52 protein-coding genes (2 of these 52 only partly in view) are annotated in these 55782 nt (G+C 69.1%); 25 read left to right on the top strand and 27 right to left on the bottom strand.

Annotation, left to right across the window (positions count from 1 at the left end; translation table 11 throughout):
- On the top strand, positions 1–728 hold the 3' portion of the coding sequence (locus tag MNI96_RS11070; RefSeq protein ID WP_249692999.1) for an SDR family oxidoreductase. 139 nt of this gene lie to the left of the window's left edge; only the last 728 of its 867 coding nucleotides appear in the window; its start codon lies beyond the left edge, outside the window; it ends in the stop codon at positions 726–728.
- A 9-nt stretch (positions 729–737) separates the two neighbouring features.
- Here the strand turns inward: MNI96_RS11070 and MNI96_RS11065 are convergent, their stop codons facing one another.
- From MNI96_RS11065 to glpK, 4 genes are all read right to left on the bottom strand, one after another.
- Entirely contained in the window at positions 738–1514 is a 777-nt protein-coding gene (locus tag MNI96_RS11065) for a DUF1194 domain-containing protein (RefSeq protein ID WP_249692997.1), read from the bottom strand.
- 112 nt (positions 1515–1626) lie between these two features.
- The gene (locus tag MNI96_RS11060) at positions 1627–2541 is read right to left on the bottom strand and encodes a DMT family transporter (RefSeq protein WP_249692995.1); all 915 of its coding nucleotides are present in this window, start codon (positions 2539–2541) and stop codon (positions 1627–1629) included.
- Positions 2538–3476, bottom strand: coding sequence for a bifunctional helix-turn-helix transcriptional regulator/GNAT family N-acetyltransferase (locus tag MNI96_RS11055; protein ID WP_249692993.1), 939 nt, complete (start codon positions 3474–3476; stop codon positions 2538–2540). The genes MNI96_RS11060 and MNI96_RS11055 overlap by 4 nt, the downstream gene beginning before the upstream one ends.
- Positions 3477–3642: 166 nt before the next feature.
- Positions 3643–5139: a glycerol kinase GlpK gene (glpK, locus tag MNI96_RS11050; RefSeq protein ID WP_249692991.1), complete on the bottom strand. Its 1497-nt coding sequence runs from the start codon at positions 5137–5139 to the stop codon at positions 3643–3645.
- 215 nt (positions 5140–5354) lie between these two features.
- On the opposite strand from glpK, the gene MNI96_RS11045 reads away from it, so the two are divergent.
- Complete coding sequence (locus MNI96_RS11045) at positions 5355–6551, top strand: MFS transporter (protein ID WP_249692989.1); 1197 nt, start codon at positions 5355–5357, stop codon at positions 6549–6551.
- Positions 6552–6672: 121 nt separating this feature from the next.
- On the opposite strand, the gene MNI96_RS11040 is transcribed toward MNI96_RS11045, so the two are convergent.
- Entirely contained in the window at positions 6673–6873 is a 201-nt protein-coding gene (locus MNI96_RS11040) for a cold-shock protein (protein WP_249692987.1), read from the bottom strand.
- 423 nt (positions 6874–7296) lie between these two features.
- Between MNI96_RS11040 and MNI96_RS11035 the strand changes: the two genes are divergently transcribed.
- The gene (locus MNI96_RS11035) at positions 7297–8904 is read left to right on the top strand and encodes a B12-binding domain-containing radical SAM protein (protein ID WP_249692985.1); all 1608 of its coding nucleotides are present in this window, start codon (positions 7297–7299) and stop codon (positions 8902–8904) included.
- An 18-nt stretch (positions 8905–8922) separates the two neighbouring features.
- Here the strand turns inward: MNI96_RS11035 and lepA are convergent, their stop codons facing one another.
- The 4 genes from lepA to MNI96_RS11015 all read right to left on the bottom strand — a co-directional run bounded on the left by lepA (position 8923) and on the right by MNI96_RS11015 (position 14292).
- Positions 8923–10728, bottom strand: a complete 1806-nt coding sequence (gene lepA / locus MNI96_RS11030) for a translation elongation factor 4 (protein ID WP_249692983.1) — start codon at positions 10726–10728, stop codon at positions 8923–8925.
- Between the two features lie 123 nt (positions 10729–10851).
- Positions 10852–12120 (bottom strand): penicillin-insensitive murein endopeptidase, encoded by a 1269-nt coding sequence (gene mepA / locus MNI96_RS11025; protein ID WP_502960324.1) that lies wholly within the window; start codon positions 12118–12120, stop codon positions 10852–10854.
- A gap of 150 nt (positions 12121–12270) precedes the next feature.
- Positions 12271–13305 (bottom strand): patatin-like phospholipase family protein, encoded by a 1035-nt coding sequence (locus MNI96_RS11020; protein WP_249692981.1) that lies wholly within the window; start codon positions 13303–13305, stop codon positions 12271–12273.
- Positions 13306–13479: 174 nt separating this feature from the next.
- Positions 13480–14292, bottom strand: coding sequence for an alpha/beta hydrolase (locus MNI96_RS11015; RefSeq protein ID WP_249692979.1), 813 nt, complete (start codon positions 14290–14292; stop codon positions 13480–13482).
- A 118-nt stretch (positions 14293–14410) separates the two neighbouring features.
- On the opposite strand from MNI96_RS11015, the gene MNI96_RS11010 reads away from it, so the two are divergent.
- The 4 genes from MNI96_RS11010 to rplT all read left to right on the top strand — a co-directional run bounded on the left by MNI96_RS11010 (position 14411) and on the right by rplT (position 17223).
- Positions 14411–15619 (top strand): glycosyltransferase, encoded by a 1209-nt coding sequence (locus MNI96_RS11010; RefSeq protein ID WP_249692978.1) that lies wholly within the window; start codon positions 14411–14413, stop codon positions 15617–15619.
- 136 nt (positions 15620–15755) lie between these two features.
- Positions 15756–16319 carry a translation initiation factor IF-3 gene (gene infC / locus MNI96_RS11005; RefSeq protein WP_249692977.1) on the top strand — a complete coding sequence of 188 codons (564 nt, stop codon included), beginning with the start codon at positions 15756–15758 and terminating at the stop codon, positions 16317–16319.
- Between the two features lie 307 nt (positions 16320–16626).
- On the top strand, positions 16627–16824 hold the full coding sequence (gene rpmI / locus MNI96_RS11000; RefSeq protein ID WP_067223866.1) for a 50S ribosomal protein L35: 198 nt from the start codon (positions 16627–16629) through the stop codon (positions 16822–16824).
- Positions 16825–16863: 39 nt separating this feature from the next.
- Positions 16864–17223, top strand: coding sequence for a 50S ribosomal protein L20 (gene rplT / locus MNI96_RS10995; RefSeq protein WP_120270266.1), 360 nt, complete (start codon positions 16864–16866; stop codon positions 17221–17223).
- Between the two features lie 304 nt (positions 17224–17527).
- On the opposite strand, the gene MNI96_RS10990 is transcribed toward rplT, so the two are convergent.
- Positions 17528–18424: a LysR family transcriptional regulator gene (locus MNI96_RS10990; protein WP_249692976.1), complete on the bottom strand. Its 897-nt coding sequence runs from the start codon at positions 18422–18424 to the stop codon at positions 17528–17530.
- Between the two features lie 102 nt (positions 18425–18526).
- Here MNI96_RS10990 and MNI96_RS10985 point away from each other — a divergent pair, with 102 nt between their 5' ends.
- Positions 18527–19165, top strand: coding sequence for a class I SAM-dependent methyltransferase (locus MNI96_RS10985; RefSeq protein ID WP_249692975.1), 639 nt, complete (start codon positions 18527–18529; stop codon positions 19163–19165).
- Positions 19166–19183: 18 nt separating this feature from the next.
- Here the strand turns inward: MNI96_RS10985 and MNI96_RS10980 are convergent, their stop codons facing one another.
- Entirely contained in the window at positions 19184–19777 is a 594-nt protein-coding gene (locus MNI96_RS10980) for a TetR/AcrR family transcriptional regulator (RefSeq protein WP_249692974.1), read from the bottom strand.
- 89 nt (positions 19778–19866) lie between these two features.
- On the opposite strand from MNI96_RS10980, the gene MNI96_RS10975 reads away from it, so the two are divergent.
- Positions 19867–20331 (top strand): cupin domain-containing protein, encoded by a 465-nt coding sequence (locus MNI96_RS10975; RefSeq protein WP_249692973.1) that lies wholly within the window; start codon positions 19867–19869, stop codon positions 20329–20331.
- A 10-nt stretch (positions 20332–20341) separates the two neighbouring features.
- On the opposite strand, the gene MNI96_RS10970 is transcribed toward MNI96_RS10975, so the two are convergent.
- Genes MNI96_RS10970 through MNI96_RS10960 form a run of 3 tightly spaced genes read right to left on the bottom strand, consistent with a single transcriptional unit; the run spans position 20342 to position 22760 of the window.
- Positions 20342–21763 (bottom strand): sensor histidine kinase, encoded by a 1422-nt coding sequence (locus tag MNI96_RS10970; RefSeq protein ID WP_249692972.1) that lies wholly within the window; start codon positions 21761–21763, stop codon positions 20342–20344.
- Complete coding sequence (locus tag MNI96_RS10965) at positions 21760–22425, bottom strand: response regulator transcription factor (RefSeq protein WP_249692970.1); 666 nt, start codon at positions 22423–22425, stop codon at positions 21760–21762. The genes MNI96_RS10970 and MNI96_RS10965 overlap by 4 nt, the downstream gene beginning before the upstream one ends.
- On the bottom strand, positions 22425–22760 hold the full coding sequence (locus tag MNI96_RS10960; protein ID WP_249692968.1) for a PepSY domain-containing protein: 336 nt from the start codon (positions 22758–22760) through the stop codon (positions 22425–22427). The genes MNI96_RS10965 and MNI96_RS10960 overlap by 1 nt, the downstream gene beginning before the upstream one ends.
- A gap of 139 nt (positions 22761–22899) precedes the next feature.
- Between MNI96_RS10960 and MNI96_RS10955 the strand changes: the two genes are divergently transcribed.
- Positions 22900–23184 (top strand): PepSY domain-containing protein, encoded by a 285-nt coding sequence (locus tag MNI96_RS10955; protein ID WP_249692966.1) that lies wholly within the window; start codon positions 22900–22902, stop codon positions 23182–23184.
- 28 nt (positions 23185–23212) lie between these two features.
- On the opposite strand, the gene MNI96_RS10950 is transcribed toward MNI96_RS10955, so the two are convergent.
- Complete coding sequence (locus tag MNI96_RS10950) at positions 23213–25198, bottom strand: SLC13 family permease (RefSeq protein ID WP_249692964.1); 1986 nt, start codon at positions 25196–25198, stop codon at positions 23213–23215.
- A 180-nt stretch (positions 25199–25378) separates the two neighbouring features.
- Here MNI96_RS10950 and pabB point away from each other — a divergent pair, with 180 nt between their 5' ends.
- Positions 25379–27241 carry an aminodeoxychorismate synthase component I gene (gene pabB, locus MNI96_RS10945; protein ID WP_249692961.1) on the top strand — a complete coding sequence of 621 codons (1863 nt, stop codon included), beginning with the start codon at positions 25379–25381 and terminating at the stop codon, positions 27239–27241.
- Here pabB and MNI96_RS10940 read toward each other — a convergent pair.
- The 5 genes from MNI96_RS10940 to hemP form a co-directional block, all read right to left on the bottom strand.
- Positions 27169–28200, bottom strand: a complete 1032-nt coding sequence (locus MNI96_RS10940) for a nucleotidyltransferase family protein (RefSeq protein WP_249692959.1) — start codon at positions 28198–28200, stop codon at positions 27169–27171. The genes pabB and MNI96_RS10940 overlap by 73 nt on opposite strands.
- Before the next feature lie 142 nt (positions 28201–28342).
- Positions 28343–30763 (bottom strand): phenylalanine--tRNA ligase subunit beta, encoded by a 2421-nt coding sequence (gene pheT / locus MNI96_RS10935; protein ID WP_249692957.1) that lies wholly within the window; start codon positions 30761–30763, stop codon positions 28343–28345.
- Positions 30764–30832: 69 nt separating this feature from the next.
- Positions 30833–31510 (bottom strand): phenylalanyl-tRNA synthetase subunit alpha, encoded by a 678-nt coding sequence (locus tag MNI96_RS10930; protein WP_249692955.1) that lies wholly within the window; start codon positions 31508–31510, stop codon positions 30833–30835.
- Positions 31507–32589, bottom strand: coding sequence for a phenylalanine--tRNA ligase subunit alpha (gene pheS / locus MNI96_RS10925; RefSeq protein ID WP_249692954.1), 1083 nt, complete (start codon positions 32587–32589; stop codon positions 31507–31509). The genes MNI96_RS10930 and pheS overlap by 4 nt, the downstream gene beginning before the upstream one ends.
- Positions 32590–33094: 505 nt before the next feature.
- Entirely contained in the window at positions 33095–33322 is a 228-nt protein-coding gene (gene hemP / locus MNI96_RS10920; protein ID WP_249692951.1) for a hemin uptake protein HemP, read from the bottom strand.
- Between the two features lie 307 nt (positions 33323–33629).
- Between hemP and MNI96_RS10915 the strand changes: the two genes are divergently transcribed.
- The 4 genes from MNI96_RS10915 (at position 33630) to MNI96_RS10900 (ending at position 37750) form a co-directional block, all read left to right on the top strand.
- Positions 33630–34928: a DUF2325 domain-containing protein gene (locus MNI96_RS10915; protein ID WP_249692949.1), complete on the top strand. Its 1299-nt coding sequence runs from the start codon at positions 33630–33632 to the stop codon at positions 34926–34928.
- A complete protein-coding gene (hmuQ, locus tag MNI96_RS10910) occupies positions 34928–35242 on the top strand; it encodes a heme-degrading protein HmuQ (RefSeq protein WP_097175814.1) in 315 nt (104 codons plus the stop codon). Before MNI96_RS10915 ends, hmuQ begins: the two co-directional genes overlap by 1 nt.
- A 214-nt stretch (positions 35243–35456) precedes the next feature.
- The gene (gene mtnA, locus MNI96_RS10905) at positions 35457–36572 is read left to right on the top strand and encodes an S-methyl-5-thioribose-1-phosphate isomerase (RefSeq protein ID WP_249692948.1); all 1116 of its coding nucleotides are present in this window, start codon (positions 35457–35459) and stop codon (positions 36570–36572) included.
- A gap of 128 nt (positions 36573–36700) precedes the next feature.
- Positions 36701–37750: a dipeptidase gene (locus MNI96_RS10900; protein WP_249692947.1), complete on the top strand. Its 1050-nt coding sequence runs from the start codon at positions 36701–36703 to the stop codon at positions 37748–37750.
- 10 nt (positions 37751–37760) lie between these two features.
- Here the strand turns inward: MNI96_RS10900 and MNI96_RS10895 are convergent, their stop codons facing one another.
- Entirely contained in the window at positions 37761–38051 is a 291-nt protein-coding gene (locus tag MNI96_RS10895; RefSeq protein WP_067223802.1) for a hypothetical protein, read from the bottom strand.
- 216 nt (positions 38052–38267) lie between these two features.
- Between MNI96_RS10895 and MNI96_RS10890 the strand changes: the two genes are divergently transcribed.
- From MNI96_RS10890 to MNI96_RS10870, 5 genes are all read left to right on the top strand, one after another.
- On the top strand, positions 38268–39086 hold the full coding sequence (locus MNI96_RS10890) for a potassium channel family protein (RefSeq protein WP_249692946.1): 819 nt from the start codon (positions 38268–38270) through the stop codon (positions 39084–39086).
- A gap of 198 nt (positions 39087–39284) precedes the next feature.
- Positions 39285–40691 carry a cytochrome ubiquinol oxidase subunit I gene (locus MNI96_RS10885; RefSeq protein WP_249692945.1) on the top strand — a complete coding sequence of 469 codons (1407 nt, stop codon included), beginning with the start codon at positions 39285–39287 and terminating at the stop codon, positions 40689–40691.
- A 4-nt stretch (positions 40692–40695) separates the two neighbouring features.
- Positions 40696–41703 (top strand): cytochrome d ubiquinol oxidase subunit II, encoded by a 1008-nt coding sequence (gene cydB / locus MNI96_RS10880; protein ID WP_249692944.1) that lies wholly within the window; start codon positions 40696–40698, stop codon positions 41701–41703.
- Positions 41703–41825, top strand: coding sequence for a DUF2474 family protein (locus tag MNI96_RS10875; RefSeq protein ID WP_249692943.1), 123 nt, complete (start codon positions 41703–41705; stop codon positions 41823–41825). Before cydB ends, MNI96_RS10875 begins: the two co-directional genes overlap by 1 nt.
- 109 nt (positions 41826–41934) lie before the next feature.
- On the top strand, positions 41935–42792 hold the full coding sequence (locus MNI96_RS10870; protein ID WP_249692942.1) for a CE1 family esterase: 858 nt from the start codon (positions 41935–41937) through the stop codon (positions 42790–42792).
- 35 nt (positions 42793–42827) lie between these two features.
- Here the strand turns inward: MNI96_RS10870 and MNI96_RS10865 are convergent, their stop codons facing one another.
- Positions 42828–44096: an OpgC family protein gene (locus MNI96_RS10865; RefSeq protein WP_283776445.1), complete on the bottom strand. Its 1269-nt coding sequence runs from the start codon at positions 44094–44096 to the stop codon at positions 42828–42830.
- Positions 44097–44240: 144 nt separating this feature from the next.
- Positions 44241–45623 carry a tetratricopeptide repeat protein gene (locus tag MNI96_RS10860; protein WP_249692941.1) on the bottom strand — a complete coding sequence of 461 codons (1383 nt, stop codon included), beginning with the start codon at positions 45621–45623 and terminating at the stop codon, positions 44241–44243.
- A 277-nt stretch (positions 45624–45900) separates the two neighbouring features.
- Between MNI96_RS10860 and MNI96_RS10855 the strand changes: the two genes are divergently transcribed.
- Positions 45901–47061 carry a YeeE/YedE family protein gene (locus MNI96_RS10855; RefSeq protein ID WP_249692940.1) on the top strand — a complete coding sequence of 387 codons (1161 nt, stop codon included), beginning with the start codon at positions 45901–45903 and terminating at the stop codon, positions 47059–47061.
- Between the two features lie 48 nt (positions 47062–47109).
- Here the strand turns inward: MNI96_RS10855 and MNI96_RS10850 are convergent, their stop codons facing one another.
- From MNI96_RS10850 to mdoH, 4 genes are all read right to left on the bottom strand, one after another.
- Complete coding sequence (locus tag MNI96_RS10850) at positions 47110–48741, bottom strand: thiamine pyrophosphate-binding protein (RefSeq protein ID WP_249692938.1); 1632 nt, start codon at positions 48739–48741, stop codon at positions 47110–47112.
- On the bottom strand, positions 48738–50030 hold the full coding sequence (locus tag MNI96_RS10845) for a CaiB/BaiF CoA transferase family protein (RefSeq protein WP_249692935.1): 1293 nt from the start codon (positions 50028–50030) through the stop codon (positions 48738–48740). Before MNI96_RS10845 ends, MNI96_RS10850 begins: the two co-directional genes overlap by 4 nt.
- 43 nt (positions 50031–50073) lie before the next feature.
- Positions 50074–50568 carry a hypothetical protein gene (locus MNI96_RS10840; RefSeq protein ID WP_249692933.1) on the bottom strand — a complete coding sequence of 165 codons (495 nt, stop codon included), beginning with the start codon at positions 50566–50568 and terminating at the stop codon, positions 50074–50076.
- Between the two features lie 156 nt (positions 50569–50724).
- Positions 50725–52617, bottom strand: coding sequence for a glucans biosynthesis glucosyltransferase MdoH (mdoH, locus tag MNI96_RS10835; RefSeq protein ID WP_249692931.1), 1893 nt, complete (start codon positions 52615–52617; stop codon positions 50725–50727).
- A 234-nt stretch (positions 52618–52851) separates the two neighbouring features.
- Between mdoH and MNI96_RS10830 the strand changes: the two genes are divergently transcribed.
- The 4 genes from MNI96_RS10830 to MNI96_RS10815 form a co-directional block, all read left to right on the top strand.
- The gene (locus MNI96_RS10830; RefSeq protein ID WP_249692929.1) at positions 52852–53754 is read left to right on the top strand and encodes a zinc-dependent alcohol dehydrogenase; all 903 of its coding nucleotides are present in this window, start codon (positions 52852–52854) and stop codon (positions 53752–53754) included.
- 112 nt (positions 53755–53866) lie between these two features.
- The gene (locus tag MNI96_RS10825; RefSeq protein WP_249692927.1) at positions 53867–54265 is read left to right on the top strand and encodes a 6-pyruvoyl trahydropterin synthase family protein; all 399 of its coding nucleotides are present in this window, start codon (positions 53867–53869) and stop codon (positions 54263–54265) included.
- Positions 54265–55335 (top strand): glycosyltransferase family 4 protein, encoded by a 1071-nt coding sequence (locus MNI96_RS10820; RefSeq protein WP_249692925.1) that lies wholly within the window; start codon positions 54265–54267, stop codon positions 55333–55335. Before MNI96_RS10825 ends, MNI96_RS10820 begins: the two co-directional genes overlap by 1 nt.
- Positions 55332–55782, top strand: partial view of a small ribosomal subunit Rsm22 family protein gene (locus MNI96_RS10815; protein WP_249692923.1) — the 5' portion only. 368 nt of this gene lie beyond the right edge of the window; the window shows 451 of its 819 coding nt (coding positions 1–451); its start codon is at positions 55332–55334; its stop codon lies off the right edge, out of view. Before MNI96_RS10820 ends, MNI96_RS10815 begins: the two co-directional genes overlap by 4 nt.

Here is a 55782-nt window from a genome sequence, read left to right as displayed (position 1 = left end):
TGCTCTTCGACGGCACCGCGCCCAGCGAAGGAGTGCGCACGGCGCTTGCCGATGCCACCCATGTGCTCGTCTCCATCGCGCCGGGCGAGGCCGGCGACCCGGTGCTTGCCCATCACGCCGCCGACCTTGCCGCCGCGCATCCCGAATGGATCGGGTATCTCTCCACCGTCGGCGTCTACGGCAATCACGACGGGGGCTGGGTCGACGAGGAAACGCCGTGCCGGCCCGTCTCACGGCGCTCGCGCCAACGGGTCGAGGCGGAGGAGGCCTGGCTCGCCTTTGCGGCCGAGCACGACATTCCGGTGCAGATCTTCCGCCTTTCGGGCATCTACGGGCCGGGCCGCAACACCTTCGTGAATTTCGAGAAGGGCACGGCCCGGCGGCTGATCAAGCCGGGCCAGGTGTTCAACCGCATCCATGTCGAAGACATCGCCGGCACGCTGGAAGCGGCAATCGGCGCTGATCCGACGACGCGGATCTTCAACGTCACCGACAATGAGCCGGCCCCGCCGCAGGACGTGGTCGCCTACGCCGCGGACTTGCTGGGCGTCGCGCCGCCGCCGGAACAGGATTTCGAGACGGCGGAGCTGTCGCCGATGGCGCGCTCCTTCTACGGCGAGAACAAGCGGGTCTCCAACGACCGGGTGAAGCGGGAGCTCGGCTACACGTTCCGCTATCCCAACTACCGGACCGCGCTGACGGCCCTTTACCGCGACGGCTGGCGCTGAGCCGCCGCGTCAGTCGACCGCCGTTCCGGCTGCCGCGCCGAAGCGCACCTTAGGGCCCTCGAGCGCTGCGAGATTGCGCTGCGGCGAAGTGGCGGCGATTTCCAGGATGAGCTTCTTGCGGACCGCGTCGGCGAAGGTCGCGGTGGAATCGGCGGATACGACGAAGGAGCCCGGGCCGCCGATGATGCGTTCGGCGAAGGCTGCCTCCAGGTCGTAATAGACCGGCCGGCCGGAACAGTGGCGACAGAGAACGGCGAGGCCGTTGATGACGATGCCCGAGGCGACGACCTCGGCCCGCGCCGTTTCCAGCGGCGGCCCGCTCCAGCTGTTGGCGCTGTCGGCGGAGACGTCGATCACCCGACGCAGGCCCGTGTAATCGTTGCCCTCGATCATCTGCTTGCCCTTGAGCAGGGCCGAGCCGATGGCGTTGCGACCGAAGGCGCGGCGAGGCGCCGCCATCAGCTTCTGCGCGAAGTCCTGCGCCGCCTGCGGTCCGTCGATGACCATCCAGTCGACCACGACGTCCTGCGAAACGTCGTTGCCCCATTCGACATAGGTCACGGCGATCTTGCCGTAGACGTTGTCGGTGATCGCGGAGAGCACCATCGGGTCGGTGATCGCATCGGCATAGCCCTGCCGCTGGAAGCGGATTTCCGCGTCGTCGATGGAGCCGGTGGAATCGGCGAGCAGCACCAGCTCCAGGTCGAGCTCCTCGGCCCCCGCCTGGTGCACCGGCGCGGCAAGCGCCACGAGGAGGGAAAGGGCAAGGCAGGCAAATGCGCGCATGGCCGTGTCTCCTGAAAGTCCGGGGCCTTCAGTCAAGCACGGCCGGCAACCGGGCCGAAAGACCAAACAAACGGCAGACCTTCACAATCTCGCCAGCCGGCACCGGCCGTGGCTAGCCCCCTCCGCCTCCCGCCGGCAGGGGCGGCATCTTGCGCCCGCGACGCTGCGCGAAGGCGGTCGCGGCGAGGCTGCCGACGACCAGCACCATTGCCACGGCCAGCGTCACTGTCGGCGCAGTTCCCAGGAACATCACCGACAGGATCACCGCCGTCACCGGGCTGAGCCCGAGGAAGGCGGTCACCACCGCAGCCTGCAGCCGGCTCAGCGCATAGAGCCAGAGCAGGAACCCGACACCGCTCGACAGGCCGACGAAGCCGACCAGAACCAGCGTCAGCCGCGACCAGTCGGCCATCGGCAGGCCCTGGCCCTCGACAAGAGCCATGACACCGAGCGGCAACAGCGAGGCCAGCATGGCGATGACGCTGACCTTGGCGACGCCGCAGCGCTGCAGATACGGCCGGTAGAGATGGGAGCACAGCGCACCGGTGAGCGTCGCCAGCACCGCGCAGCCGACGCCGATCCAGTCGGAAGCGAGCATGCGACCGGTCAAGGCCTCGCCGGCCAGCAGGAAGACGACCCCGACGACCGACAACACGATGGAGGCAAGTTCCAGCGGCGAGACACGTCCGGCTGCAAAGCGCAGGCCGAGCGCCAGCGTGACGATGGGCAGCGTCGCGAAGACCAGCGCAACGCGCGGCGAACCCGTATGCAGCACCGCGACATTGAGCAGCGCGACCAGCACGCCGAACTGGCCGATGCCGATCAGCGCCACGGGGAGCATGTCGCGCCGCGAGACCGGCGTGCCGGACGAGAGGGCCGCGACCGGCACGAGGATCAGCAGCGCGATGGCATAGCGCAGGAAACCCAGCCGCCCCGCCCCGACCTCCGCGACCACCGCCTCGCTCGCCACCAGCGTCGCGCCGACCTGCAGTCCGGTGAAGATCGAGGCCAGGACCGGCCCGTTCACAGGTTGCGTCCCCAGATCTGGCCGACAAGGTCCTGGCCGAAGCTGCGGTGGCGCTCCTCTTCCAGCAGTTCGAACCCTGCCGCCTCGTAGATGCGCCGGGCGGAGACGAGAATGTCGTTGGTCCACAACACCATGCGCCGGTAGCCGGCGCCGCGCGCAAAGCGCAGGCACTCGTCGACGAGCGCGCGGCCGAGCCCGCGCCCGCGCGCGGCCGGATCGACATAGAGCATGCGCAGCTTGGCGACCTCGTCGTCCTGGCGCACGACGAAGACGGAGCCGACGACCTCGCCCTCCATCTCGGCGATCCAGCAGCGCTCGCGTGCCGGATCGAACTGAGCGACGAACTTGCCGGCGATCTCCGCAACCAGCCCCTCGAAGGTCCAGTCGAAGCCGTATTCCTGCGCGTAGAGCGCAGCCTGACGGTGGATCACCCAGCCGAGATCGCCCGGGCGCGGGTCCCGCAGGATGAAGGCGCGCGTGTCGGGCATGTCGCCGAGAAGCCGGCGAATGCGCGCCATGGCGCCGGTGAGCTGGCTGCGCTGGTCCTGCGACAGCGGCGCCAACAGCGCAGCGACCTCGCGCGCCGAAGCCTCGTTCAGCCCGGCGAAGACCTCCCGGCCCCGCTCGCTCAGGGCGAGCGCCAGCCGCTTGGCGTTCTCGGGCGAGGGCGTGCGGACCAGCAACCCGTCGCTTTCCAGACCCGACAGAAGTCGGCTGAGATAGCCGGCATCCATCTGCAGCACGTCGCCGAGGTCCCGCGCCGAAGGCGGTGCGTCGGGTCGGGCGTTGGCGAGTTCGTAGAGAATGCGCACCTGGGCGAGCGTATAGTCGGTGGCAAGCATGCGTTCGTTCAGCGCACCGACCAGCCGCGTATGGAAGCGATTGAACTGACGGACGGCGGCAACGTCCGCGTCATGCACCGGCGACCCCGACATGTTGCCTATCTCCTGACTATATTGCTTTCGTCAAGATATCTTGCCTGCCGATAACGTCAACGGAAATGACAAGGATGGACTTGGCGGAAACGAAGAGAGCGCAGCCCCTAGGGGACCGCGCTCTCCTTCCACATCGCTTTGAACGGCTGAGCCGCCTTGGGGCCCGTCAGGCGCTGCGGGTCCTGCGAACCGCATCCTGCCATCCGGCGTAAAGCGCTGCCCTCTCGCTCTCCGCCATCTGTGGCTCGAAGCGGTGTTCGAGGTGCCAGTTGCCGGCGAACTCGTCCATGCCCGGCCACACGCTGGCCTTGTGGCCGGCGAGCCAGGCCGCACCGAGCGCTGTCGTCTCCAGCACCTGCGGCCGGTCGACCGGCGCGCCGAGCAGGTCGGAGAGGAACTGCATCGTCCAGTCGGAGGCGGTCATGCCGCCGTCGACGCGCAGCACGATGCCGTCGGTGTCCATGTCCGCCGCGTCGGCCCGCATCGCCTCGATCAGGTCGAGGGTCTGGTAACCGACGCTTTCCAGCGCCGCGCGGCAGAAATCGGCCGGTCCGCTCGCCCGGGTCAGTCCGTAAATCGCCCCGCGCGCATCCGGATCCCAGTACGGCGCGCCCAGCCCGACAAAGGCCGGCACGAGATAGAGACGGTTTTCCGGATCGGAGGCTTCGGCCAGCTTCTGGCTTTCGGCCGCCGTGCCGATAATACCGAGCCCGTCGCGCAACCACTGCACGGCGCTGCCGGCGACGAAGATCGAGCCTTCCAGCGCATAGGTTGTCCGCCCGTCGAGGCGATAGGCGATGGTCGACAGCAGCCGGTTCTGCGAGGCGACGCGGGTCTCGCCGGTGTTGAGCAGCGCGAAGCAGCCGGTGCCGTAGGTCGACTTCACCATGCCGGGGCTGAAGCAGGCCTGGCCGACGGTTGCCGCCTGCTGGTCGCCGGCAACGCCGAGGATCGGCAGCTGCGCGCCGAAATGCTCCGGATCGACCGTGCCGAACTCGTCCGCACTGTCCTTCACCTCCGGCAGCATCGACATGGGCACGCCGAGCAGGCCGCAAAGCTCCTCGTCCCAGCGGTTCTCGTCGATGTTGTAGAGCAGCGTGCGCGACGCGTTGGTGGCGTCCGTCACATGCGCCCGGCCGCCGGTGAGCTTCCAGATCAGCCAGCTGTCGACCGTGCCGAACAGCAACTCGCCGCTTTCTGCCCGCTCCCGCGCGCCCTCCACATTGTCGAGGATCCAGGCGAGCTTGGTGCCGGAGAAATAGGGATCGAGCAGCAGGCCGGTCTTGCGGGTGAACAGGTCCTCATGACCCTCGCGCTTCAGCGCGGCGCAGAAGTCCGCCGTGCGGCGGTCCTGCCAGACGATGGCACGGCAGACCGCCTCGCCCGTCTTGCGGCTCCACACCAGCGTCGTCTCGCGCTGGTTGGTAATGCCGATGCCAGCGATGGACGAAGCGCCGCCCTCGATGCCGGCCAGCGCCTCGCGGCAGACGGCAAGAGTCGAGATCCAAAGGTCCTCCGGTTCGTGCTCGACCCAGCCGGAATGTGGGAAATGCTGGGCGAATTCCTGCTGCCCGACGGCAACCGACCGGAATGCGCCATCGAAGACAATCGCCCGGCTCGAGGTGGTGCCCTGGTCGATCGCGAGTATGTATGCGCCGCTCACCCGTTTCCTCCGAATGTTCGCTTTCTTTCCTTATTGCCAAAATCGACACTAAAACGAAACAAAAAACCAAGCGATTGAACAGAGGCTCTCCGGGCGCGCTCACAAGGGCGCAAGCATTCGGAGAGAATCGACGCCGGCATTGGCCGCTGATACTCTCGCGAGACTGCCTTCCCGCCGGATCGCCGGCAAGCCTCCCGACCGGCCGCCGCTCCGCCATGCTCCTTGGACCCAAGACACGCTCGCTCTCCCTGCTGGCCCTTGCCGTCATCGCAGCGCTGTCGCTGTGGTTCGTCTCCGCCGCGATCCTCCCCGAGATGCTGGCCGAGCAGCCGATCACCCCGGTGCGCCAGGCGCTGCTGTCGAGCGCCGTCCAGATCGGTTTCGTGATCGGCGCTCTCGCCTCCGCCATTCTCGGCCTGCCGGACCGGCTGCATCCCGGCCGGCTCTTCGCCGCCTGCGCCGCGCTTGCGGCCCTGGTCAACGCGGCGCTGCTGATCCTGCCCATCGGCGGCACGGGAGCCATCCTGGCACGGGTCGCCACCGGCGCCCTGCTTGCCGGCGTCTACCCGGTCGGCATGAAGATCGCCGTCGGCTGGGGCTTGAGGGATCGCGGATTTCTCGTCGGCCTGCTGGTCGGCGCGGTGACGCTCGGCTCGGCCCTGCCGCATGTGATCGCGCTCGGCGGCGGCGCCGACTGGCGGGCGACCGTGCTGATCGCCTCCGCCGCCTCGCTCGTTGCCGCCATCCTCGCGCTCGCCGTCCGCCTCGGGCCGTATCACGCAAGTTCCCCGCGCTTCGATCCGGCGGTGATCCGCCGCGCCTGGACCGACCGTCGCATCCGCCTCGCCTATGCCGGCTATTTCGGCCACATGTGGGAGCTCTACGCCATGTGGACATGGGCCGGGGTGGCGATGGCCGCCGCCTTCGTGCCCGCCTTGGGCGAAGGCGAGGGGCTGGCACTTGCGCGCATCGTCACGTTCACCGCCATCGCGCTCGGAGGGCTCGGCTGCATCGCCGGCGGCTGGCTCGCTGATCGCATCGGCAAGGACACGGTGGCGATCATCGCGCTCGCGGTCAGTTTCGTCAGCGCGATCGCTGCTGCCCTGTGCTTCGGCGGGCCGGTCTGGCTGCTGGCCGCGATCTTCCTGCTGTGGGGTGCCTCGATCGTGCCGGACTCGCCCCAGTTTTCGGCCCTCGTTGCCGATTTCGCCCCGCCGGAGCAAGCCGGCAGCCTGATGACACTGCAGACGGCCATCGGTTTCGCGCTGACCTTCGTCACGGTGCAGGCCGCCCCGGTCGTCGCAGAAGTGGCCGGCTGGCCGGTGCTGCTGGCCCTGCTGGCGCTCGGTCCCGCCGCCGGCCTGATCGCCATGGCGCGGCTGTGGCGCCTGTCGCGCCGGGCCGGGACCTGAGGCGGCATCCCCTTTCCGAGAACGCAAAAAGCGCCGTGCCTTGTCCGGGCATCGGCGCTTCGCGCATCACGCAAGCCTTGCGTGAAAGGTCGGCTTCGGCCGGGTCGACCCGGCCGGCGCGTTACAGGACGCGCAGGTTTTCCGCGACCGTGTGGCCGCGCAGATAGGCGAGGTCGTAGACCACCAGCTGGCCTTCGCTAAGGCTCGGGACACCCGACTTGCGCAGCGCCGCCATGTCCACGTGAACATAGTCGCCTTCGTTCGGCTCGATCTCGCCGACACCGGCGTTGATGTCGAACCACTTCACATTACCAAGTTCCATAGTCAGTCTCTTTCTTATCGTTCTTGTTTTCTTTGCACCGTCAGGTGCCGTGCCTCGCGCTCGCATTCGCCATCGCGAAGTGCCGGGCTGCGAAAGGTTCATCGCGGTGCGGAACGTATCGCACCGACGCATGACGAATTGCGCCAAAGTCGTTTCGGGTCGTTTCTCGAAAACGCCCTACCCTCCTTATGCAATGAGAGGGTGACAGGCTTGCGACACCGTTTGGCGCGCGTGATCGTCAATCAATCATGAACAGGCACTGTTAATAAATGGTAAGCGAATTCTATTTTGCAAGAGGCATGCGATCCGAGAAGAAAAAGCTAGGGTTGAACCCTGCAGGCAGTTGCAATCAGCCGCCCCAAAATGCGCCAGGTCTGCTACCATCATCACACGCTGGCTCCTCGATCCGCCGAAAGGCCTGTGATGCTGCATTCGACCGTCAACGTCCTGTTGCTCTACCCGCGCTTTCAGGCCGGCTCTTTCTGGAACTATCAGGAGACCTGCGCCCTGATCGGCGCCAAATACCCGGCACCACCCCTCGGCCTGATCACCGTCGCGGCCATGTTGCCTGAGAGCTGGGAACCGCGGCTGGTCGACCGCAACACGACGACGCTGCGGGACGAGGATCTCGCCTGGGCGGACGTCGTCTTCACCGGCGGCATGCTGCCGCAACAGTCCGATACGCTGGCGATCATCGCCATGTGCCGGAAGGCCGGCATTCCCGTCGTCGTCGGCGGACCCGACGTGACCTCGAGCCCGGAGCATTACGCGACGGCGGACTTCCGGGTCATCGGCGAGGCCGAGGGCATCTTCGGCGCCTTCCTCGAGGCTTTCGAGCGCGGCGAGCGAAGCGGCACCTTCGAGGCCGAGAAGTTCAAGGCCGACGTCACCACCACGCCGGTCCCGCGGTTCGACCTGCTGAACTTTTCCGATTATGCGCAGGTGAACGTGCAGTTCTCGCGCGGGTGTCCCTTCACCTGCGAATTCTGCGACATCATCGAGCTCTACGGCCGCAAGCCGCGCACCAAGGGCAGCGCGCAGATCCTGGCCGAGCTGCAGGCGCTCTACGATCTCGGCTATCGCGGCCATGTCGATTTCGTCGACGACAACCTGATCGGAAACAAGAAGGCGGTGAAGGCGTTCCTGCCGGACCTCGTCGCCTGGCAGAAAGCCCATGGGCGCCCGTTCGAGCTGTCCACCGAAGCCTCGCTCAACCTGGCCGATGACGAGGACCTGCTGGAGATGATGCGCCAGGCCGGGTTCTTCGTGGTCTTCGTCGGGATCGAGAGCCCGGACCCGGACGTGCTGGTCGCCACCCGTAAGAAGCAGAACACCCGGCGCGATATCGCCGCCAGCGTGCACAAGATCTACGAGGCGGGCATCTTCGTCATCGGCGGCTTCATCGTCGGCTTCGACGAGGAGAGTGACCGGGTGGCGGACGAGATCGCCGGCCTCATCGAGGAAGCCGCCATTCCCGTTGCGATGACGGGCCTGCTCTACGCCCTGCCCAACACCCAGCTCACCCGGCGGCTTGCGGCGCAGGGCCGTCTGCATGCCGAGTTCGACATGGCCGATCCCGATCACGAGCAGGGCGACCAGTGCACGGCGGGGCTCAATTTCGAGACGCTGCGCCCGCGTGCGCGGATCCTGGCCGACTATCGGAAGGTGATCGAACGGGTCTACGGCCCGCAGGCCTATTTCGACCGGCTGCGCAAGATGGTCGAACTGCTTGACATGAGCGGCCCCAATGGCGACGTGCTCAACGCGCGGCTTGCGAGCGACGTGAAGAAGCTTGGCCGGCTCGTCTGGTCGATAACCCGGTACAAGCCCGAGCATCGCGGCTATCTGTGGCGGATGATCGCCTTCACGCTGCGGCACAATCCGCGGGCGCTCAACCCGATGCTGCACATGGTGGCGCTCTACGTGCACCTCGGCCCGTTCTCGCGCTTCGTGCTGCAACGCATCGACACGCAGATCGCCGAGATCGAAGCCGGAAACTGGCAGCCTCCGGCCCTTGTCGCCGCCGAATAGGCGGCGACGAAGCCCGGATCAGGAATCCATCTTCAGGGCCTTGATGAAGGCCTCCTGCGGGATCTCCACCTTGCCGAACTGGCGCATGCGCTTCTTGCCTTCCTTCTGCTTTTCCAGAAGCTTGCGCTTGCGCGTCGCGTCGCCGCCATAGCACTTGGCGGTCACGTCCTTGCGAAGGGCCGCGATGGTCTCGCGGGCGATGACCCGGGCGCCGATGGCCGCTTGGATCGGGATCTTGAACATGTGCCGCGGGATCAGGTCCTTGAGCTTCTCGCACATGGCGCGGCCGCGCCGCTCGGCCTGCGAGCGGTGAACCAGCGTCGAAAGCGCGTCGACCGGCTCGGCATTGACCAGGATCGACATGCGAACGAGGTCGCCTTCGCGGTAGTCGGTGATCTGGTAGTCGAAGGAGGCGTAGCCCTTGGAAATCGACTTCAGCCGGTCGTAGAAGTCGAACACCACCTCGTTCAGCGGCAGGTCGTAGGTGACCATGGCGCGGCTGCCGACATAGTTGAGGTCGACCTGCACGCCGCGCCGCTCCTGGCAGAGTGTCAGGATCGCGCCGAGATATTCGTCCGGCGTCATGATCGTGGCGCGGATCCACGGCTCCTCGATGATGTCGATCTTCACCGGATCCGGCATGTCGGCCGGGTTGTGCAGCTCCTTCAGCGTGCCGTCGGTCAGGTGCATGCGGTAAACGACCGAAGGCGCGGTGGCGATTAGGTCGAGATCGAACTCGCGCTCCAGCCGCTCCTGGACGATTTCCAGATGCAGAAGGCCGAGGAAGCCGCAGCGGAAGCCGAAGCCGAGCGCCGCCGAGGTCTCCATCTCGAAGGAGAAGCTGGCATCGTTCAGGCGCAGCTTGCCCATCGCCGCGCGCAGGTCCTCGAAGTCGTTGGCATCGACCGGGAAGAGGCCGCAGAACACCACCGGCTGGGCCGGCTTGAAGCCGGGAAGCGCCTGCGCGCAGGGCTTGCGGTCGTCGGTGATCGTGTCGCCGACGCGCGTGTCCGCCACTTCCTTGATCGAGGCGGTGATGACGCCGATCTCGCCGGGGCCGAGGCCGTCGACCGACAGGAACTTCGGCGTCATGACGCCGACCCGGTCGATCTCATAGGCCGCGCCCGTGCCCATCATCTTGACCTTCTGGCCCTTCTTCATCGAGCCGTCGATGATGCGCACCAGCACCATGACGCCGAGATAGGCGTCGTACCAGCTGTCGACCAGCAGCGCCTTCAGCGGCGCGGACGGATCGCCCTCCGGCGCCGGCAGGCGGTTGACGATCGCCTCCAGCACGTTCTCGACGCCGAGGCCGGTCTTGGCCGAGATCATCACCGCTTCGGAGGCGTCGAGGCCGATCACGTCCTCGATCTGCTCCTTGACGCGCTCGGGCTCGGCCGCCGGCAGGTCGACCTTGTTGAGCACCGGCACGATCTCGTGATCGTTGTCGATGGCCTGATAGACATTGGCGAGCGTCTGCGCCTCGACGCCCTGGCTGGCGTCGACGACGAGCAGCGATCCCTCGCAAGCGGCCAGCGAGCGCGAGACCTCATAGGCGAAGTCGACGTGACCCGGCGTGTCGATGAGGTTCAGCTTGTACTGCTTGCCGTCCTTGGCGTTGTAGATCAGGCGCACGGTCTGCGCCTTGATGGTGATGCCGCGCTCGCGCTCGATGTCCATCGAATCGAGCACCTGCTCCTTCATCTCGCGCTCGGTCAGCGTGCCCGTCATCTGGATCAGGCGGTCTGCCAGCGTCGACTTGCCGTGGTCGATATGCGCCACGATGGAAAAATTGCGGATGTCGGAGATTTTCTGCGTGCTCATGCGCGCCCATTTACCATCGCCGGATGCGACGGCAAAGCGGATTGCGCGGCGCATCATCGAAAAAGACGGGAACCACCCCGCGCCGCCACGGACAAGATGCCGAAGAGCGGCGCGCGGCCCCTCCTACCTTGCCACCAGAACCTCGGTGCAGGCCTGAGGCAGGGCCGCCAGCGTCATGTGCTTCTTCTTCGCAGGCGCGGCCGGCTTGTCGGTCTTCTTCGGCTTTTTCGGCACCCAGGGCTCGTCGGACAGCCACCAGGCGAGTTCCCGGCCGCAGCCGTCGCCCGGCGGCGGCGCGTCCTGATCCTTGCAGCCGACGCTCCCCTCAGGACAGGCGATGCGCACATGGAAGTGGTAGTGGTGGCCCCACCAGGGCCGGACCTTGCGCAGCCAGCCGCGCTCGCCGGTCTCGAAACGGCACAGCGCCTGCTTGATGCCGGGATGGACGAAGATGCGCGCAACGCGCGGGTCCTGCGCGGCACGGCGGATCAGCCGGGCGCGCGATGCGCTCCATTTCGCCGGATCGACGCCGCGGTCGGCGCCCGGCAGTTCGGACGAGCCCTTCAGCATCGAGACCGCCGACATGGTTTCGCGTTCCTCGCGCGACAGCGCGCGGCCGGGCATCGGCGTCAGCCAGATGTCGGCATCGAGGCCGATCTGGTGGCTGGCATGGCCGGAGGTCATCGGCCCGCCGCGCGGCTGGGCGAGATCGCCAACCAGCAGGCCGTTCCAGCCGAGCGCCGGCGCGTCATTCGCCAGGCGCTGCAACATGTCGACAAGCTGCGGATGGCCCCAGTTGCGGTTGCGCGACAGGCGCATGACCTGCCAGGCCGGCCCGTCGACGGCGAGCGCCGTCGCCCCGGCAAGGCAGCCCTTGGCATAGGAGCCGATGGACCTGGCGGCGAGCGGTGCGGGCGCCCGCATGGCGCCGAAAAGATCCTTGGCGACCGCACTGGGCCGCACGGCAGAAGGCGAAAGCCCGGAAGGAGCGGATGCCAGCTCGACGGGCGCGGCGGCCACGACGACGGGACGCTCCGCCGGGGCCGGACGCGGCAGGGGCGCAGCAGCGAAGCTCGAATAGACCTCGCCGGCGGGCGCTGCCGCGGCACTGGACCGCGCATCGACGAGGTCGCCGATATCGGTCGACGGCAGGACGCGCGTCGTCGTCACGCGCCGCTCGTCCAACCGCGACATCGCCTCGGCGGCGATCAGGCTCGCCGGCTTCTCGCGCGGCAGGGGCGCAGCGCCTGCGGGCGCCGGCGCCACGACGGCAAGGCCGGCAACGCATGCGGTGGCCAGAAGGGCGAGCAGAAGCGGGCGCCCTTCGCGGCACGGCCGGGCGCTGTGGGATCGGCCGCTCGGGGACATGGCTGATGCACGCATTCGCGACATGGCCGGCTCCTTTCGTTCCGCGCGGGTTTCGTTCCGCGCTGGCCCTTCCCGCCGACGCAGTGCGCCGACGGTCACATCCAGTGTCGCGCCGGAGCGTTTACGGACGGTTAACCATAAATCGAAAAAGGCGCGGCGTCAGACGGACACTCGCTATTCGGGCCACTCGCTCATCTCCTGCGCGAGGCGGTCGAGCAGCTGGGTGTTGTCGCGGATGATGCGGTCGGCGACGCCGTTCAGCTCAATGATGTTGCCCGGACGGGTGTTGTCGATCGCCTCCGCCCCGGCCGGCAGGTCGCCGTCGAGGCGCACCACCTCGCCGATACCGGCGGCCGGAAGCAGCCGCTCGGCCTGATAGGCGGCGGTGGTCGACTGGCCATGGGCGAGGACGGAAAGGAGCGGCACGCCGTTTGCCGGCAGCAGCCAGCCGAGCGGGCCCCAGGACGCGGCCTCGCGGAAACTCCAGGAGCGGCGGATGTCGGCGCCGGTGCCGAGCGACAGAATGGTGATCTCCTCCGGCTTCCAGCCCATCTTCATCGCCTCCAGCCAGACCGCCAGCACCGGGTTGTTCATGACGACGCCGCCGTCGATCAGCACCCGCTCGTCGCCATGGGTCAGGTTTTCCGTGCGCATCGGCTCGAAATAGGCCGGTGCCGCCGTGGTCGCGCGCACCGCCTGCCAGAAATAGTAGTCGTCCGGCCGGCTGCCGTCGCTCTGACGCCCGTTGGTCATGAACACCGCCTCGCGGCGGCCGAGGTCATAGGCCGTCAGCACCACGCGGGTCAGCGCCGACTGCAGCGAGGTCCAGCCGAGTTGATCCTTGAGGATGCGCTCCAGCGGCCGCTCGTCGTAGCGCTCGTCGAACACCGCGCGCGGGTTGGCGACGAAGCGCTCGAACAGGCTCTTGCGGCGGAAGACCTCGCGCGCCTCCACCTCGAAGAAGCGGCGCAGCTCAGAAATTCCGGCCGCCGGTGCGCCGCTGGTGTCGTCGGGGCGCGGGGCGGCAAGGCCCGCGGCAATCAGTCCGCCGGTGGAACTGCCGCCGATCATGTCGAAATAGCGATGGAGAGGCTGGGTCTTGCCGAGCACGCGCAGCCGCGCCTCCAGCGTCTCGAGGATTCGCAACGGGATCAGCCCCCGAATACCGCCTCCGTCGATCGCCAGGATGAAACGCCTGCGTGCTGCCATGGATTGCTTGCCTCCGCTTGCTGTCCGCGCGCGTTCGCCCGCGGGGCGCTCCCCTGCCGGCTGCGCAGGACCGATCATGCCTGCCCAAGCCTTTGCGCGAAATAAGACAAACCGATGACCCCCCTGCAAAAAGAACGGGCAAAGGGACGCAGGCCAGCCCGGCGTGCGGCCTGGTCAGCCGGCCTCGGCCTCGGCCTCGGTCGCGCGGACCTCGACGGCGGCAATCAGCCGCTCGATGTCCTGCGGCCGCGACAGCCGGTGGTCGCCGTCTTTGATCAGGGTCAGCACCACATCGTCCAGCGCCAGGCACTCGGTCAGCCGCAGCGCATGGCGCCAGGGCACGGCATCGTCGCGCTGGCCCTGCAGGATGGTGACCGGGCAGCCGGTCTCGATCAGGCCTCCGAGCAGCAGGTTGTCGCGGCCGTCTTCGATCAGGGCGCGGGTGATCACATACGGGCTGTGGTCGTACTCGGACGGGCGCTCGAAACGGCCCTCGCGCAGGATCGTCTCGCGGATCTCGTCGGTGAACTCGTGCTTCCACATCAGCTCTTCGGTGAAGTCCGGCGCCGGGGCGATCAGCACCATGCCGGCGAGCGGCGCGGACGCGACCGGCCGGGCGGCCAGCGCCCGCGCCAGCAGCAGCGCGATCCAGCCGCCCATCGACGAGCCGACGACGATGGTCGACTCGCGGCAGAAGGCGGCATGGACGGCCAGCGCTTCCTCGGCCCAGCGCGAGATCGTGCCGTCCTCGAAGGCGCCATCCGAGATGCCGTGGCCGGAATAGTCGAGCCGGGTGACGGCGCGGCCCGTGGCGCGCGCCCAAGCGGCAAGCTCCTCCGCTTTGGTGCCGGCCATGTCGGACTTGAAGCCGGACAGCCACAGCACGCCGCAGCGCCCCGGCGCGCCCTCCTCGCGCAGGACGGCGATGCGCCGCCTGTCGGCACCGACCTCGATATGGCGCACCTGATCCTGAGCCTGCCCGTCCATCGCTGCCTCCGCTTCCTTGCCCGTTCATCTTGCCTGATTGCCGCCCGATGTGGCACAGGTCGCGAGCCTTGAAAAGTCCGCGCCGGGCTTTCGCTTGCCCCATCCGACAGGAGCCCTCGTGACCCGCCGAACCGTGCTGCAAGTCATTCCGGACCTCCAGACGGGCGGTGCCGAGCGCACCGCCGTCGACGTGGCGCGGGCACTGGTGGCAGCCGGGCAACGGGCCATCGTGGCAAGTCGCGGCGGCCGTCTGGTGGCGGAGCTGGAGGCTGTCGGCGCCGAACATGTGACGCTGCCGTTGGCGAGAAAATCGCCGCTGGGTATCTGGCGCAATGCCGGCGCGCTGACGCGCCTGGCCCGCAAGGAAGGGGTGGAGCTGATCCATGCCCGCTCGCGCGCGCCGGCCTGGTCGGCACTGATCGCCGCACGGCGGCTCGGCCTGCCCTTCGTCACCACCTATCACGGCATCTACAACCAGACCAATATCTTGAAAGGGCTCTATAATTCCGTGATGGCGCGGGGCGATGCGGTGATCGCCAACTCCCGCTACACGGCCGCGCTGATCGCCGAGCGGCACCCTTTCGCAAAGGACCGCATCACCGTCATCCATCGCGGCTCCGACCTTGCCGCGCTCGATCCGGCGTCCGTTTCGCCCGAGCGCCGGCAGGCCCTCGCCGACGCCTGGGGCCTTCAGGACGGCGAGCGGGTGATCCTCAATCTTGCCCGTCTCACCCACTGGAAGGGCCAGACGGTGCTGATCGATGCGCTGGCGCGGCTCGCCGCCTCGCGCAAGGCGCCTGCCGACTGGACGGCGATTCTGGCGGGCGATGCCCAGGGCCGGGAGACCTATGCGGCGGAGCTGAAGACACGAATCGCCAATGCCGGCCTCGGCGACCGGGTGCGGCTGGTCGGCCACTGCGCGGATGTCGCCGCAGCGCTTGCCCTTGCCGATGTCGCGGTGGTCGCCTCGATCGAGCCGGAAGCCTTCGGGCGGGCCGCCGTCGAGGCGCAGGCCGCCGGCGTGCCGGTGGTCGCGACGAACCTCGGCGCCGTGCCCGAGACGGTGCTGGCGCCGCCCGAGGTCGCAGACGATGAGCGCACCGGCTGGCGCGTGCCGGCGAGCGATGCCGCCGCGCTTGCCGCGGCGCTGGCCGAAATGCTGGCGCTCGCGCCGCAGGACCGCGCGGCGCTGGCCGCACGGGCGCTCGCCCATGTGCGGCGCGACTTCACCGTCGAGGCGATGTGCGCGGCAACGCTTGCCGTCTACGACAGGCTGATCGGCAACGAGCGCCAGCGCCGGAACGGAGCTTCCAGCGAAACCGGTTGACTCAGGCCCGTTTTCGCTCGATTTTCGTGGCCTGGCGCCTTGCGGCGTACAAAGCCTCCCCGACGCATGGCGTTCGGGGTATTTGTGTTGCAAGGCAGAGCCTCCGGCCGAGAGCCGGTTTCGCCAAGTCGTTGAAATGTTAGAGGAGATTGCGACCATTCGCCGTCCATACCGCGCACCGCCGCCGACCAAGGAAGGCCCGCGCACAAATCAAGAGATCCGCGTTCGAGAAGTCCAGCTCATCGATCAGGATGGACAGAACCTCGGTGTCACGCCCACGGAAGACGCCTTGAGGATGGCCGAAGAGGCCGGTCTGGACCTTGTCGAGATTTCTCCGAACTCTTCGCCCCCCGTCTGCAAGATCCTGGATTACGGCAGGTACAAGTACCTGAGCCAGAAGAAAGCCGCAGAGGCGCGCAAGAATCAGAAGGTCGTCGAGGTCAAAGAGATCAAGATGCGTCCGAATATCGACACCCATGACTATGAGGTGAAGATGCGGAACATGAAGCGTTTCTTCGACGAGGGCGACAAGGTCAAGGTCACCCTGCGGTTCCGCGGACGCGAAATGGCGCACCAGGACCTGGGTGTCGCGCTGCTCAACAAGGTGCGGGACGAGACGGCGGAATTCGCCAAGGTCGAATCCCACCCGCGGCTGGAAGGCCGCCAGATGGTGATGGTGCTGGCGCCGATCGCGCGCTGACGCCTGCCGCCCGACACGGCCGCGGCAAGCGGCGGTTTTTCGCGAAACCCGGCCTCGAAAGGGGCCGGGTTTCGCAGTTTCGGGTGCGGGCCGACAAAAGGGCGGCACGAGGCCCCGCAAAGCCGCCGGAGCGCTTGCGTTTCCCGGCCGCTTTGCCTATAAGCCCGTGTCCCGAGCCGCCCGGCTTCACGGGACCGGCCGTGTTTCGGCCGGAGCCCGCGACAAAAGGGCATGCCGTGGCGGCTCATAAAACGGCTTCCAACAACAACCGGCGGATCAGCACCGCCGGGTCGAGAAAGGATGCAAAATGCCCAAGCTGAAGACGAAGTCCGGCGCCAAGAAGCGCTTCAAACTGACCGCGACCGGCAAGGTCAAGACCGCTCAGGCGGGCAAGCGTCACGGGATGATCAAGCGTTCCGCCAAGTTCATCCGCAACGCGCGCGGCACGACCACCCTGGCCGAGCCCGATGCCCGCATCGTCAAGAAGTTCCTGCCCTACGGCTGAGCCTGACGGCGTTCTAGACTTTTCAAGGAGTTACATCCCATGTCGCGTGTCAAAAGGGGCGTCACCGCCCACGCCAAGCACAAGAAGGTCCTCAAGGCCGCCAAGGGCTACTACGGTCGTCGCAAGAACACGATCCGCGTCGCCAAGCAGGCCGTCGAGAAGGCCGGCCAGTACGCCTATCGCGACCGCAAGGTTCGCAAGCGGAACTTCCGTTCGCTCTGGATCCAGCGCATCAACGCCGCTGTCCGCGAGCACGGCCTGACCTACGGGCGCTTCATCGACGGCCTCAACAAGGCCGGCATCGAGATCGACCGCAAGGTCCTCTCCGACATCGCCATCCGCGAGCCGGATGCGTTCAAGGAGCTGACCGAGAAGGCGAAGGGCGCGCTCGCAGCCTGAGGCGCGAGAGCCCGTCTGCCCAGCAGACCTGCATGAATCCGAAGGGCGCGCCAGCCAAGGGCGCGCCCTTTTTGCATGCCGGGACGGCGTGCCGGATTTCGAGAAATTTCGAGACGGATTTTGCAAAATTCCGTCTCAAAATCGGGTTTGCGCGTCTCAATCGTCGCAATCTCGCCAAGTCGCCCGCGCCTGCGCAAACGGGGATAGGGCGGGGACAAGTGCGCGCGGCGGACGCCGGGGGAACCGCCCGGACCGGCCTGCCGAGCCGGGCGCCCGCTCCGCCCTATCCCCGCTCCCGTGCCAATCAATCCCCGCCCAGCATCGCCGTGATATGGTCGAAGACGATCCTGATGCGCCGGCTGGTGTGCAGCTCGCGGTGGGTGACCACGAAGACCGGAACGGGAATGGCGGGAAGCTCCGGCAGCAGGCACTCGACCTCCGGCGCGAGGCGGGCGACGTCGTCGATCATGGCGCCGACGCCGAGCCCGGCGCGGACGTAGTGCCAGGCGACGACGCCGTTGTCGCTGACGAGCGGGAAGCTGTCCGGCGTCAGCGACAGGCCCTGCGCGTTGAGCGCCAGGCGGAAGCGGTCGGACCGCTCGAAGCCGACGAAGGGCCAGGCGGAGAGCGCGGCGGCATCGCGCGGCGGCCCGCCGCGGCGGGCGATGAGATCGCGCGAGGCGTAGAGCCGGGCCTGCATGTCGGGCATCCGCCGGGCGATCAACTCGCCGTCCTGCGGCTCGACATGGCGGATGGCGATGTCGGCCTCGCGGCGGCGGATGTCGCGCAGGCTGTTGGTGGCGACGATCTCCAGCGACAGGCCGGGCGCGGCCTCGCGCAGGCGCTCCAGCACCGGCGGCAGCAGCCAGGCGGAGACGACGTCGCTGGCGGTGACGGTGACCTCGCCCGCGACCGCCTCGACCCGGCCGGAGGCGGCCAGCGAGACGCGGCCCGCCGCCTCGCCCATGGCGCGGGCGTGCTCCAGCAGTTCGAGCCCGGAGCGGGTGAGGCTGAGCGAGCGGCCGACCCGCTCGAACAGGGCGACGCCGAGCTCCTGCTCCAGCGCGGCAACCTGGCGGCCGAGCGTCGGCTGGGTCAGCTTGAGGGTGCGGGCGGCGGCCGAGAGCGAGCCCTCCTCGGCGGTGACGAGAAAGGCGCGCAGACGGTTCCAGTCGAAGGCGGGACGGAGCGGCGAATTCATGCAAAAACGTATAACGAAGCTGCGCTTTTATGCAATTTCTTCCGGAAGGCCCCTGAGCTAGACAAGAGCCGGATCGACGACCCGCAGACGGAGCAAGGGGCGATGCGCAGGCAGGACGAGTTCTGGGACAAGGCGGCCCGCAAATATGCCGCCGACCCGATCAGGGACGAGGCGTCCTACCGGCGGACGCTGGAGGCGACGGCCGCGCGGCTGACGCCGCAGGATCGGGTGCTGGAAGTCGGCTGCGGCACCGGCACGACGGCCTTGCGGCTGGCCGCAGGCACGGGCAGCTATCTCGGCACCGACATCTCGGCTGAGATGATCGCCATCGCCAACGAGAAGGCCGCGGCCGCCGGGGCCGGCAATGTCGCCTTCCGCAAGGCCAGCGTCACGGAGGCCGGACAGGCGGAGATGGCGGCCGGCGCCCCGCCCTTCGATGCGGTGCTGGCCTTCAACATGCTGCACATGGCGGAAGACCTGCCGGCGACGCTCGCCGCGCTGAGAGCCCGGCTGAAGACCGGCGGGCTGCTGATCTCCAAGACCGTCTGCCTGAAAAGCTGGGGCTGGTACATGCTGCCGCTGATCAAGGCGATGCAGCTGGTCGGCAAGGCACCGCATGTCGGCTTCTTCAGCATCGCCGAGCTGGACCAGGCGATGGTCGATGCAGGCTTCAGGATCCTCGAAGCCGAGTTGCACCCGGCCTCGCGCAAGGCACGGTTTCTGGTGGCGCAGAAGGTCTGAGGCGGCCGCCGTCCCCTCTCACGGCACGCCGAGGAACCGGTCGAGAATCGCCTCGGCCATTTCGCGCACGGCCTGCCGGGCCTGGTCCGGCGACAGGCGGGCAATGTCGGTGAGCGCGATCATCGCCTCGGTGCCGGTTGCCGCCGACAGGGCGCCGACCAGGAGGGCGAGCCGGTCCGCCGGCAGGGCCGGCCGGACATCGCCGAGCGCCTGGCGGAACATGGCAACGCGGCGGGCGCCGCGGCGCGGTGCCTCCCCTCCCGCTTCGGCCAGCCAGCAGTCGAGATTGCGCGCCAGGAACTGGCGAAAGGCGCCCTCATGGGCCAGCGCCAGGTCGAGCATGTAGAGGCTGACGGCCAGCACCTTTTCGCGCGGAGTGTCGCAGCCTTGCACGATCTCCGCGTAGTCGCGCACCTCGACCGCAAGGCCCGCCTCCGCCGCAAGAACCGCCGGATCGGAGAAATAGCGATAGGCCGTCGCCTTGGAGATGCCGCTCTCGGCCGCCGCGGCGGTGACGGTCACCGGCTCGCCGCGCTCGATCAGGGCACGCGCGCCGGCAAGGATCGCCTCGCGGGTGCGGTTCTTCTGGGATGTGCGTTCGCGGATTGCCACTCGGCTTCCTCATAATAAGACACTTGTCTCATAAAAAGACTTGTGTATCATAAAACCATTCCAGCGCTCTCACAAGTGGAGGACGGGCCGTGGCGGACAATCGCGCAAGAACGTATGAGACACTCGGCATCCTGATGAAATTCCATGCCTTTCCCGGCGATACGCTGGGCAAGTACTGCCTCGTCGAGGCCGTGGTGCCGCCGGGACTGGGTGCGCCGCCCAACCACCATGCGGGCGAAACGGAGGCCTTCTACGTGCTGGAGGGCGAGATCGAGTTCATGGTGGCGGGCGAAACGCGCATCGCCGGGCCGGGCAGCCATGTGGCGATTCCCGACGGGGCTGTGCATGCCTTCACGGCACGCGGCACGACGCCGGCACGGATGCTGATCCTGAACGCGCCGGGCCACATGCACGAGCGTTTCTTCACCGAACTGGGCACGCCGGTTGCCGACGAGACGAGCGCACCGGCACCGATGGACGGACCGCCGGATGTGGCGAAGGTGATGCAGGTGGCCGGCGCGACTGGCATGACCATCCTGCCGCCGCCGGCCTGAGGCGGGCCGTTCAGATGCCCGGCGGCGCGGGGCGCAGGCACAGCGCCGCCTTGAGGCCGGAACGACGGTTCTCGACGAGCAGGCGGCCGCCCCAGGCCTCGGCGATCTCCGAGACGATGGCAAGGCCGAGCCCCGCGCCGCTGCCGCCGGCCAGATCCAGCCGGCCGCCGCGGGCGGTGAGCGGGCCGATCATCTCGTCCGCAATGCCCGGCCCGTCATCCAGAACGGCGAGGCGAACGAGGCGCGGCGTTTCGCCGGCTTCCTTGCCGCCCTGCTCGCCCGGAGCCTCGTCCAGAGTGAAGCGGACCCTGGCCACCGCGTGGCGGGCGGCGTTTTCGGCGAGATTGCCGAGCGCCTCGGCCAGGTCGTCGGGATCGATGGCAAGGCGCGCGTCCTCGGCAATTTTCACCTGCCAGTCGAGCCGGGCGCCGGCGGGCGTGCGCGAGACGACGGCAACGACGGCGCGCGCCACAGCGGCAGGGGCGGCGGTCGCCGTGCCGCGACCGGAGGCGAGGCGGGCGCGGGCCAGCTCCCGCTCCACATGGCGGCGCATGGACAGGGCCACCGTCTCGATCTCGGCGGCGATCTCGGTCTCGCCGCGCGCCTGCAGCCGCTCGATATCGCCGGCGAGCACCTGCAACGGCGTGCGCAGGCCGTGGGCGAGGTCGCCGGCGCGGGCACGGGCGCTCTCGACCTGCGCCTCGCGGGCGGCAAGCAGGCCGTCGAGCTCGTCGGCGAGCGGACGGATCTCGTCGGGAAAATCGTCGCCCAGACGCGTGCGGCGGCCGGAACGGATGGCGGCGAGCCCGTCGCGCACCGCCGCAAGCGGCCGCAGACCGATGGTGACCTGCGCGACCGCTGCGGCCATCAGGAACAGGGCAAGCACCGCAAGATAGGGCGCAAGGTCGAGGCCGAAGGCGCGCGTCGCCTCGTCGATCTCGCGCCGGTCGATGGCAGCGGCGACGCGAACCGAGGCGCCGCGCAGCTCGACCACCCGCTCCAGCAGCAGAAGCTGCGTGTCGCCGGGGCCGGCCAGAGTGTGGCGATGGGGCAGCGGATCGCCCTCCCCTTCTGCCGGCAGGGCCAGCTCGAAATCCCAGAGCGAACGGGACCGCTGGACAGCGCCTCGAGCCGTCCCCTGCCCTTCAAACTGCCAGTAGAGGCCGGAGAGCGGCACGGCGAAGCGCGGATCGCCGGGCGGGCGCAGGAGAACCGGCGCGCCGTCGGCATCGCGGTCGAGGCCGGCGACCAGCTGGTCGAGATGGACGGAAAGCTCCTGGTCGATGCGCCGCTCGACATGACGCTCGAACAGCACCAGGAGGCCGGCGGCGGCGAGCGCCAGCGCGGCCAGCACCGAGACGGCGCCGGCGAGGATGAGACGCAGGCGAAGCGAGCCGCGCCGCCGGGCGGCCGGGGCAGCGTGGGGCCTCACGCGGGCGCGTCCGCGACGAGATAGCCGAAGCCGCGCCGGGTCTCGATGGCGTCCGGCCCGAGCTTGCGGCGCAGCCGCGCGACCACCGCTTCCAGCGCATTGACGTCGCGGGCGTCGTCGTCGCCGTAAAGATGCTCCAGCAGCTCGGTCGGCGGCACGACCCGGCCCTTGTGATGCATGAGATAGGCGGTCAGGCGGTATTCGAGCGGCGACAGGGCGAGCGGCACGCCGTCGCGGGCAACGCGCATCTGGCGGGTGTCGAGCATCAAGTGTCCGGCGGCGATGGCGGGCGTGGCGACGCCGACGGAGCGGCGGATCAGCGCGCGGACGCGGGCGACCAGTTCCTCCATGCGGAAGGGCTTGGCGAGATAATCGTCGGCGCCGGCATCGATGCCCTCGACCCGCTCGGCCCAGGCGCCGCGGGCGGTCAGCACCAGCACCGGCATGGCGCGCCCGGCCGCGCGCCAGCGCTTGAGCACCGACAGGCCGTCGAGGACCGGAAGGCCGAGGTCGAGCACCACCAGATCGAAATCCTCCGTATCGCCGAGGAACCAGGCCTCCTCGCCGTCGGCAGCGCGCTCGACCACATAGCCGGCGGCCGTCAGCGCGGCCGCGACATCGCGGGCGATGCGCTCGTCGTCCTCCACCAGCAGAAGCCGCATCAATCGTCCTCGATCTCGATGATGCGTGCGGTGGCCGCGTCCACTGCGATCTCGCGCACGCGCCCGGACGGCATCACGATCTTGAGCTCGTAGACATAGCGGCCGTCGTCGCGCTCGAAGTCAACATCCAGCACCCGGCCGCCGACGCTGCGCTCCACGCTCGACAGGATCTCCGACAGGGGGCGGATCTCGCCGGAGCGCAGCAGGCGGCGGGCGCGCTCGTGATCGTCGTCGTCGTCGGCGTGCACGGCAAGCGGCCATGCGCCGGCGGCCAGGACTGGGAGCGCTGCGGCAAGGGCAAGGAGGAAACGGCGGCGTGCGGGATGTGCGGTCATGGCCTCGTTTCCATAAGGCATCGATCCTGACAATTGCCTGACGGCACGCATCGGCGCGGCGTCAGGGGGCGTGGTGCAAGGTGGCGTCATTCGCGGTTCGAGAGCGAGCCGCGGCACCGCAAAGACAGGAAGACCCATCATGAAGAAGACCCTTGCCATCGCCCTCCTCGCCCTTGCCGCCGCCCCGAGCCTGGCCATGGCCGGCGACGACGACGGCCGCAACCGCTGGGGCATCGACGCGCCGCGCGACCAGTGGATGAGCCTTGCCGACGTCACGGCCAAGATGGAGGCCGCCGGCTACACGATCCGCGAGATCGAGATCGACGACGGCATCTACGAGGTCGAGGGCCGCGACGCCAACGGCGCCCGCATCGAGGCCGACGTGCATCCGGTGACGGGCGAGATCCTGCGCCGCGACAGGTAACCGGGCACGCCACGCCGGCGGGGGCCGACTAAAGCGGCCAGACGAGGAGCAGCATCGGCACGGCCACCGCCGCCACCACCAGCTCCAGCGGCAGGCCGAGGCGCCAATAGTCGCCGAAGCCGAAGCCGCCCGGCCCCAGGATCAGCGTGTTGTTCTGGTGGCCGATGGGGGTGAGGAAGGCGCAGGAGGCGCCGATGGCCACCGACATCAGGAAGGCATCGGGATCGACGCCGAGCGTTGCCGCGATGCCGATGGCGATGGGGCACATGACGGCCGCCGTCGCCGCATTGTTCATGACATCCGACAGGAACATGGTGACGACCAGCACCATCGCCAGCGCCGCCACCGGATGGCCCTGCGCCAGGGTGCCGACAAGGAAGGTGGCGATGAGCTCGGCCGTGCCGGTCGCCTCCATCGCCCCGGCGACGGGAATGAGGGCGGCGAGCAGCACCACGACCGGCCAGTCGATGGCGGTGTAGACGGAACGCAGCGGCACGGTGCGCAGAACCATGGAGGCCAGCACGCCGGCGGCGAAGGACACGGCTGCCGGCAGCAGGCCGACGACCGTGACCAGGATCGACAGGCCGAGGATGCCGGCTGCCAGCAGCGCCTTGCGCTTGTCGGGAATGCGCAGCTCGCGCTCGGCCAGCGGCACGCAGCCGGTTTCCGAGGCGAACTCGGCCAGCACGTCGGCCGGGCCCTGCATCAGGAGCAGGTCGCCCGACTGCAGCTGCAGGGTGCGCAGCCGCGTGGTCGAGCGGCGACCGTTGCGCGAGACGCCCAGCAGGTTGATGCCGAAGCGGCTGCGCAGGGCAAGGTCTCGGGCAGAACGGCCGACCAGCTGCGATTCGGGCCGCACCACCAGTTCGCGCAGCACCACCTCTTCCGCTTCCGTATCGCGGCGGGCCTCGCGGGCTTCGCCCTCGCCCGTCTCGCCGGGTTTTGCCTGCGCCTCCTTCGTCTTGCTCTCCCGCGGCGCCGGCTCCGGCTCGGACACAGGCCCCAGCGCCACGTCGCCGAGGGCGGCGGCCTCGTCGATCTCGCGCCGGCGCTGCTCGTCCTCGTCGCGGCGGGCTTCCTCCTCGCGCACACGCTCCTTCTTCTCGCGCTCCTCGTCGCGGGCCTTGGCCTGCTCCTCCAGCTTGAGATCGAGCTTGGAGAGCGCCTCGGCGATGCCCTCGACATCCGCCTCCAGCACCAGGACATCGCCGCCCTGGACGCGGCGGTTGCCGCGCGGGGCGCTGACGCGCAGGCCGCCGCGCACCAGGCCGACGACCTGGGCCTCGGCCTTGTCGAGCTCTGCCTCGATCTCGTAGAGGCTCATGCCGTCGGCCTTGCCCTTCTCGCCCACCCGCACCTCGGTGAGATAGGAGCCGACCTCGAAGGCCTCGCCTGCGGCCGCGCGGGTGATCGGCACCAGCCGCCAGCCGACGGTGACGATGAAGGCAAGGCCGGCCAGCGCCACCACGAAGCCGACGGGCGCGAAGTCGAACATGGAAAAGCCGCCGCCGCCGGCCGAGGCGCGGAAGCCGGAGACGATCAGGTTGGGCGGCGTGCCGATCAGCGTCGTCATGCCGCCGAGAATGGTGCCGAAGGCGAGCGGCATGAGCATGCGCCCCGGCGTCATGTCGAGGCGGCGGGCGAGTTGCAGCGCCACCGGCATCAGGAGCGCCATGGCGCCGACATTGTTCATGAAGCCGGAGAGCGCCGCGCCGAGACCGGTCAGCGCGGCAAGGCTGAGGGTGCGCCCGGCATCGTCCGGCAGCACGGTGCGGGCCAGCACGTCGACGGCGCCGGAAGTCTGCAGGCCGCGGCTGAGCACCAGCACGCAGGCGACGGTGATCACCGCCGGATGGCCGAAGCCGGCGAAGGCCTCCTCGGCCGGGACAAGGCCGGCGGCGACGCAGGCGATCAGCGCGCCCATCGCCACCATGTCGTGCCGCAGGCGGCCGGACAGGAAGGCCGCCATCGCCAGGGCGAGGATGGCAAGGATCGCGATCTGGTCGCCGGTCATGCAGTGCTCCGCTCGTGCCTTGCAAACGTCTGTAGCGTCTCGCAGGTTGCACGAAAACCGCGGATATGGCGATCAGGGCGAATTCGGGCAGGTCCATGTCGCGCGCGCGGCTATGCAACGCGGGACAACCGGCGTAAGACGGCCGGCGGAGACGGACTGACAGGACGAGACCGGCGGCAGATGGACGAGAGCGGCGACACGGGACGGGCGGCGGCTCCCCAAGCACCCGCCGACACGCTGGCGCTTTTCGACGCGGGAGCGGGAACGGCGCTGCTGTTCGCCCGGCCGCGGCGCATCATCGCCTGCCATGAGGTGAGCGACGTGGCGGCCGCCCTCGCCGAGGCGGAGGCGGCGGCACGCGCGGGCTTTCACGTCGCCGGATACCTCGCCTATGAGGCGGGCTTCGCCTTCGAAGAGAAGCTGCGACCACTCGCGCCGAAGGATCCGGCGCTGCCGCTGGTCCGTTTCGGCGTCTATGACGAGGCCACGCGGCTGACATTGAGCGAGGCGCTGGCGCGGATCGGCGCCGGCGACATCGCGCAAGAGGGATGCGGCGGGACGGACGCCCGGATCGACGGCTTCGAGCTGACGCGCGAGGAGTACGACACGGCCTTTGCCGCCGTGCGCGAGCATCTTGCCAAGGGCGACATCTACCAGGCCAACCTGACCATGCGGGCGCGCGGGCGGATCGCCGGCGAGCCGGCGCGGCTGTTCGCCCGGCTGCTGCTGTCGCAGCCGGTCGGCCATGCGGCATTCCTGCGCACGGAAACGCACACCGTGCTGTCGCTGTCGCCCGAACTCTTCCTGGAGCGGCGCGGCACGCGCGTCGCGACACGGCCGATGAAGGGCACGGCCCCGCGCGGAAAGACGGGCGAGGACGACCGGCGCATCGCGCGGGCGCTCGCGAGCGACCCGAAATCACGGGCCGAGAACGTGATGATCGTCGACCTGATGCGCAACGACCTGTCGCGCATCGCGGCAACGGGCAGCGTCGCGGTGCCGCGCCTGTTCGAGGTCGAGCCCTATGCGACGCTGTTCCAGATGACCTCGACGGTGGAGGGCGAGGTCCCTGGCGAGACCGGCTTTGCCGCCTGCATGCGCGAGCTGTTTCCCTGCGGCTCGATCACCGGGGCGCCGAAGCTCTCGGCGATGCAGATCATCCATCGCCTAGAGAGCGGACCGCGCGGCCTCTATACCGGAGGCATCGGCCATCTGGAGCCCTCCGGCGATTTCCGCTTCAACGTGGCGATCCGCACGCTGGTTGTGGAGGCGGACGGACGGTTCGAAGCGGGCGCGGGATCAGGGCTGGTGTTCGATTCCGCCAGCACCCCGGAATACGACGAGTGCCGGCTGAAGCTCGCCTTCCTGGAGCGCCGGGCGCCGGACTTCTCGCTGTTCGAAACGATGGCCTGGCACCCGCCGGAGACCGGCGATCCGCTAGGCGGATACCTGCTGCTGGAACGCCATCTTAGCCGGCTCATCAACAGTGCCGCGCGGCTCGGCTTTCCGCTGGATGCGGACGGTGCGCGGGCGCTGCTGGCAGGCCGGGCCGGCGCTTTCGACGGGCCTCGGCGGGTGCGGCTGGAGCTGGCCGGCAGCGGAAAACTGTCGCTGGAAGACCGGGAGCTGCCGCCGGCTGTCTCGTACTGGACGGCGGTGCTCGCAGACGTGACGATGGTAGCCGGCGATCCGCTGCTGCTGCACAAGACGACGCTGCGGGAGACCTATGACGGCACGCGGGCGCGGCTGGCCGCCTCGACCGGCTGCGACGAGGTGATCTTCGTCAATGACGAGGGCTTTCTGACGGAAGGAAGCTTCACCAATCTCTTCCTCGCGCGCGGCGGCCGGCTGCTGACGCCGGCGCTGCGGCACGGGCTGCTGCCGGGCACGCTGCGGCAGGCGCTGCTCGACACCGGACGGGCGGCGGAGGCGGACCTGCGGCCCGAGGACCTCGCCAAAGCGGACAAGATCTATCTGGGGAATTCGCTGCGCGGGCTGGTGGAGACGCGGATCCAGTCGCGGGCAACGCTCGCCGCCGGCTGATCCGAGGCTGAAGATCCGGCAGGCACTGCCTCTACGCTCTCGCCCGCGGGCTCGTCCGGCACGGCCTTCGCGCCGAGATCGCCGCCCACCAGACGCGCATAGCGGTCGCCAGCAAGATGGCGGCGGAACGGGCTCTGCCGCAGCAGGTCCTCGCGGTGCGAGAGTATGTGCGGGACGGCGGGCGGGGCCTCGCCCGGCTCGTCCTCGTTGGCCGGCTCGGGAGACGGCACCTCAGCGGGGCGCGAGGAGGGGTGTTCGGGCCGGCTTTTCGGCGGAGCGACGCCGGCAAGCCCAGGCGACGGCCAGGGCAGGATCTCCAGCTCCGGCCACGCGGCCTTCATCCGCAGCGCCTTGTCCAGATAGGTCGAGGAATTGTCGAGGGCGGGGTTGGGCACCAGCCGCATGGCGAAGATATCGGCGAGACCGAAAGGCGCGGCGATGGACAGGCGGCCGTCCGCCTCCAGCCGCACGGCAACGGCATGGGTGCGGGCGGCGTAGTTGACCAGCGCCTCGTCGGTGCAGGAGAGCGGCGGATAGTCGATGCCGTGCTTTTCGCGGAACCACAGGGGCACACGCGCCTGGTTGCGGATTTCCACCGGCGCCGGCAGGGACGAAAAGCGCGGACGGGCGCGGGTGATCACCCGGTCCTCGGCCTCGTAGCTGGTGTCGGCGCCGTCGAAATAGAGCAGGTCGAAATCGCGGATGCCATGGCCGGCGGGGCGGCCGGTCAGGGCGTTCCAGACGGTCTGGTAGACGGCGCCGCTGGCGAGCCGCCAGTCCGGCAGGGCAAGGCCGCGGGCGATCCGCAGCACGCGCATCACCACCGGATCGGTGCGCAGGATCAGTTCCAGCACGCGCCTGCGGTCGTCCTCACTGGCGAGCGAGGGATCGCCCAGCGTGGTGCGCCCGAAGGCAAGGCCCTGGCCAAGGGCGGGCGGCACGGCTTGCGCCGGCTTCATCGCATGACCCTTTCGTGATGCGCGCAGACAGCACCGCGCGTCGCCCCCTTGCCCGCAAGGATGGCCGCCAAGGGGGCAACGCGCAAGTCCCGTGCTCGCCGCCGCCCGGTCCGGGCGGCGGTGCAGGATTCAATCGCGGCGGTCAGCCGCGCAGGGTGCCGCCGGTCGCCTTTTCCACCGCGGCGCGGATCTTCGCGCCGACCGCGTCGATCTCCTCCTCGGTGAGGGTGCGCTCGCGCGGCTGCAGCGTCACGTCGATGGCCAGCGACTTGTGCCCCTCGGCAACGCCGGCACCGCGATAGACGTCGAACAGCACGACATCGCTGATCAATGTCTTCTCGGCGCCGCGCGCGGCCTTGAGGAGCCGGTCGGCGGTGACCGCCTCCTCGACCACGAAGGCGAAGTCGCGGCGCACCGGCATCAGGTCGGAGGCGGCGAAGGCGCCCTTGGAGCGGCCGGACTTGCCCTTGGGCAGCGGCACCGCATCGAGATAGACCTCGAAGACGGCGAGACGGCCGTCGAGATCGAACTTACGCGCGATGCGCGGGTGCAGCTCGCCGAAGCGGGCCAGCACCGTCTTCGGCCCGAGGCGCAGTTCGCCGGAGCGGCCCGGATGCAGCCAGGGGGCACTTTCGGAGAAAACCATCAGCTTGTCGACCGGCGCGCCGATGGCGGCCAGGACCGCCTCGGCATCGGCGCGGGCGTCGAACACGCCGACCTGCGGCGCATTGCCGGCCCAGTGGCGGTCGGCACCGGTCATCACCGCGGTGCCGCGGCGCAGGCCGGCGGCCACCATCGACTGGCCCTGCGGCGTGTCGTCGGCGAAGACCTGGCCGACCTCGAACAGGGCGACGTCCGGATAGCCGCGATCGGCATTGCGCTGCGCCGCCGTGGCCAGACCCGGCACCAGGCTGGGGCGCATGTCCGACATGTCGGCGGAAATCGGGTTGGCGAGACGCAGCACGGGCGAGCCGCCGCCGAAGGCTTCGGCCTGGTCCTGCGGGATGAAAGACCAGGTGACCGCTTCCTTCATCCCGCGCACGGCGAGCGCGCGGCGCGCCTGCGAGCGGCGGACCTGCGCCGGGGTGAGCATCTGGCGGGCGACGGTGGCCCCGCGCGGCAGCGGCGCCGAGGCGACCGACTCGAGGCCGACGATGCGCACCACTTCCTCGACGAGGTCGGCCTTGCCGTGGATGTCCGGGCGCCAGGACGGCGGGGCGACGCGCACGGTGTCTCCCGTGCCGGTGACCCAGAAGCCGAGGCGGGTGAGCACGCCCTTGATCTCGGCATCGGAGAGCTTGAGGCCGGAGAGGCGCTTCACCTCGGCGTAAGGAAACTCGATGCTGCGGCCGGTCTCCGGCACCTCGCCGGCGAGCTTCACTTCGCTCGGCGTGCCGCCGCACAGGTCCATGACCAGGCGGGTGGCAAGCTCGAGACCCGGCACGCAGAAGGCGGGATCGACGCCGCGCTCGAAACGGTAGCGGGCGTCGGTGTTGATGCCGAGCCGGCGGCCGGTGCGGGCGATGTTGGTCTCGTCCCACAGGGCCGATTCGATCAGGACATCGGTGGTCTCGTCGGTGCAGCCGGACAGCTCGCCGCCCATGATGCCGGCCAGCGATTCCAGGCCGTTGTCGTCGGCGATGACGCAGATGCTCTCGTCCACCTTGTAGGTGCGCCCGTCGAGCGCCAGCAGTTCCTCGCCGTCGCGGCCGCGCCGCACGACGAGGTCTCCCTTGACCTTGGCCGCATCGAAGACGTGCAGCGGGCGGCCCCGATCGAAGGTGATGTAGTTGGTGATGTCGACCAGCGCGTTGATCGGGCGCAGGCCGATGGCGCGCAGACGCTTCTGCATCCATTCCGGCGAGGGGCCGTTCTTGACGCCGCGCACCAGGCGCAGGGCGAAGGCCGGGCAGAGCGAGGGCGTGTCGCCGAACTCCAGCCGCACGTCGACCGGGCAAGGGCCCTCGCCCGGAACCTGGGCCGGGCGGTTTTCCTTCAGCTTGCCGAGGCCGACGGCGGCAAGATCGCGGGCGATGCCGGAAACGCCGGTGCAATCGGGGCGATTCGGCGTCAGGCCGATCTCGATGACCGGATCGTCGAGCCCGACATAGGCGGCGTAGGAGGTGCCGACCGGGGCGTCGTCGGGAAGGTCGATGATGCCGTCATGGGCCTCGGACAGTTCCAGCTCGCGCTCCGAGCACATCATGCCGAAGCTTTCGACATCGCGGATCTTGCCGACCGACAGGGTGACGTCGATGCCGGGCACATAATCGCCCGGACGGGCGAGCACGCCGACAAGGCCGGTGCGGGCATTGGGCGCGCCGCAGACGATCTGCAGCGGCGCCTTGCCGTCGCCGGCATCGACGGTGAGGACGCGCAGGCGGTCGGCATTGGGGTGCTGGCGGGCCTCCAGCACCTTGGCGATGGTGAAGGGCTTGAGGCGGTCGGCCGGGTTGGCGACATCCTCGACCTCCAGGCCGACGCGGGTCAGCGCCTCGACGATTTCGTCGAGGGTGGCGTCGGTCTCCAGATGTTCCTTCAGCCAGGACAGGGTGAACTTCATGAGCTTGGGTCTCTTCAGGTGTCGTGACGGGACCGGCGCGGCGGGGCTCCGCGCGCCGGTGCGGCTGCGTCAGTTCTGCGGCGTGAAGCGGTCGAGGTCCGGGACGATGGATGCGGCGCCGTAATTGTTGGCGAAGCGGATGCCGATCTCGTGCAGGCGGTCGGTCCAGCGGCGGATCGTCGCCTCGTCCAGCCTGCGGCCCGAGGCGATGGCGTGGGACGCCTCGACCTCCACCTGGTCGCGCAAGAGGCCGAGTTCGAGCATGGCCGCATCCTCGGCCCGGTACTTGTCGAGCCAGCCGAGGGTCAGGATCGCCACCATCACCAGCACGGCGGCGGCCGAGGCGACCGACGACCACTTGGCGATGCCGGAGATGCGGCGCTCGGAGGTGACCAGAACCATGGTCGCGATCGACAGGAAGGCGACGATGGCAACGGCTGTGAGGAAGCTCTCGTAATTGCTCTCCGCATTCACTTCCTGGCTGGCGCGCAGGGTGGTGATGCGGTCGCGCAGATAGAGCACCGTATCGGCCTGGGGGCCGAGCCCCTCGCGGAAATAGGCATCGCAATAGCGCAGCCGGCCGCGCTCTTGCGACTTGTCGGCGCAGGCCTCGACGAAGGAGGTCGGCTGCGCCGGCTGGGCGCCGGCAGGCACGGGGGCGAGAAGCCCCTGGACCAGGACGGCGAGCGCCAGCAGCGGCAGAAGCGCCGCGCGCAGGCGGGCGGAGAGAAACGAACGGGCGATCATCGCGACAGGCCTCCGAACAGGGTCGGCAGGTCGAGCGGGCGGAAGCCGTAATGCTCGATCCAGCGGACATCCGCGTCGAAGAAGGCGCGCAGGTCCGGCATGCCGTATTTCAGCATGGCGATGCGGTCGATGCCCATGCCCCAGGCGAAGCCCTGGTAGACGTCCGGGTCGAGGCCGCAATTGCGGATGACATTGGGATGGACCATGCCGCAGCCGAGGATTTCCAGCCAGTCGTTGCCCTCGCCGATCTTCACCTCGTTGCCCGAGCGGTCGCAGCCGATGTCGACCTCCATCGACGGCTCGGTGAAGGGAAAGTAGGAGGGACGGAAGCGCATGCGCACCTCGTCGACCTCGAAGAAGGCCTTGCAGAACTCCTCCAACACCCATTTCAGGTGGCCGATATGGCTCTCCTTGTCGATGACCAGGCCCTCGACCTGGTGGAACATCGGCGTGTGGGTCTGGTCGCTGTCGCAGCGATAGGTGCGGCCCGGGATGATCACCCGGATCGGCGGTTCTTGCGACATCATGGTGCGGATCTGCACCGGCGAGGTGTGGGTGCGCAGCAGCATGCGCTCGCCGTCCGCCTTTTCGGGCAGGAAGAACGTGTCGTGCATCTCGCGCGCCGGATGGTCGGGCGGGAAGTTCAACTGGGTGAAGTTGAGGTGGTCGGTCTCGATGTCCGGACCTTCGGCGATGGAAAAGCCCATGTCGGCGAAGATCGCAGTGAGCTCGTCGATCACCTGGCTGACCGGGTGGATGCGCCCGGTCTCGGCGGGAGCGGGACGCAGCGGCAGGGTGACGTCGACGCGCTCGGTCTCCAGCCGCGCGTCGAGGGCCGCGTCCTGCAGCAACTCGCGGCGGGCGGCGAGCGCATCGGCGACCCGGGTCTTGAGGCCGTTGATCGCCGGGCCCATCTCGCGCCGCTCGTCCGGCGACAGGGAGCCCAGGGTCTTCAGCTTCTCGGACACGGACCCTTTCTTGCCGAGGGCGGCGATGCGCACCTCTTCCAGCTCGGCCTCGTTCGACGCGGCGGCGATGGCGGCGAGGATCGCAGTTTCAAGGGATTGCAATTCGGACATGGCACCGTCGTGACTGGCAGCGCGCGGCCGGCATGCCGGCGCGGCACGTGAGAAGGGAGTTCGGCGGGTCTTTTACCAGACTTTCCGCCGCTTTCCAGCGGCAGGGCGAAGACCGGCAGAATGGCCGGGCGCGGAAGAAAGCCCGCAAGGCTCAGTACGGCAACTGCCTAAATCGACCGCAGGCCGGGCCCTGATGCATCGGGCGGGGCTGCAGGAGGCGCGAGCGCGGGGCAGGACGACGTCCGCCCGGCATCAAGGCGCGGCCGGCCGATGAGGGCCGGAACGTCGATGCCGCGTCAAGGACGGCCGGAGTGAAACCGAGAGCCACGTCTGGTCCTGCCGGGTTGCCGTTCGAAGGCTCTTTCCTTCGCAGATCGGCGGGCGGAAGGCAAGCACCGGAAGCGCGCCGAGGCACGCTTCCGGCGCCGGCTCCAGCAGCCTTGCAGCTCTCGCGGGGGAGGCTCGCGGCAGGAGACGAAGGGCGGGGTAAGCCCCGCCTGCGGACCTATTTGGTCAGGAGCAGCTTTTCGAACCGGGTGATCGACAGCCGGTAGACCATGTCCTTGTGGCGGATATGGACCTCGCGGGCGCCCTGGAACAGGGCCGAACTGTCCAGTTCCAGCGGTTCCTGCGAGATCTTCGCCGTTTTCGGCAGGGTCAGGGTGCGCTGCTGGGTACGTGGCCGGCGGTAGCCGGCCTGGGCCTGAGAGGCAGGGTTCGCGGACTGGGACATGATCGACTTGCTCCTTCGATCGCTTGGGCCCTGGACGAAAACGGCCGGAAACTCCGGTTCCTCCGTCCGTGGTTTGGAATAGCTCTAAACTTGCGAACCGTTCGCAAGAATATTCTTGACTGAAATACTCATGTTTTATAGGAAAGGCAATGTCCGTTTCGCCTCTCGCTGTGCCCGGAGACGGCAGACGGAGATCCAAGCGCCAGCCAGCACCCCGTCCACTCCCTCGACGGCCAGCAAGCCACGCTCTTGGCCAGCCGAATCGTGACCAAGCGTTTTCAACCTGTTTCGGGAGGGGCACGGCTCCATGTGCGCCAGGGATGACAAGCTGCGAAAGGCGATCGAGGATGCGGTCGCCGCGCATTCGGGACGCGCGCCGCTCGCCTGCGAGGAGATCGGCAGCGACGGCCCGGCCGCACGCAGGCGCATCGCGCTGTGGGAGCAGGCCGACAGCGTCCACTGTTCCATCGTCGGCACCTGCGCCAGCGTCGCCGACCTGCGCCGCACCGCCCGCAAGGTGGGCATCGAGGTTTCCCCCGACACGCCCGACTACGACGTGCACGGCCATTTCGTGCGCCTGTCGACCACCGACTGCGCCTTTTCCCGCGCCTTCCAGAAACTGCTCGACGGCCGCTTCGAGGGCGCGCTGCGCCGGGTCGGGCGGGCGCGCAGGGCGGCCGAGCTGGAAGCCCTGTGGCGCGACATGTGCGACCGGGGCCAGGTCGGGCCGGCCTACTGGGCCTTCATGACGCACCAGCACGTGCCGGGTCCCTTGCGCGCGCGCATCTTCGGCGAGGTGCACATGTGGTCGCACCTGGCCGGCGCCTCGTTCCGCCAGAAGAACGAGGAGGCGGCGACTCTGCGCGACCAGCTGCAGGAGGCCGAGGACCGGGCGCGGCGCGTGGAGACGGGCCTGCGCGAGGCGCTGGCCCAGCGCGACCGCGAGCTGATCGAGCTGCGCGCGACGCTGGCCAGGCTCAAGGCCGGACGGGCGGCGGACGAGGCGCGCGCGCCGGAGACGGCCGAGGCGGCACCGGATGCGGCCTCCCTGCGCCGCCGGCTCGACAAGGCCGGACGGGCCCTGCAATCGGCACGGGTGCGGGCGCGACAGGCGGAAGCGCGGCTGCGCGAGATCGGCGAGGAGACGCGGCGCCCCGCACCGCAGCAGATGCCCCGGCAGGGCGCGCAACCGGCTGCACAACAGGGCGCCCAGCAGGCGATCCGCATGCCGGCCGAGGCGGCGGCCCGGCCGAAGGCGATCCTCTATGTCGGCGGCATGCACGGCCACCGCGACCGGCTGCGCGGCATTGCCGAGGCCTTCAACACCACATTCGTCCATCACGACGGCGGGGTGGAGGACGCGCCGCAGCGCCTCGACCACCTGCTGCCGTCCGTCGACTGCGTCTTCTGCCCGGTCAATTGCGTCAGCCACGACGCCTGTCTGCGGGCCAAGAAGATCTGCCAGAAGCTCAACAAGCCTTTCGTGCCGCTGCGTAGCACAGGCCAGACCGCGTTCCGCAAGGCCCTACAGGACCTTGTCGGCGAGCGGTCGGCGGCACAGTTTGCCCTGCAGGGGCCGGTGTCAGAAGAGGGAGAGACTGCCTGATGTACATTGCCATGAACCGCTTTCGCGTGAAGTCCGGCAACGAGGAGGCCTTCGAGGAGGTGTGGCGCAATCGCGACCGGCATCTGGGCACGATGGACGGCTTCGTCGAGTTCCACCTGCTGAAAGGGCCGGACCGCGAGGACCACACGCTCTACGCCTCGCACACGATCTGGCGGGACAAGGACGCCTTCCTCGCCTGGACCAAGAGCCAGGCCTTCCGCGATGCCCACAAGGGCGCGGGCGACAACAAGCCGCTCTATCTCGGTCATCCGGAATTCGAGGGCTTCGAGACGGTGCTCGCCGAAAAGGCGTGAACCGACCGTCGACCGGCCCACAGGGGCACGTTTCAGGGGCAGGCGCCGCACGGGGCCTGCCCCGTTTCGTTTTTCCTCCTCGACGCGCCGCTGGCCCGCAGCGGGTGGCAAAGCCGGGCAAAAGATGCTTTAGCTCCCCCAAGAAAGACGGCCCGCGGCCCTTGCCTGGCCTTGCCAACCTGGCCCGGCCCCGGCCCATCGATACGGAGATGTCATGAAGATCGACGGCGTTGCCCACCGCTCCATCTGGCCGGCAGAGCATGGCCGGTCGGTGCACATCATCGACCAGACGCGGCTGCCGCACGATTTCGTCACTACAGAACTGGCAACGCCGGAAGCCGCCGCGACGGCGATCCGCGACATGTGGGTGCGCGGCGCGCCGCTGATCGGCGCCACCGCCGCCTATGGGCTGGCGATGGCGCTGGCGCGCGACCCGTCCGATGCGGGCCTGGCGCAGGCTGCCGCCATGCTGGCCGCGACCCGGCCGACGGCGATCAACCTGCGCTGGGCGCTGGATGCGGTGACCGCACGGGTGGCGCCGCTGCCCGAGAGCCAGCGCGCCGCCGCGGCCTGGGCGAAGGCTAGCGAGATCTGCGACGAGGATGTCGCCGTCAACCACGCCATCGGCCGGCACGGGCTGTCCCTGATCCGCGAGATCGCCGAGCGCAAGGCCCAGGGCAAGGGTGGGGGCGAGCCGGTCAACATCCTGACCCATTGCAATGCCGGGTGGCTGGCGACCGTCGACTGGGGCACGGCGACCTCGCCGATCTACCAGGCGCACGATGCCGGTATCCCCGTGCATGTGTGGGTGGACGAGACGCGGCCGCGCAACCAGGGCGCCGGGCTGACCGCCTGGGAGCTGGGCCGGCACGGGGTGTCGCACCGGCTGGTGGTCGACAATGCCGGCGGCCACCTGATGCAGCACGGGCTGGTCGACATGGTGATCGTCGGCACCGACCGCACCACGGCGACGGGCGATGTGTGCAACAAGATCGGCACCTATCTGAAGGCGCTCGCGGCCCACGACAACGGCGTGCCGTTCCATGTCGCCCTGCCCTCCTCGACCATCGACTGGACCGTCCGCGACGGCCTGCGCGAGATCCCCATCGAGGAGCGCTCGGGCCGCGAGGTGACGCATCTGACCGGCCTGACGGAAGACGGGCGCAGCGAGACCATCGCCATCACGCCGCCGACGACGGAGGCGACCAACCCGGCCTTCGACGTGACGCCGGCGCGGCTGGTGACGAGCCTGATCACCGAGCGCGGCATCTGCGCGGCGAGCGCGCAAGGTCTGGCGAGCCTCTTCCCGGAGCGCCGCGCCGCGTCCTGACGGCGCGGCGCTTGACGCCCCCTTGCGCATCGGGCCAGGGGCGGCGACACTGGCGGCAACGGCCCGGGATCCTCTCCCCCGGTCCCGCAACCCGCCCAGCACGCCCCTCTCCCGGGACACGCATCCGAATGAGCCAGATCCCCGTCTTCGACGGCCATAACGACACGCTGCTCAAGCTGGAGCTCGGCGCCGGTACCGCCCGCGAGCGCTCGTTCTTCGACCGCGCGGCGCGCGATCACATCGACCTGCCGCGCGCCCGCAAGGGGCGCTTCGCCGGCGGGCTCTTCGCCATCTACGTCCCCTCGCAGCTGGGAGACGCGCTGAAGGTGCGCTACGACCCGGACGATCCGGCGAACTTCGCCGAGGTCGCCCAGCCGGACGCGCTCGCCTTCACGCTGCGCATGTTCGCCCGCGCGTTGCGGCTGGAACGCGAGAGCGCCGGCGAGGTGGCGATCTGCCGCGATGCGGCCGAGATCCGCGCGGCGATGGCGGCCAAGAAGCTCGCCATGGTGATGCATGTGGAAGGGGCCGAGGCGATCGACGCCGACATGACCGCGCTGGAGGTGCTGCACGCCGCCGGCCTGCGCTCGCTCGGGCCGGTGTGGAGCCGGCCGAACATCTTCGGCGACGGGGTGCCGATGACCTGCCCCTCCTCCCCCGACACGGGGCCGGGTCTGACGGATGCGGGCAAGGAGCTGGTGCGCGCCTGCAACCGGCTGAAGATCATGGTCGACCTGTCGCACCTGACCGAAAAGGGCTTCTGGGACGTTGCCGCGATCACCGACCGGCCGCTGGTCGCCTCCCATTCCAACGCCCATGCGGTCTGCCCCTCGGCGCGCAACCTGACCGACCGGCAGCTCGACGCCATCGCCGAAAGCGGCGGCCTTGCCGGGCTCAACTTCCATGTCGCCTTCCTGCGGCCGGACGGGGCCAACATCTCCGACACGCCGCTGGAGGTGATGGTGCGGCACACCGACCACCTGCTGTCGCGGCTCGGCGAGGACGGGGTGGCGCTCGGCTCGGATTTCGACGGCTGCATGGTGCCGCGCGCCATCGGCGACGTGGCCGGCCTGCCGGTGCTGCTGCAGGCCTTCCGCGAGGCGGGCTACGGCGAGGAGCTGATCGAGAAGATCGCCTGGAAAAACTGGCTGTCGGTGCTGGAGCGGACCTGGAGCTGAGGGGCGGCGCTCACTCGGCGGCGAGCGGGCTTTCGGCGGCTATGCGCTCTTCCAGATATTGCGCAATGCTGGTGGCGACCGCATGCAGGCGGCGCAGCTCCGCCTCGCGGCGGGTGGCGGCCAGCACCTCGCACGGACTGCCGCTGCGCGCGCCGTTGCCGAAGCGTCCGGTCCCGCGCACGATGAAACGATAGGCGGCACCGTCCGGAGATTTCGGTGTGTGCAGGATGTCGCCGACATGCTGTTCGGCAAAGCGCAGGCTGTCGTTCAAGGTCGGCAAGGACTGGACAAAGGCAGACATGGCGCTCCCCGGAAAAACCTTGCGGCAGGTCGGGCCGGCCGCTGCTGAAATGGTTAACGAAACCTTGCTCCGATTCGCGGTGGAGTCCAAAGCCCGAATATCGGCGGGGAATGCAAGAGCCCCTGAGGCCCGTCCGCGTCCGTGATGCGGCGCGAGAAGGCCGGACGCGGCCCGGCCCGATTGACCGCGCCGGAAAGCGCTGCGCATGATCGCGCCATGACCGCCGAGACACGCCCCGACGCAGAGCCGCAGGACCCGCCGTTCACCCGGTTCCGCGCCGCGGTTCGTCGCCTTTATTTCGGCGTCTCGAAGACCTCCCGCCGGTGGCGAATCGGGCTTCTGACCTTCGACTTTCTTGCCATCTCCTATTTCTTCGCCTCGATCCTGTTCGGCCTCAACGGGACCGATCACCGGCTGGACTACATCATCGGCGCGGTGATGCTGGCGGACTACCTGCTGCGGCTGGCCGCCGCCAGCCGGCCGCTACGCGCCATGGGAAGCTTCATGGCGCTGGCCGATGCGGTGGTGATCGCCTCGCTGTTCGCCAGCGCCGTCGTGGAAGGGCTGGCGATGCTGCTGGTGCTGCGGCTGCTGCGGCTGCTGCGCTCCTACCACCTGATCCGCGAATTGCAGGGGCACATGCCCTTCTTCCGCCGCAACGAGCAGGTGATCCAGGCGCTGGTCAACCTGACGGTCTTCATCTTCGTCGTCTCGGCGGCGGTGCATGTGCTGGAAAAGGGCCGCAATCCGAACATCAACAGCTATCTGGATGCGCTCTACTACACGGTGTCGACACTGACGACGACCGGGTTCGGCGACATCACCATGACCGACGAGTACGGGCGGATGCTGACCATCCTCATCATGATCGTCGGCGTCGGGCTGTTCCTGCGGCTGGTGCAGACGATCTTCCGGCCGGTGAAAATCGCGCACAAATGCCCCGAATGCGGCCTGAGCCGGCACGATCCGGACGCGGTCCACTGCAAGCACTGCGGCATTTCGCTCAACATCCCGACCGAGGGCGACTGGCGCTGAACCAGCCGGAAAGCGTCATTTCCCGCGCCGGGGGTTGCCAGCGCGCAAGGCTCGGGCTTCAATCGGTCGCATGGCCAAGTCCCGGCGGGCGCGCGAGTTTTCCCCCCAAGGCATCCGCCCGCCCGCACTTGCCGGGGCGCATACCAGCGGAACGAGCAAGGGTCGCGGCGGCCCGGCCAGACCCGCGAAGGAGCCAGCATGATGGACTTTTCCGCAATCGACCTGGCGCGCTTCCAGTTCGCGTTCACCGTGTCGTTCCACATCATCTTCCCCTCCTTCACCATCGGTCTTGCCAGCTACCTGATGGTGCTGGAGGGCCTGTGGCTGGCGACGCGGCGCGAGGTCTATCTGCAGCTCTTCAAATACTGGCTGAAGATCTTCGCAGTCGCCTTCGGCATGGGCGTCGTCTCGGGCATCGTGATGACCTACCAGTTCGGCACCAACTGGTCGGTATTCTCCGACAAAACAGGCCCCGTGCTCGGCCCGCTGATGGGCTACGAGGTGCTGTCAGCCTTTTTCCTGGAGGCCGGCTTCCTCGGCATCATGCTGTTCGGCCTCAACCGGGTGGGGCCGCGGCTGCATTTCATGGCGACCGCGATGGTCGCCTTCGGCACGGCGCTGTCGGGCTTCTGGATCCTGTCGGTGAACAGCTGGATGCAGACGCCGGCCGGCTATGCGATCAACGAAGCCGGCCAGTTCATCCCCGAAAACTGGTTCGAGATCGTCTTCAACCCGTCCTTCCCCTATCGCCTCGTCCACATGATGCTGGCCGCCTACCTGACCACCGCTTTCGTGGTCGGCGCGGTCGGCGCCTGGCACCTGCTCAAGGAACGCGGCAACGAGGGCGCCAAGGTGATGCTGTCCATGGCGATGTGGATGGCCGCGCTCGTCACGCCGGTGCAGATCATGGCCGGCGACATGCACGGGCTGAACACGCTGGAGCACCAGCCGGCCAAGATCGCCGCGATGGAAGGCCATTTCGAAGGCGAGAACGGCGCGCCTTTGATCCTGTTCGGCATCCCCGACATGGAGGCGGCGGAGACGCATTACCGGGTCGAGGTGCCCAAGCTCGGCAGCCTGATCCTGACCCACTCGCTCGACGGGCGGGTGCCGGGGCTGAAGGACTTCCCGCGCGAGGACTGGCCGAACTCGACCATCGTCTTCTTCTCCTTCCGCATCATGGTCGGCATCGGCTTCCTGATGCTGGGCATCGGCGTGTGGAGCCTCTACCTGCGCTGGCGCGGACGGCTCGCCGACACGCCGCTGTTCCACCGCGCCGTGCTGGCGATGGGGCCGACCGGGTTCATCGCCGTGCTGGCGGGCTGGATCACCACCGAGGTCGGCCGCCAGCCCTATACGGTCTACGGATTGCTGCGCACCAGCGACAGCATCTCGCCGGTCGACGCACCGGCGGTGGCGACCTCGCTGCTGGTGTTCATCGTGGTCTATTTCATCGTCTTCGGCATCGGCACCGGCTACATCCTGAAAGCCATGGGCAAGCGGCCGGGCGGCGATGCGCAGGGGCCGGAAAAGGGCGAGCCGACCCGCGCGGCCGGTGTGACGCCAGCCCCTGCCTATGCAGACGAACCCAAGCCGGCGGAGTAGAGCCATGATCTTCGACCTCGCCCTGATCTGGGCCCTGCTGATCGCCACCGCCGTGTTCCTCTATGTGGTGCTCGACGGCTTCGACCTCGGCCTCGGCATCCTGTTCCCCACCGCCCGCTCCAAGGCCGAGCGCGACACGATGATGAATTCCGTCGCCCCGGTGTGGGACGGCAACGAGACCTGGCTGGTGCTGGGCGGAGGCGGGCTCTACGCGGTCTTCCCGCTGGCCTATGCGGTGCTGATGCCCGCCCTCTACGTGCCGATCATGGCGATGCTGTTCGGCCTGATCTTCCGCGGCGTCGTCTTCGAGTTCCGCTTCAAGGCGCTGCCCCATCGGCAATGGGTGTGGGACGTCGCCTTCTTCCTCGGCTCGCTGACGGCGGCGCTGGCGCAGGGCATCGCGCTCGGCGCCATCATCCAGGGCATCGACGTGGAGGGACGCGCCTATGCCGGCGGCTGGCTCGACTGGCTGACGCCGTTCTCACTGATGACCGGCCTTGCCGTGGTGATCGGCTATGCGCTGCTCGGCGCCACCTGGCTGGTGTGGAAATGCGAAGGGCCGATGCAGGAGCATTTCCGCGACAAGGCGAAGGTGCTCGGCGCCTTGCTGCTGGCGATGATCGCGGTGGTCAGCCTGTGGACGCCGGCGCTGCACCCGCAATTCGCCGCGCGCTGGTTCGAGTTCCCGCAGCTGTTCTACACGGCGCCGGTGCCGCTGCTGGTGCTGGGGCTGGCCGTGCTCCTGTTCTCCAGCCTGCGCTCGACCCGCGACGGCTTGCCGTTCCTGGCGAGCCTCGGGCTCTTCCTCGTCACCTTCGTGGGGCTCGGCGTCAGCCTGTTCCCCTATGTGGTGCCGACCTCCATCACCATCTGGCAGGCGGCCGCGCCCGACAGTTCGCTCCTGTTCCTGCTCGTCGGGGCGGTGGTGCTGATCCCGATGATCCTGGCCTATACCGGCTATGCCTACTGGGTGTTCCGCGGCAAGGTGCGGCCCGACGAGGGCTATCACTGATGACGCAGGACGGGTCCGAGCGGCCGCTCTACCAGCGGCTCGCCTGGTTCGCCGGGCTGTGGCTGGCGGGCGTGGCGACGCTGTTCGTGATCGCGAGCCTGATCCGCTGGGCGATTCTCTAGGGGCTCTCACCGAAGCGTGAGGGGAACCGGACAGCAGGCGCTTGCCGGGCGGGGGGATGCGGGCTCATGCTGGGGCCCGTCACGCATCCGACCTTCCCGAGAGCTGCCGATGTCTCATCCCGCCTCCGCCGCCCGCACCGTTCCGCCGCTCGCCGCCGCCATGCTCGCCGGGCTGTGGATGGCGTCGTCCCCGGCCCTTGCCGCCGGCAGCGCGCCCGGCTGCGGCAGCGACACGCCCTGCACCATCGCGGGGGGCGAATACCGCATCCTCCTGCCGCAAGGAGCGCCGCCGACGGGGGCGATCGTCTTCCTGCACGGCTGGCGCGGCTCGGCCGAGGCAGAGATGCGCAACACGGCCTGGGCACGGCTTGCCGATCGGCTGGGCGTCGCCTTCGTCGCCCCGCAAGGAGAGGGCGGCACCTGGTCCTATCCCGGCGCGCCGCGGCAGCTGCGCGACGAGTTCTCCTTTTTCCGGGCGCTGGCCGCCGATCTGAAGACCCGCTTCGGCATTTCCGGAGACCGGATGGTGCTGACCGGCTTCTCGATGGGCGGATCGATGGCCTGGAACGTCGCCTGCCGCGAGGGCGAGCTCTTCGCCGGCTATGTGGCGGTGGCCGGCGCCTTCTGGGACCCGGTACCGCAGGCCTGCCCCTCGCCCGTGCCGATGCTGGTGCATGTGCACGGCACGGCGGACCGGACGGTGCCGCTGGAGGGCCGGGCCATCGGCGAGCACTGGCGCCAGTCGGGCGTCGCCAAGAGCCTTGCCCTGTGGCAGCGGCAGGCGGGCCTGGCGCCCGACTTCCCGCAAGGCGCGCCGGCGCAGGGGCTCGCCTGTCAGCTGCAGGAGGCACGCGAGGGCCCCGGCCTGCTGGAAGTGTGCTTGCACTCGGGCGGGCACAGCATCCGCGCCGAATGGGTGGAACAGGGCTGGCAGCTGATCGCGCAGCGGCGCGGCTGGGCGGGCTGAGGCCGGACTCCGCACCGCCCCCAACCGACCCGATCTCAGCTCGTCGTCGCTGCCGGTTGCGCGGCGCGCGCCGCCGGGTTGCGGTCGCTCCTGGCCGAGCCTCCGTCGAAGGACTTCGGGCCCGGACCGGACTTTCCGGCAGGCGGGCGCCGCCAGGGCTGCTTCTTGTACCAGGACACGAGATAGGCGACGGCGATCAGGCCGGCAAAGCCGGCAATATTGGCCAGGAACTCGATGAGCGGATCGCCGCGGCCCCAGGCCATGTCGCGCGCGATGCCGATGGCCTGGGCCAGCATAAGGCTGGCGAGGAAGACGGCGAGCGACTGCTGGCCGACCTTCTGCACCACGTTGACGACGCGGCCCCAGAGATTTTGCGCAAGCAGCCGCGACCCGCCGGCGCCCACGGCCACCCAGGCGAGATAGGCGAGCGCCAGGAAATGCAGATAGCGGAAGGCGCCGAAGGTGGTCTTGTCCCACAAGGGCGCGATGGCCTCGCGAACGACGAGGAACTCCGGCACCTCGTTGTAGGCGACATGCCAGGCGAAGGGCACGGAGGCGAGGACGACGACCACCGACAGGGCGACGAGTGCCGCCGAGACCGGCGGGGCCGGGATCCAGCCGCGCATGAAGGCGAAGCCGGTGAAGAAGACGAGCTGCCAGGCGAAGGGATTGAAGAACCACGGCCGGTCGGACCAGGGCTCGCCCGGCAGGTCGAAAAGGCCCTGTCCGGCGGCGAGCCAAAGCCCCGCCATCAGCGCGAAGACCGCCCATCTCGACAGGCGCGAGGCGGCCAGCATCACCGGCATCAGGGCGAGGATGACGATGTACATCGGCAGGATGTCGAAATAGTTCGGCACATAGGTGAGCGTCAGCAGGCCGGGCAACGTGTCCTGCGTCTGCTCGAAGAAGGGCCACAGGTTGAGCGAGGCGACATAGTCCTGCGTCAGGCCGCAGCACTCGGCCAGGTAGCCGCTTTGCTGGATCCATACGAGGCCGGCTGCGATGACCAGGAATTGGCAGACATGGGCGAAATAGACCTGCCAGATCCGGTGGCCGGTGCGCGCAACGCCCATCAGCCAGCCGTGCTGGTCGAAGACCTTGCCGAAGGCGAGCGCCGAGGCCATGCCCGAGCAGAAGACGAAGATCTCCGTCGCATCGGAAAAGCCGAAGCGGGCCGGGATCCACAGCGTCCAGGTGTTTTCCGGCAGATGCGCCACGAAGATGATGAACATGCCGAGGCCGCGAAAGAAATCGAGCCTTGGATCGCGCGGACGCGGAGGGCTGAGGGTCGGCGAGGCATGCATGTTCACGAGCAGACGATCCTCTTGATGCCGCCGGCGAGCCTGCCTGCGGGGCGGTTCTTTCACCCGCCGATCATGGCCCAATAAGGGCAGAACTCCCCCAGGCATGCCTGCCTGCACCGAATTCGCGCGGTTTTGCCGTGCAGCTCACGCCGGAACGGCCCGCAAGGCCTCGTCCTGCATGAGCCGGGTCGCCAGGCGCATCCGCTCGGCGCGCTCGAGGCGGACTTCCGCGAAACGGTCGAGCCCGCCGCGAAGGGTAACGCGCTCGCGCAGCAACCGTTCCGCCTCCAGGCACAGGCCCGCGCGCAAGGCCGCCTCGATGGCCAGCCGCTCGAACACATCGCGTTGCGCGTGGCTGCCGCCGATGCGGAAGAGCTGCGGGCGGGCGCGGTCGAGATGACGGAAGGCGGAGAAGTAGTTGCCGCGCGCCCAGGCCTCCAGTCCGAGCACGGCGGGCATGCCGGCGGCGGCGGCGATGCGACCCATGTCGGTCTCCTCCCCGGCATGGGCGCCCATGGAGGCGATCAGCGCATCGGCGGCATCGCGCCGGTCGCCGCCTTCCAGCGACAGCATGTAGTGAAGATCGGCGAAGATGTTGCAGCGGTCGTCGACCCGCGCCTCGGCAAGGCGGGCGAGTTCGTCCCAGCGGCCGCCGACATTGACGCCCTCGATCTCCAGCCGCACCAGGAGCGAGGCGGCGTTGGAGATGTCGCGATAGTCGTCGGTGCGCTCGGCACGGATTTCCTCGTCGTAAAGCTCCAGCACGCGGGAGACGTCGCCGCGCTCCAGATACATCAGCGCCAGATGCCACCAGACGTGAAAGCGGAAATTGTTGCAGTGCGAAAAGGCGGCGGTATTGGCCTCCAGCCAGGCGCGCCCGTCCTCCACCCGCGCCGTCATGTCGTAGACATGGGCCACCGCATGCAGGCCCCAGGCATCGTCCGGCGCAAGGGCGACGGCCTCCCGGCCGACACGCTCGGCCAGGGCATAGTCGCCCGTCTCCTCCAGCGCGAAGGCCTGGCAGCCGAGAAAATAGCCGCGCTCGGGATGATCGGGCGCGAAGGCATGCTCCACGCCGGCCAGCGAGCGGCGCATGCCGGCGGCATCGCCCAGCACGAAGCGGATGGCGTGAACGAGCTTCATCAGGAGCGGATCGGCCGGGTGGTCGGCAAGGGCCGCGTCCAGCCGGGCGCCCGCGCGGGCAGGATGGCCGGCAAGCCAATCGCCCAGCGCATTGACCACGGCCGCCTCGCGCGGGCTCACCCCGACGGCGGCAGCGGCAGTGCGTGCCCTCTCCAGGTCTTCGGCGGCGACGGCGACCATTTCGCGCCGGCCGAGCAGCATGCAGAAGAGGCCGTGGACGGCGTGGCAGAACGCGAAGTCGGGCGCAAGGCGCAGCGTCTCGGCAACGAGGTCCGGCGTTGCGCGGCCATGGGCGAGGAAGGCGCGCACCGCCCCGCGCCAGGGCTGCAATGCCCCGGCATCGGACAAGGTGAGCGGGTAGCCATAGGCGTCGGTAATCGTCATCTCGTCGCATCCTGCCGGCGGCCTTGCAGCCGCCTGCCGCGGACCGGCGAAGAGGAGCCGGGCAGCGGACGTGGGTCCTGTCAGCCCCCGAAGTTTCCCGCCGGCTCCGATGACAAGCAAAACACAAAAGCTTGCGGCCGGCGTGTACTCCGCTCCCCGATCAAGGGGTGTATCTTCCAAAGACGGCGAAACCGGGAAACCGGATTTGCGCGGCTGCGGCCGGCCGAGGAACGCGGTACCTTTCGCAACAGGCCGCGCCCGCGCTAGATGAGTGACCATGACAAGCCTTGCCCAAACCCTCTCAGGCCCCAACCGCAACGTGCTGGCGATTTCGCTCGCCGGCCTTGCAACCGTTGCGGTCCTTGCCGCCAACACAGGCGGCTGGCGGCTCGGTGCCGCCGTCGTGATCGGCGGCTTCGCCGGTCTTGCGCTCTATCATGCCAGCTTCGGCTTCACTGCAGCCTGGCGCCGGCTGGTGACGGAAAAGCGCGGCGGCGGATTGCGCGCGCAGTTCCTGCTGATCCTGCTGACCTCGGCCGTCTCCTTCCCGCTGATCGCCTGGGGTGCCGCCTTCGGCATGCCGACCGGCGGCTTCGTGTTTCCCTTCGGTATCGCCGCGGCCCTCGGCGCCTTCGCCTTCGGCATCGGCATGCAGCTCGGCGGCGGCTGCGCCTCCGGCACGCTGTTCACCGCCGGAGGCGGCTCGACCCGAATGATGGTGACGCTGGCCGCCTTCATCGCCGGCTCGGTCGCCGCGACCCCGCACATGCACCTGTGGGGCCAGCTCCCCACCCTGCCGGCGGTCTCGCTGGTGAGCGAGTTCGGCCCGCTCGGCGCCTATGCCGCGACCGCCGCCGTGCTGGCGCTGATCGCACTGTGGAGCGTGCGGATGGAAAAGCGCGCCCATGGCAGCCTTGCCGAGCCGCGTGCCACGGTGTCCTACCTGACCGGCCCCTGGTCGCTGGTAGCCGGCGCCGTCGCCATCGCGCTGGTCGGCATCGCCACCTTCATCGTGCTCGGCCGCCCCTGGGGCATCACATCGGGCTTTGCGCTGTGGGGCGCCAAGATCCTGCAAGGCCTGGGCGTCACCGTCACCGACTGGCCCTACTGGCAGTGGCAGCAGAGCGCGCTGGAGGCCTCGGTCTTCGCCGACGCCACCTCGGTGATGAATTTCGGCATCCTGTTCGGTGCGATGGCAGCGGCAGCGCTCGCCAGCAAATACGCACCGGTGTGGAAGCTGTCCGGCCGCGACCTTGCGACCGCGATCCTCGGCGGCCTCTTGATGGGCTACGGCGCAAGGCTCGCCTATGGCTGCAACATCGGCGCCTATCTCGGCGGCATCGCCTCCGGCTCGCTGCACGGCTGGCTGTGGCTGGTCTTCGGCTTCATGGGCAGCCTGGTCGGCACGCGCCTGCGTCTGAAGCTCGGCATGGGCTGAGACGGACGGCGGCGAGCAGAAACGCCCGCCGCCCCCTCTTTCTTCACGTCAGAACTTGCCGTCATAGGCGCGCCGGCCGATGCGGCAGGCGAGCAGGGTATAAGTGTCGCGGGAGAGCGCCGCCTGCGCCTCGCGGGCGAGCGTTTCGGCATCGTCCACCCAGACGCCATGGCCGCCGAGCGCTCGGGCAAGGGCCGGAAAGTCCGTGCCGGCAAAGTCGACGCCGACATTGGGGCGCTGGCTTGCGCGCTGCTTCAGCTCGATGAGCGCAAGGCTTTCGTCGACCAGCACGCAGACGAGGACCGGAAGGCGCAGGTCCCGCAAGGTGGCGAGTTCGCCGAGCCCCATCTCCAACCCCGCATCGCCGACGAAGACGACGACCGGACGCTCCGGCTCGGCGATGGCATGTCCGATGCCGAGCGGCAGGGCGCAGGCCATGGTGCACAGGGCCGAGGACTGCAGCATGGCGCGCGGGAAGCCGGCCCGCCAGATCTGCGAGACCAGAATGCGATGGGCGCCGCTGTCGGCGGTCGCCACCGTCTGCGCCGGCAGAACATCGCGCAGGGTATGGAAGACCGCGGCCGGCCCCCAGCCCGAAGGCTCGGCCGCGAACTGGGCGGCGAGCGCTGTGCGGGCCGCCGCGATCTCCCCGCCCGGCCAGGTGGCGCGCGGCGCGATTCCCTGCCCCAGAGCGGCAAGCGCCGGCGCAACCCCGCAGGGCAGGAGATGGCGGACGGCATGCATGCCGTGCCGGCGCGGGCTGGCTGCGATTTCCACCACCGGCGCATCGGCCGGCCAGGGGTTTCGCCAGTTGATGCGCATCTCGATCGGGTCGTAGCCGAGGAGCAGGATGCAGTCGGAGGCCGCCAGCAGCGGCAGCAGATGCGCGTCGGCGCGCGGCGAGAGGCCCGCACCGCCCAGCGCCAGCGGATCGCTCTCGTCGAGCAGGCCCTTGGCCTTGTAGCTGGTGACGAGCGGCACGTTGTGCGCCCGGCAGAAGTCGGCGACGGCCGCGCCCGCATGCTCGTTGACCGCGTCGACACCGGCAATGGCGATGGGACGCTCGGCGCGCGCAAGCAGCGCGCGCGCCGCCTCCAGAGAAGGCCCCGTGGGGAAAAGATCGCGCGGCACGACGCGCGGCGGCAGGGAGGCCAGCTGCTCCCCGCAGGCCCCTTCCGCAATGCCGATGGGCACATCGACATGGACCGGGCCGGGCTGGCCGTCCAGCGCGGTGAGGATCGCCTTGTCCATCATCGCCCCCAGCGCGCCGGGGGCGGCGCGGAAGCTCGCCTTGACCACGGGGCGCAGCAGGGCGCCGTGGTCAAAGACCTGGTGGGTGTAGGTTTCCGCCTCGCGGGCATCGACGCAGCCGGTCAGGAAGACGAGCGGCACCCGGTCCTGCAGCGCGTTGGCGACCACGTTGACCGCGTTGGCAACCCCGGGCCCGAGCGTGGCGAGCAGGACGGCGGGAGCATCGCGCCCGGCGCGGGCCTGCGCATGCCAGACGCCCTCGCCCATGAAGCCGCCGGCATTCTCGTGCTTGACCAGTTGGAAGGCGATGCCCGCCTCCTCCAGCGCGCCCATCAGGGCCAGAACCTCGCCGCCCGGCATGCCGAAGGCATGGGTGCAGCCGGCCTGCCGCAGCTTTGCGGCGATGAAGTCCGCTCCCGTCCCGCTCATTCCGCCTCCGCCAGTGCGATGGCGCCGCTTGCCGCGAGCGCCCGGATGCCAGTGTCGTCCTCGCCGAGCCATTCGGCCAGCACCTCGCTGCCGCCCTCGCCGAGGCGCGGCGGGGCATGGCGATAGGTGACGGGGGTGCGCGAGAGCTTCAGCGGGTTGCCGATCAGCGCGACGTGGCCGTCGGGGCCGAGCGGGTGCTCCATCTCGATGCGCATGCCGCGGTGGACGGCCTGCGGATCGGCGAAGACCTCGCCGACATCGTTGATCGGGCCGCAGGGCACGCCGACCGCCTCCAGCGCGGCGATCCAGTCGGCGCGGTCGCGCGTCGCCGTCAGCCGCTCGACCTCCGGCTCCAGCTCCAGCCGGTTGCGCACCCGGTCGGCGTTGCGGGCAAAGCGCGGGTCGCGGGCGAGCTCCGGCCTGCCTGCCACCTCGCAGAAGCGGGCGAATTGCGCATCGTTGCCGACGGCGAGGATGAAGGACCCGTCGCGGGCCGGATAGGCGTTGTAAGGCACGATGGTGGGATGGGCGTTGCCCCGGCGCGGCGGCACGTTGCCGTCGGTGAGACAGGCGACGCCCTGGTTGATCAGCCAGGCGACCTGGGTGTCGAACAGGGCGATGTCGAGATACTGGCCCTCGCCGGTGGCATTGCGGTGATGCAGCGCGGCGAGAATGGCGCTGGAGGCATACATGCCGCACATGACGTCGGCGATGCCGACGCCGGCCTTGGTCGGCTCGCCGCCCTCCGCGTCCGGACGGCCGGTGAGCGACATCAGCCCGCCCATGCCCTGGATGAGAAAGTCGTAGCCGGCCCGGTGGGCATAGGGCCCGTCCTGACCGAAGCCGGAGATCGAGCAATAGACGAGGCCGGGATTTTCCGCCGACAGCGCCTCGTAGCCGAGCCCGCGGCGGGCAAGGTCGCCGACCTTGAAATTCTCCACCAGCACATCTGCCCGGCGCGCCAGCCGGCGCACCAGGGCCACGCCCGGCTCGCTCGACAGGTCGACGGCGAGCGAACGCTTGTTGCGGTTGGAGGAGAGGTAATAGGCGCTTTCGCGGGTCTCGTTGCCGTCCGCATCGCGCAGGAAGGGCGGCCCCCAGCCGCGGGTGTCGTCGCCGCTGCCCGGCCGCTCGACCTTGACCACATCGGCCCCGAGATCGCCGAGCAGCTGGGTGGCGGTGGGGCCGGCGAGGATGCGCGACAGGTCGAGCACCTTCACCCCGTAAAGCGGTCCCCTGCCGCCGGAAACCGGGGCGGCAGGAGGAGAAGAGGTATCGGAGGACGTCATTTCACCTCGTGACAGAATGGCGGGTGAGCGGAGCGGCGGCGGCTCACGCCGGCATCCGCCAGCGCACCACGATGCCGACGACCAGCCCGAACAGCAGGTGACCGATGAGCGAGGCCCAGGTCAAGGTGATGAAGTTCAGGAAGGGCGGCAGGCCGGCGAAGAGGTGCGCCATGATGTAGAGCGCGAAGATCCACAGGCCGACGCCATAGCCCAGCGCCACGACGGGCCAGGGCAGGAACGGCAGGAACCGGTCGGCGATGGGTTTTGCGATGAAGAGATAGCCGAGCGGATAGAACACCACGCCGACGACGAGGTGGATCACCTCGGCAAGGGCGAAGCTGTTGAAGCCGAAGACCGACTGGACGAGCGCCGCCGGCTGCAGCGGACCGCCGACCCAGAGCGGCGTGACGACCCTGGCCCAGACCTCCCAAGTGGCGTCGGCGAGCGCGCCGGCGATGAGGGCGGTGACAAAGGTCGCCAGGGTGAGCGGCGGAAAGAAGCGGGCGGCGGCGTTGGCCGGAGCGGCATGAGATTGCATGGCATCTGTCTCCCGTGGCCGGACGATGCGCCCGGCGGCGAGGACCAACGTGCCGCAAAGGCCCGATCCGCTCAAATCAACGGCCCGCGACAGGACGGGCACGGCGGATCACCGCAGCGCGAGGCCGGAGTGATCCGCCGGGACGCGGTCGCAGGTTCAGCCGTCGGCGCGGGCGAGATCCGGCGCCATGCCGCCGTGCGCTCCGCCGAAGGAGACGCCGAGCGAGGCATGGGCGGGAAGCCGCAGCGGCAGCAGGCAGTCGGCCGGCGTGACCTCCTCCGGCAAACGCCACAGATGCGAGGCAAGCGCCAGACGGCCGGCGGTGTCGCCGGAGGTCAGGCGGGCCAGCGGCACGGCGAAAGCCGGGCCGAGAATGACCGGCAGCAGCGGCCAGACCAGATCCGGGGTGAAGGCGAAGGCCCACACGAAGCCGGCCAGGCCGAACAGGGTCTGCGGCCACAGCTTGGAGGCGCACAGGCCGAGCGGCAGGGTGCGGTTGTCGCGGATCTGCGCACCCCAGCCGATGGCCTTGCCGAAGGGCAGGCCAGCGACGAAGAGCGTGACGGCAACCGCGATGATCGGCGCCATCAGCATGGAGAAGACCAGCTCGGTCACCCAGCTTGCCGTAACGCGCAGGCCGCCGCCAAAGGCGGTTCGCAGCTTCCTGTCGGCCAGGATGTCGAGGAAGGTGGAGATCTTCGGCGCGAAGATCATCGTCACGACGATGACGAAGAGCGCGAAGCCCGCCGTCATATCGAACCGGATCAGTTCGCCGCTGCCGAAGGCCACCAGCACCGCGCCGGTCGCCATGAAGGTCAGCCAGGCCGGAGCGGAGACGAACATCAGGATCGCCAGGAACAGCTGGACGCGGCTGACCGGCTTGAGATCCGGCAGGCCGAGCAGCTTGATGTACTGGAGATTGCCCTGGCACCAGCGCAGCTCGCGGCGGATGAACTCCAGCATGTTGGGCGGGTTCTCCTCGAAGCTCTCGCCCTCGACGGGAAGCACGCGCACCTCGTAACCGGCGCGGCGCATCAGGACCGCCTCGACCTGGTCGTGACTCAGCACCCAGCCGGAGAGCGGGCCCTTGCCCGGCAGCTTCGGCAGATGGCAGTGCTCGGCGAAAGGCGCCACCCGCAGGATCGCGTTGTGGCCCCAATAGGGACCGCAATCGCCCTGCCACCAGGCACTGCCCAGCGTGTAGGAGCGCATGCCGAGGCGCATGCCGAACTGGAAGATGCGGGCGAAGGCGCTGGTGGTCGGCATGCCGACGACCAGCGTCTGCAGGATGCCGACGCGCGGGTTTGCGTCCATGCGCGCGACCATGTCGAGCATCGTATTGGCCGACATGAAGCTGTCGGCATCGAGCACGATGGCATAGTCGTGCGCGGCGCCCCAGCGGTCGAGGAAGTCGCGGATGTTGCCGGCCTTGAAGCCTGGATTCTCCGACCGGCGGCGGTAGAGCACCGGAAGGCGGCCCTCCCAGCGCGCGGCCAGTTCGGCAAAGGCGCGCTCCTCGCGGTCGGCGATCTCCTCGACATTGGTGTCGCTGAGGACATAGAGCGTGAAGCCGGCGGAGCGGCCCGAGCGCACCAGGTCCGCCGCCATCGCGTCCAGCGAGGCGGCGACGTCCTCCACATCCTCGTTTCGGATGCAGGACAGAATGGCGGTCGAGGCGGTGCTGTCGCGGGCGGCATCGCCCGGACGCAGGGTCGAGACGGCGGCGAGCGGGTCGCGCGACAGGCGCATGACCGACAGGCCGATCACCGCATTCCAGAAGCCGATTGCCGTCCAGGGCAAGGTCAGCAGGAAGCAGCCGATCATCAGCCACTCGGCCCAGGTGATGCCGCCGTCGCCGGAAAAGGCGAGGCCCAGCAGCGCGGTCAAACCGGCGATGGTGGCGAGCACGAGGGTGGCGAACACGGCGCGCCGGCGCGCGAGCCTTGCGGCATCGGCGGGCGCAGCCTGGTGAAGGTCCGGGGACGGCGCAATGACGCCGTTGCCGGAGGAATCCGGTGTGAGGTAAGTCGGCAACCTGCTCTGGAACATGAAACACAACCTCGTAAACAGATGGTCGGCGATAGCGGATGCCCAGCTCCGTCTGTTGCGCTATACGTTGCCCCGGACTAAGGAGGATTTGTGACGCAGCGCAGCATGCCGAATAAATTTTCTTGCAACGCACAAGCGCTCTGGACCACGGGTCCGGAAACGCTGGAATTGCGCCCGCAGGATGTGCGGAGGCCGGCTGGGGACGAAGTGCTGGTTCGCACTTTGTGGAGCGGCGTGAGCCTTGGAACCGAGCGGCTTGTGTTCACCGGAGCGGTGCCGGAAAGCGAATGGCAGCGCATGCGCGCGCCGTTCCAGGAGGGGGATTTCCCCTTCCCGGTCAAGTATGGCTACGCCTGTGTCGGCGAAATCGTCGAGGGCGATCCGGCCCGAACCGGCGAAACCGTTTTCGTTCTCCATCCCCACCAAACCCATTTCGCCGTTTCCGGTTCCGCCGCCGTGCCGGTTCCAGGCGGCGTGCCCGCGGTGCGGGCGATCCTGGCGGCCAACATGGAGACCGCGCTCAACGGGTTATGGGACGGCGGCGCCTCACCGGGAGATCACGTTGCCGTGGTCGGAGGCGGGGTCGTCGGGCTGCTGGTCGCCTATCTGGCCACCCGCCTGCCCGGCACACGGGTGACGGTCGTCGACACGGATCCGGCGAAGGAACCCTGCGCCCGCGCGCTCGGCGCAGGGTTTGCGCTGCCGGGCGAAGCGCCGCCCGAGCAGGATCTCGTCTTCCACACCAGCGGCCACCCCTCCGGCCTCGACACCGCACTTTCCCTGGCCGGACGCGAGGCGAAGGTGGTGGAGATGAGCTGGTACGGCGCCAAGCCCGTTACCGCGCATCTGGGCGGCGGCTTCCACAGCCGGCGGCTGACGCTGCGCTCCAGCCAGGTCGGCAGCCTGCCGCCCGACCGACAGGCGCGCTGGACCTATCGCCGGCGCATGGAGACGGCCCTGTCACTTCTGCGTGACCCGGCGCTCGACGTGCTGATCTCGGCGCCGATTTCCATCGAGGAGGCGCCCGTCCGGCTGCCGGAGATCTTTGCCGGCCGGGTTCAGGTGTTGGCGCAGCCGATCCGCCACGGGGCGGAAAACGACGTGAAAAACAACGGCGAGACGTCCGCCGCGCCCTGATGTCGGCGCAATTCGACGTCACATGCGCGCCGCACCGACCCGGACGCGGCCGTCTTGCGTAACGTCACCAGCCCTCCCGCCTCCGCCCGGTTCCAACAGGAGATCCCGACACATGCACGCCGTCGAAGTCCGCGACCACATCATGATCGCCCATTCCTTCAAGGGCGACGTCTTCGGCCCCGCGCAGCAGCTGCACGGTGCGACCTTCGTCGTCGATGCCGCGTTCTTTTCGCAAGAACTCGACGCAAACGGCATCGTCATCGACATCGGCCGCGCCCATGAGGTGCTCAAGGAGACGCTGACGCCGCTGAACTACCGCAATCTCGACGACGTGCCGGAGTTCAAGGGCAAGAACACCACCACCGAGTTCCTGAGCCGCCACATCTTCGACGCGCTGGCGCGGGCCGCGCGCGAGAACCGGCTCGGACGTCCCGGCAACGAGCTGACCTCGATCCGCGTGACGCTGCACGAATCCCATGCCGCACGGGCCTGGTACGAAGGCAAGATCTGATGACGGCGGCAGCCCGGCTCACTTTTCTCTATCCGGGCCGGCTGGAGACGCCGACCGGCGGCTATGTCTACGACCGCGAGCTGCTTGCCGCGCTTGAGGCCGGAGGCACAAAGGTGACGGCGCTGACGCTGGGCGAGGGCTATCCCGCGCCCTCGCCGGCCACGCTGGCAGCCGGCGAGCGTCTGCTCGCCGGGCTAGCCGACGGCGAGGTCGTGATGATCGACGGGCTGGCCTTCGGCGTGATGGATGCCATCGCCGCCCCGCATGCACGGAGGCTGCGCCTGATCGCCCTCGTCCACCACCCGCTGGCCCATGAGAGCGGGGTGCCGCCGATGCGGGCGGCGGAGCTGCATGCCAGCGAGCGCCGGGCGCTGGCGCTGGCACGCCATGTGGTGACGACAAGCCCGACCACAGCGGCCGCCGTCGCGGCCGAATTCGGGGTGGCCCGCGAGCGCGTGAGCGTGCTGGAGCCGGGCCTCGTCCTGCCCCCGCCGCGCACGCGGCGCGCCCGGCAACCGGGCGATCCGTTCCGGCTGCTGTCGGTCGGCTCGCTGGTGCCGCGCAAGGATCACCCGACGCTGCTGGCGGCCCTTGCCGACCTGCGCGACACGCGGATCACGCTGGACATCGCCGGCAGCGCCGATCTCGACCCGGCCCACGCGAGCCGGGTGCGCGCGGAGATCGACCGGCTCGGGCTGTCGCAGCAGGTGCGCCTGCACGGGGCGCTGCCGAAGGCAGCGCTCGACGCGCTTTACGCCGAGGCGGATGCCTTCGCGCTGACGACGCTCTACGAAGGCTACGGCATGGCCTTCGTCGAGGCGATGGCGCACGCACTTCCCGTCATCGCGACCGGCGCGGGCGCAGTGCGCGATACCGTGCCGACCGCGGCGGGCCTCCTGTGCGAGGCCGGCGATGCGGCTGCCGTCGGTTCGGCGATCCGACAGCTGGCAGACGATCCGCGGCGCACCGAAACCATGGCACAGGCGGCACGCGCCCATGCGCAGGGCCTGCCGGGCTGGCAGGACCAGGCCCGGCGGCTCGCCGCCCTGATTGCGGAGATTGGACGATGAGCGGCTTTTCCGGCGACTGGCTTTCGGCGCGCGAGCCGGCCGACCTGCGGGCGCGCAACGCGGCCGTGCGCGAGGCCTTTCTCGATCACCTCGAGGCATGCGCCCGCAAGAAGGGCGACGCGCCGCTGGTGATCCTCGACCTGGGCGCGGGAACCGGCGCGACCATGCGCGCGCTGCACCCGCATCTGCGCTTTCCCACCAGCTGGCGGCTCGCCGAGCACGATCCGGTGCTGATGGCGCTGGCCGGCGAGATGGCCGAACGCGACGGACTGGCGGCCGAGATCGTCGCGGCGGATCTTGCGCCGGGGCTTCCGGCCGAGCTGCTGTCCGGGATCGATGCGGTGACGACCTCCGCCTTCCTCGACCTCGTCTCGGCGCAATGGATCGACGGGTTGGCTGAGACGCTGGCCGGACGGGGCCTGCCGTTCCTTGCCATGCTCACCTATG

It is taken from the genome of Stappia sp. WLB 29, assembly GCF_023507705.1.
Taxonomy (GTDB): domain Bacteria; phylum Pseudomonadota; class Alphaproteobacteria; order Rhizobiales; family Stappiaceae; genus Stappia.
The sequence above is the reverse complement of the archived record's forward strand: the minus strand, read 5'-3'. Positions and strand labels throughout refer to the sequence as shown.

Bases quoted from the DNA above. Each gene is read 5' to 3' on its own strand.
- mdoH (WP_249692931.1), bottom strand. From the start codon at position 52,617: ATGTTCCAGAGCAGGTTGCCGACTTACCTCACACCGGATTCCTCCGGC.
- MNI96_RS10885 (WP_249692945.1), top strand. From the start codon at position 39,285: ATGATGGACTTTTCCGCAATCGACCTGGCGCGCTTCCAGTTCGCGTTC.
- MNI96_RS10820 (WP_249692925.1), top strand. From the start codon at position 54,265: ATGACGGCGGCAGCCCGGCTCACTTTTCTCTATCCGGGCCGGCTGGAG.
- MNI96_RS11015 (WP_249692979.1), bottom strand. From the start codon at position 14,292: ATGGACGGGCAGGCTCAGGATCAGGTGCGCCATATCGAGGTCGGTGCC.
- MNI96_RS10840 (WP_249692933.1), bottom strand. From the start codon at position 50,568: ATGCAATCTCATGCCGCTCCGGCCAACGCCGCCGCCCGCTTCTTTCCG.
- hemP (WP_249692951.1), bottom strand. From the start codon at position 33,322: ATGTCCCAGTCCGCGAACCCTGCCTCTCAGGCCCAGGCCGGCTACCGC.
- pabB (WP_249692961.1), top strand. From the start codon at position 25,379: ATGGACGAGAGCGGCGACACGGGACGGGCGGCGGCTCCCCAAGCACCC.
- pheT (WP_249692957.1), bottom strand. From the start codon at position 30,763: ATGAAGTTCACCCTGTCCTGGCTGAAGGAACATCTGGAGACCGACGCC.
- MNI96_RS11035 (WP_249692985.1), top strand. From the start codon at position 7,297: ATGCTGCATTCGACCGTCAACGTCCTGTTGCTCTACCCGCGCTTTCAG.
- MNI96_RS11065 (WP_249692997.1), bottom strand. From the start codon at position 1,514: ATGCGCGCATTTGCCTGCCTTGCCCTTTCCCTCCTCGTGGCGCTTGCC.
- MNI96_RS10915 (WP_249692949.1), top strand. From the start codon at position 33,630: ATGTGCGCCAGGGATGACAAGCTGCGAAAGGCGATCGAGGATGCGGTC.
- MNI96_RS10940 (WP_249692959.1), bottom strand. From the start codon at position 28,200: ATGAAGCCGGCGCAAGCCGTGCCGCCCGCCCTTGGCCAGGGCCTTGCC.
- MNI96_RS10960 (WP_249692968.1), bottom strand. From the start codon at position 22,760: ATGACCGCACATCCCGCACGCCGCCGTTTCCTCCTTGCCCTTGCCGCA.
- MNI96_RS10855 (WP_249692940.1), top strand. From the start codon at position 45,901: ATGACAAGCCTTGCCCAAACCCTCTCAGGCCCCAACCGCAACGTGCTG.
- rplT (WP_120270266.1), top strand. From the start codon at position 16,864: ATGTCGCGTGTCAAAAGGGGCGTCACCGCCCACGCCAAGCACAAGAAG.
- hmuQ (WP_097175814.1), top strand. From the start codon at position 34,928: ATGTACATTGCCATGAACCGCTTTCGCGTGAAGTCCGGCAACGAGGAG.
- pheS (WP_249692954.1), bottom strand. From the start codon at position 32,589: ATGTCCGAATTGCAATCCCTTGAAACTGCGATCCTCGCCGCCATCGCC.
- MNI96_RS10955 (WP_249692966.1), top strand. From the start codon at position 22,900: ATGAAGAAGACCCTTGCCATCGCCCTCCTCGCCCTTGCCGCCGCCCCG.
- MNI96_RS11040 (WP_249692987.1), bottom strand. From the start codon at position 6,873: ATGGAACTTGGTAATGTGAAGTGGTTCGACATCAACGCCGGTGTCGGC.
- mepA (WP_502960324.1), bottom strand. From the start codon at position 12,120: ATGTCGCGAATGCGTGCATCAGCCATGTCCCCGAGCGGCCGATCCCAC.
- MNI96_RS10865 (WP_283776445.1), bottom strand. From the start codon at position 44,096: ATGCATGCCTCGCCGACCCTCAGCCCTCCGCGTCCGCGCGATCCAAGG.
- cydB (WP_249692944.1), top strand. From the start codon at position 40,696: ATGATCTTCGACCTCGCCCTGATCTGGGCCCTGCTGATCGCCACCGCC.
- MNI96_RS10965 (WP_249692970.1), bottom strand. From the start codon at position 22,425: ATGCGGCTTCTGCTGGTGGAGGACGACGAGCGCATCGCCCGCGATGTC.
- MNI96_RS10895 (WP_067223802.1), bottom strand. From the start codon at position 38,051: ATGTCTGCCTTTGTCCAGTCCTTGCCGACCTTGAACGACAGCCTGCGC.
- lepA (WP_249692983.1), bottom strand. From the start codon at position 10,728: ATGAGCACGCAGAAAATCTCCGACATCCGCAATTTTTCCATCGTGGCG.
- MNI96_RS11055 (WP_249692993.1), bottom strand. From the start codon at position 3,476: ATGTCGGGGTCGCCGGTGCATGACGCGGACGTTGCCGCCGTCCGTCAG.
- MNI96_RS11045 (WP_249692989.1), top strand. From the start codon at position 5,355: ATGCTCCTTGGACCCAAGACACGCTCGCTCTCCCTGCTGGCCCTTGCC.
- MNI96_RS10900 (WP_249692947.1), top strand. From the start codon at position 36,701: ATGAGCCAGATCCCCGTCTTCGACGGCCATAACGACACGCTGCTCAAG.
- MNI96_RS10825 (WP_249692927.1), top strand. From the start codon at position 53,867: ATGCACGCCGTCGAAGTCCGCGACCACATCATGATCGCCCATTCCTTC.
- MNI96_RS10870 (WP_249692942.1), top strand. From the start codon at position 41,935: ATGTCTCATCCCGCCTCCGCCGCCCGCACCGTTCCGCCGCTCGCCGCC.
- MNI96_RS10875 (WP_249692943.1), top strand. From the start codon at position 41,703: ATGACGCAGGACGGGTCCGAGCGGCCGCTCTACCAGCGGCTCGCCTGG.
- MNI96_RS10985 (WP_249692975.1), top strand. From the start codon at position 18,527: ATGCGCAGGCAGGACGAGTTCTGGGACAAGGCGGCCCGCAAATATGCC.
- MNI96_RS10890 (WP_249692946.1), top strand. From the start codon at position 38,268: ATGACCGCCGAGACACGCCCCGACGCAGAGCCGCAGGACCCGCCGTTC.
- MNI96_RS10950 (WP_249692964.1), bottom strand. From the start codon at position 25,198: ATGACCGGCGACCAGATCGCGATCCTTGCCATCCTCGCCCTGGCGATG.
- MNI96_RS10850 (WP_249692938.1), bottom strand. From the start codon at position 48,741: ATGAGCGGGACGGGAGCGGACTTCATCGCCGCAAAGCTGCGGCAGGCC.
- MNI96_RS10860 (WP_249692941.1), bottom strand. From the start codon at position 45,623: ATGACGATTACCGACGCCTATGGCTACCCGCTCACCTTGTCCGATGCC.
- MNI96_RS10845 (WP_249692935.1), bottom strand. From the start codon at position 50,030: ATGACGTCCTCCGATACCTCTTCTCCTCCTGCCGCCCCGGTTTCCGGC.
- rpmI (WP_067223866.1), top strand. From the start codon at position 16,627: ATGCCCAAGCTGAAGACGAAGTCCGGCGCCAAGAAGCGCTTCAAACTG.
- MNI96_RS10990 (WP_249692976.1), bottom strand. From the start codon at position 18,424: ATGAATTCGCCGCTCCGTCCCGCCTTCGACTGGAACCGTCTGCGCGCC.
- mtnA (WP_249692948.1), top strand. From the start codon at position 35,457: ATGAAGATCGACGGCGTTGCCCACCGCTCCATCTGGCCGGCAGAGCAT.
- infC (WP_249692977.1), top strand. From the start codon at position 15,756: ATGTTAGAGGAGATTGCGACCATTCGCCGTCCATACCGCGCACCGCCG.
- MNI96_RS10930 (WP_249692955.1), bottom strand. From the start codon at position 31,510: ATGATCGCCCGTTCGTTTCTCTCCGCCCGCCTGCGCGCGGCGCTTCTG.
- MNI96_RS11020 (WP_249692981.1), bottom strand. From the start codon at position 13,305: ATGGCAGCACGCAGGCGTTTCATCCTGGCGATCGACGGAGGCGGTATT.